Origin of the sequence: Plantactinospora siamensis, assembly GCF_042434095.1 — a bacterium.
Classification (GTDB): domain Bacteria; phylum Actinomycetota; class Actinomycetes; order Mycobacteriales; family Micromonosporaceae; genus KBS50.
The window spans coordinates 745,216-800,166 of the sequence record NZ_JBHLUE010000004.1; the positions used below are offsets into that span (position 1 = coordinate 745,216).

Genomic DNA, 54,951 nt, shown 5'->3' on the forward strand with positions numbered 1-54,951 from the left:
CACTCGGGCGGGTGGCCGGCGGCGATCAGGCCGGTTCCCGCAGCAGCCGGTAGTGCGCCTGGAAAATCCGCCCGCCGCGGCCGCGCAGCACCGGGTCGCGCACGGCCGGCGGCACGTTCCGGGTCCGGTCCCGGTCGTGGGTCCGGTCGCGCACCCACTTCGCCCGCGGTCGCCGGCGCGCCTCGTACGCCCGGAGCGCCTCCTCGACGCTGGCCGCGGCCCGCAGCGTGGCGGCCAGCACGACGGCGTCCTCGACGGCCATGGCGGCGCCCTGGGACAGGGTGGGCGCGGTGGCGTGCGCGGCGTCGCCGACCAGCACCACCCGGCCGTTCGACCAGCGCCCCAGGTCGAGCTCGTCGGTCAGCGCGGCCCGGACGTCCCGGAGCGCGTCGAGCACCGCGGGCACCGGCCCGCCGTACCCGGCGAAGATCTGCCGGAGCCGGGCGGTCGGGTCGGCCGGCACCTCGCTGCCGGCCTCGTCGGCATAGCAGCACAGCCGGCCGCCACCCATCGGCATCACCAGGAAGCCGGCCCGCTGGCCGAGCACCGCGACCCAGTCGCACACGTCCGGCCGGCCGTCGACCACACCGCGGTAGGCCACCTGCCCGGCCGGGCGCGGCGGGCCACCGAGGGCGGCCAGGGTCCGCACCATCGAGCGCGGTCCGTCGGCGCCGACGACCAGGTCGTACGTCTGCTCCGCGCCGTCGGCGAAGATCACTTGAACGCCGTGCCGCCCCGGCCGGAACTCGTACGCCTCGACGCCGTACCGGACCGCGCCCTCGGCGCCGGCGAGCAGCACCTCGTGCAGGTCGGACCGCGGCAGCGCCCGGCACTCGCCCACCCCGGCCCACAGCCCGCGCAGGTCCACCTCGCAGAGCTGCTGGCCGGACGCGTCGAGAAAGCGCTGCCGCTCGATCACCTGGCCGAGCCGGCGGAGCGGCGCATCCAGCTCCAGATCGCGCAGCGCCCGGTCGGCGTTGCCGGGCAGGAAGATGCCCTCGTCGCAGCGGGCGGGACCGGGCAGCCGCTCGGCCACCTCGGGACGAAACCCGGCGAGCCGCAACGCGCGGGCCGCCGCCAGCCCGGCGATGCCCGCTCCCACGACGAGGATGCGGAGGGTGGACTCGATCATTGCGGGGCGACGCCTTCCGCGAGGTGTCGATACTCGTCGAAGGCAGAAGGCTACTGTATGCCACCGCCGGGCCGATAGCGCCGATTCGGATTCACCGCCGGACCGGCCTGGCCGTGGCGGACGGCATTCGGCCAGGTCAGTCGGCGCGGAAGGGCGGCCCGCGGGGCCCGCGGGAGGATCGGGTCCACCCGAACGGATGCTCGGGATGAACCGGCGCAGTTGCGCAGTCGTTTCAACCATGTAAATGTGTGAAGTGTCATGGGAGCGCTCCCGGCCCCCCGAATCCCCACCAGGAGCATCATGAGACGCCCGATCCGCACCCTCCTCGCCGCCTGCCTGATGGCCGCCGGCGGACTCGTCGCGGTCGTCGCCGCCAACCCGGCGTCCGCGGACACCCAGATCTGCGACCAGTACGGCTCGACCACAATCGGCGGCCGGTACGTGGTGCAGAACAACCGCTGGGGCACCTCGGCCCAGCAGTGCATCAACGTGACGAGCACCGGCTTCGCCATCACCACCCAGCAGGGCTCGGCGCCCACCAACGGCGCGCCGGTCTCGTACCCGTCGATCTTCCTCGGCTGCCACTACACCAACTGCTCCCCCGGCTCCCCCCTGCCGATGCAGCTGGGCAGCATCGGCAGCGCCACCAGCAGCATCAGCTACAACTACGTCAGCGGCGCCATCTACGACGCCTCGTACGACATCTGGCTGGACCCGACGCCGAAGAAGGACGGGGTCAACCAGATGGAGGTCATGATCTGGCTCAACCGGCAGGGCTCGATCCAGCCGATCGGCTCGGTGGTGGGCAACGTCAACATCGCCGGTCGCACCTGGGAGGTGTGGCGCGGCAGCAACGGCTCCAACAACGTCATCTCGTACGTCGCGCCGTCGGCCATCAGCAGCCTCAACTTCAGTGTGCTCGACTTCCTGGCCGACGTGCGCAACCGGGGCGCCATCACCAACGCCTGGTATCTGACCAGCATCCAGGCCGGCTTCGAGCCCTGGCAGGGTGGCGCCGGACTGGCCGTCAACAGCTTCTCGGCCACCGTCAACGGCGGCACCCCACCGACCGGCGGACCGACCGGCGGCCCCACCGGCGGACCGACCAACCCGCCCCCGGGCAACAGCTCGTGCCGGGTCACCTACAAGCCGACCTCCACCTGGAACAACGGCTTCACCGCCGACGTGACGGTGACGAACACCGGCTCGAGCACCATCAACGGCTGGACGCTGACCTACAACCTGCCCTCGGGCCAGCAGGTCACCAACGCCTGGAACGCCACGGTCAGCCAGAGCGGCTCGGCCGTGACCGCCCGCAACATCAGCTACAACGGCACCATCGCGCCCGGTGGCACCGCCAACTTCGGCTACCAGGGCACCCTGAACGGCAGCTACTCCTCGCCGACCAGCTTCGCCCTGAACGGCACCGCCTGCGCCACGGGCTGACCAGGAAAACGCCCTCCGACCAGGCATCGCCGGTCGGCCCGCTCCCGGGCCGGCCGGCGATGCCGCGTCAGTCGCGGCCCGGCAAGGTCCACAGTGCAGCCGCCCGGTACGGATACGTCGAGTTTTACTGTGGACAATTATCGATCCAGCCATCCATTGATCGCTGACGAGAAGTGCGGTTACATAGCGAGAGCGACCGGTTACTCACTTCTCGGGGGTGGCGAGATGCCGACGGTCACGGACGCCGGTTCGACCGTTCCGCGCCGCCAGTTGGGGCGCCGGCTGCGCCAGTTGCGCGAGGAGGCCGGCATCACCGTCAAGGCGGCCGCCGACGCCCTGGAGTGGTCGACCCCCAAGCTCTGGCGCATCGAGGGCGGGATGGTCTCGATGCGGTCCCTCGACGTCGAGGCCATGTGCCGGGTCTACGCCGCGCCCGGGGCGGTGACCGAGGAGCTGATGGCGCTGGCCAAGCAGACCCGGGCCCGCGGCTGGTGGCACGCGTACGCCGACGTCATCCCGGGCTGGTTCGAGCTGTACGTCGGGCTGGAGGCCGCGGCCAGCCGGCTGCGGACGTACGCCCCCGAGGTGGTGCCGGGGCTGCTGCGCACCGAGGCGTACGCCGAGGAGGCCCTGCGGGTCACCCAGCCGGCGCTGCCCGACGAGGCCGTCCGGCGGATGGTCGCGGTGACCAGCCACCGGCAGGCCGCGCTGTCCCGGCGCAGCCCGCCACCGCCCCGGCTGGAGGTGGTGCTCAACGAGTCGGTGCTGCGCCGGTCGCTGCAGGACCGTTCCGCCATGGCCGCCCAACTGCGCCACATCATCGAGCTCGCCGAGCGGCGCACGGTGTCGGTGCGGATCATGCCGCTGGACGCCGGGCTGCACCCGGCCGTCGCGGCCGGCGGCACGTTCACGATCCTCACCTTCGCCCCCCGGGAGACCGGCGAGGCGGAGCCGCCCACGGTCTACCACGAGGGGCTGACCGCGGCCACGTACCTGGACAAGGCCGTCGACGTGGAGGCGTACGACGCGGCCTGGACCGCGCTGCGCGGGGCCGTGCTGGACGACGCCGACTCCGCGGCGCTGCTCGCGGAGGCCGCGAAGGCGTACGGCTGAGCCGGTGATCAGCCCGCGAGGCCGTCGATCTCGGCCAGCTCCCCCTCGTCCAGGGAAAAGCCGAAGATGTCCAGGTTGGACCTGATCCGCTCCGGCGTACCCGATTTCGGGATCACCACGAAGCCGTGGTCGACGTGCCAGCGCAGCACGACCTGGGCCGGCGTCACGCCGTGCGCCTCGGCGATCCGGGTCAGCACCGGGTCGCTCAGGTTGGTGTTCTTGAAGGCGCTGTAGCCCTCCAGCACCACGTCGCGGTCCCGGTGCTCGGCGACCAGCCGGCCGTCGTAGAGGGCGGGGCTCCAGCGGATCTGGTTGACCGCCGGGGTCTCGCCGGTCTCCCGGATCAGCTCGTCCAGCTGGGCGGTGCTGTAGTTGCTCACGCCCGCGGCCCGGAGCCGGCCGTCCGCGCGGGCGGCCAGGAACGCCCGCCACGTGGCCACGCCCGCGCCGCGGGACGGCGGCCAGTGGATCAGCCAGAGATCGACGTAGTCGGTGCCCAACGCCGCGAGGCTGGCGTCCAGCGTCTCCCGCTCCCGGCCGGCCCGATCGGGCGGCAGCTTCGTGGTGATGAAGATGTCCTCCCGGGGCACGCCGCTGTCCCGGACGGCGCGGCCCACCTCCGCCTCGTTCCCGTACATGGTGGCCGTGTCCAGGAGCCGGTAGCCGGCCTCCAGGGCGGTCCGGACGGCCTCGTACCCACTCCGGCCGGTGAGCTGCCAGGTGCCGAAGCCGACCAGCGGCATCGACACCTTTCCCGCGAGCTCGACGGACGGCTGTCCAGCGGTTGTCGTCATGCGCCATTCCTACCCGGCCGCCCCACCGGCATGCCTGAGACCCGACGGCGGCAGTCCGCGCCCACCCAGACCCGCCCGGTCCGCCCAGACCCGCCCGGTCCGCCCGGTCCGCCGAGAACCATCCCCGTACGTTGATGGTTGCGAGCGTCCAACTTATTGGCCGGGCCGGCAGGTTTATCCCTCGGGAAACCCGGGGACTCCACCTGGCAAGGCCGGGTCGGTGATCCGCCCCGGCCGAGCCAGGTCCCCGTTGACGTACCGCCGGATGGCTGCGTCGGTGGGAGACGGCCAGAGCGCGGCGACGTTCCCACCGGGAGCGGCGCCGCGCGCTCTGTGTCCGCCCGCCCGCCGGCGGAAACACGGGACCGGACCCGCCGCGACCGACGGTCGACGGCGGGCCCGGCCGGGGTGTGTCAGGAAAGCACGCCGAGATGGAACGCTCGGTCAGTGAGCACTCCGGCGGTGTTGTAGGTGGTCACGAAGACGCCCGTGGCCAGGCCGGCCCGCCCGACGACGGTGACCGCACCGTCCGGCGCCGCGCCGACGCTGCCGGCGAAGCCCTGGGTGGCCAGGAAGGCGGACCGGGTGACGTCGTGGCTGAAGACGACCTGGTAGGCGCCGACGCCGAGCCGGATCGACGACACGACGCCGAAGCCCCGCGCCAGGGTGCCGTTGGCGTTGACGACGGCCCAGAACACCTGAGCGGTCGGCGGCATGCCGGCCACGGTGGCCGGGACGAGGGTACGGGTGGCCTCCTCGACCTCGGCCGGGCTCGGCTCCGGCTGCTGCATGACCTGCTCTTCGCTGGATTCGGACATGATTGCGCTCCTTGCCCGGATCGGTTGATCGATCCGTGTTCCGAAGGGTGGCTTGGCTGCGGCCCGGGTCGACCGGCGGGCGAGCCTCCACTACTGAGAGTAATCAGAGCAGCCCACGGCACCTAGATCGAACAGGTGTCCAATCTCGGACAAGGAGAGCAAGCTAAATATTTCTCACTTTTGCTATCTGACGGTGCAGCCGACGTTCACCGGCGGGTCCGCGGCGCCGTTCACCACCATCCCCCAGCTGGTCCGGCCGCCCGCCGGGATCGCGCCGTTGTAGTTGGCGTTCGTGGCCACCACCCGCTGACCCGACTGGGTGGCGGTGGCGTTCCAGGCGCTGGCCAGCTGCTGGCTGCCGGGGAAGGTCAGCGTGCTGGTCCACGCGCTGCTGGCCGCCGTGCCGTTGTTGGCGACCGTCACCTCGGCCTGGAAGCCACCGGTCCACGAGCTGACCACCCGGTAGCTGGCCGCGCACGTGCCCGCCGGCCCCGTCGGGGTCGGGCTCACGGTCGGGCTGGCCGTCGGGCTCGGCCTCCCGGTGGGGCTGGGGCTCGCCGTCGGGCTCGGGCTGGCCGTGGGGCTCGCGCTCGCCGTCGGGGTCGGGCTGCCCGTCGGTCCGGTGCCGTCCGAGGTGGTGTAGCTGACCCGGGTGTACGCGGCCGAGCAGCGGCCGCCGCAGGAGGCGGGCAGGCTGAACCGGTATTCCCGGCCGTTGTTGATGAGGGCGTCGGTCACGTCCCGGACCCGGATCCGGTAGTCGGCGCCGCCCGCCGTGGTGGGATTGATGAGGTACGCCTGACCCATGTCGCTGTCCATTGTGGCGCTCTGCCACGCCCCGCCGGCGAAGTACTCCAGGCCGTGGATGCCGTTGGCCAGGTGCGACACGGCCACCGCCGTCCAGTAGGGCTGGGATCCCTGCAGGAACCCGATGTTGATGTCCCCGGTGTAGCCGGGCGCCGGCACGAAGTTCCAGGAGATGTGCCGGTTGTTCCAGTGATTGGGGTTCAGGTCCCCCACCGGCGTCCCGTTCTTGACGAACCGGTTGAGCGAGTCGGTGGACAGGTCCAGGTGGTACCGGTCGTCCCGGCACCAGGCGTTGCCGTCGCCGCAGCTGTCGGCCACCACCATGGTGAGGGTGGCCCCGTTGTACGCGTCGGAAACCCACGAGCCGTTGCGGCAGAACGGCTGGCCGGACGCCCCGTCGTTGGTTCCGGTGCAGTAGTCGCCGATGCTGACCTGGACGAACCGGCCGCAGTTGCGGCCGTTGTCCCAGAGGCCGATCTTGTCGGCCTGGGACGGCGGCAGCGGGCGGGTCGGATAGGACGAGTAGTCGCCCGGCAGGTCGTAGACGTTGAGCGCCACGAAGTCCGGCGAATCGAGGGCGGACTGCGGGAGCCCGCAGCCGCCGTACGGGGCGCCGAGCGCGTCGAAGTGGGTGGCGTTGCCGGTCACCGGCGTGGTGGGCGGCGGCACGGTGGCGCCGACCCGGCCGGCCGGGAACAGCGCGGCCACCAGCACCGCCGCGGTCAGCAGGGCCAGCAGGAGCAGCGGGTACGGCCGGCGACGGGCGCCGGCCACGAGGGCGTACGGAGACATGGTGTGCCTTCTGTGAGCAGGATGGACCGACGGGTGGCAGTGGTGCCCTGTGTCACTGCCCGGCCATCCGCGCACGCCTATGTCACCACCCGCGCCAACCGGTGTCAAACGAGCTCCCACCGGCGCCCGCGGAGCACGTCAAACTATCGATGATATTGATTGCAACCCACTCGTCAAGAAGTTTCGCAACAAACAGACGTACCGTAGAAAGTCTTCTTGCGGCCGTTGCCGCCGTCGGCCCGGCGTGGCGGGATGGGACGACCCGCCCGCCCGTACCCGGAGGTCGTCATGTCCGTTCCGATCCCCCGCCGCGCGGTGCTGCGCGGCGCGGCCCTGCTGGCCGGCGCCGCCGCGGCGCCGCTGGTCGCGCGGCCCGCGCTCGCGGCCGTCGACCAGCCCGACATCGCCAACTGCGCGACCTGGGGCGCCCGGCCACCGTCATCGGCGGTGACCGTGCTGCAGAACCGGCCCAACAAGATCATCGTGCATCACACGGCGTTCCCGAACTCCACCGACTACAGCCAGGCGCACGCGTTCGCCAACGCGCGCGACATCCAGAACCTGCACATGGACACCAACGGTTGGCTGGACTCCGGGCAGCACTTCACCAACAGCCGCGGCGGCTGGCTGACCGAGGGCCGGCACGGCAGCCTGTACGCGCTGCTGCACGGGCAGACGATGGTGCAGGGCGCGCACTGCGTCGGCCAGAACAGCCAGGCCATCGGCATCGAGAACGAGGGCACCTATCTGGACGTGCAGCCGCCGCAGGCGCTGTGGGACAGCCTGGTGCTGTTCTGCGCCTTCACCTGCCAGCAGTACGCCATCCCGGCCACCGAGATCTACGGGCACAAGGACTTCAACGCCACGCAGTGCCCGGGCCTGCTGCACGACCGGCTGCCCGAACTGCGCGCCGCGGTGGCCGCCCTGCTCAGTTAGGGCGCGCCCGGCGGAACCTCGGCTCCGGATCCTTCGGGATCCCCCGGAACTCGAACGCGCGCCCCGGCGCATTGACCGACGGTGTTACCAAGGTCGGGACGGTCCGCGCGGCGCGGGCCCAGGCCGGCCGGTCCAAGGGGAGTCGCAGTGGTGAAGGCAGCAGGTTCGGGGCGCAGGAGCGGCGTGGCGCCGTTCATCGCCGGTGGCCTCGTGGCGCTGGTTGTGCTGGTCGGCGTCCTGGTGGGCGTGATCAACGGATTCGACAAGACCAACGCGGGCGAGGTGGCCGTGGTCCGCAACGGTGGCCTGTTCGACAACAAGCGGATCCGCCAGGTCGTCTCGCCCGGTTCCGGGATGACCTGGATCGGGCTGTGGTCGAGCATGCACCGGTACCCGTCGCAGCAGCGGTTCTACACCCTCACGGCCGACCAGGAGCGGGGCGGCCGGCCCGGGATCGACGTGGCGCACAGCCCGTCGAGCGACGGCGTGGACATGGGCATCGAGGCGACGATCTACTTCACCCTCAACACCGACCGGGCGGCCATCTCCAGCTTCGACGACAAGTTCGGCACCCGGGACTTCCTGGGCGCCGACGGCGAGCGCCGGTACCCGTGGGACGGGATCGACGGTTGGAACAGCTTCTTCGACGCGGTGGTCCGGCCGATCATCGACAACGACCTGCGGGTGCAGATCAACAACTTCCGCTGCGCCGAGCTGGTGTCGAGCTGCGCGCTGGTGCAGAACGGCACCATCCGCCCGGACACCGGCAAGCCGGCCGCGAACGGCCAGGCGAACAACACGAACATCGCGAAGGTGCAGCAGGCGATCAACGACAGCCTGCAGGCCGACCTGCGGGACACGCTGGGCGGCGACTTCTTCCAGAACCTCAAGTTCAACCTGGTCCGGGTCAGCCTGCCGGCCAACGTGCAGGAGGCAGTCAACAAGGCGCAGGCGGCGTTCGCCCAGGTCAGCGAGGCACAGGCAAAGGTCGCCCAGGCGCAGGCCGAGGCCGACGCCAACAAGAAGCGGCAGGAGGGCTACAACGCCTGCACCACCTGCGCGCAGATCGACATGATCAAGGCGCTGCCGCCCGGGCTCACCACGTACGCGCCGGGCGCCGGCACGACCGTACCGATCAAGTAGGGGGCCGGCATGCGGCTGATCGGCCTGCTCGTCGCCGTGCTGCTCGCGGCGGCCGTCCTCTACTGCGGGTACGCCGTGCTCACCCGGCTACGCGGCACGCGTACCCGCCGGGCGCACCGGGCGGCCCGCTGGCAGGTCCGGCACTACGGCGGCGGCGGGCAGACCGTGGTGGCGGTCGTGCTGGCCACCACCGGGGGCGACCGGCTCGACGAGCACGTGGTGGCCCGGCTCCCGGACGGCGACCCGGACTGGCAGGCCCGGTTCCTCGCGGCCCGGCAGGAGGCCGAGGAACGGGCCTTCCACCTGAACGCCGACCGCTGAAGCGGCGCGGCGCCGCGTGACCGGCTGTCACGCGGCGCCGCGGTGAGCGGTACGCGGGGCCCGGGGTCGGTGTCGGGCGCCCGCGTCCGGCGTCCGGACCGGCTCAGGACCCGAGCTGGCTCAACGGGCCCGCCAGGTCCGGGAAGTTGCGGGTGCTCATCGCCTGCACCCCCGCGGTGTGGTCGCCGTTGAACGGCGTGGTGGCGCCGGGGCAGCCGGCCGCGGTGGCCTCCGCCGGCGTGTTGAACCAGAAGCCGACGTGGTAGGTGTGGATCGGGGCGAACGCCGGATTGCTGGTGGCGTCGATCGTCGGATGCGTGTCCGGGGCATGGGTGCTGCCGGGCGCCACGGCGAAGGTCTCGATGTTGAACCGCCCGATGACCCGGACAGTCGCCCGGCCGCGAGAGTCCGACCGCAGGTCGCTCTGGTACCAGGAGACCCCGAACGGAGCGTTGGGCACCTGCAGGATGAACAGGTCGAAGTTGGTTCGCGGTGGCAGCCCGTACGCCCGTATGGTCATCACCTCGTTGAAGCGTTGCGGGTACACCCGGACCGTCGCGCGGGCGTCGCGGAGGCAGTTGGCGCCCTCGGCCGCGGCGGAACGGACCATCGTGAAGGTCAGTCCGTTGCCCCCCGCGACCGCGGTGGTGGTCACGATCGAGGCGACCAGCGCGCCGGCCGCAGTGGCGGCGGCGAGGACACCGATGATCTTGATGCGCAGTTTCATGGCGATCTCCAGCTGGTGGGAGGAGGCGGCGGCCCGGGTCGGCGGTTGCCGGATGATCCGGACAGCTCAGGCGGAAACCACGCTAGATAAGTCGACTCCGGCAGCAAAGACATTAGCCTTAGATCCGTCAATATGAGGAGCACCCATGATCGCTCCATCCGGCGCCGAGCCGCCGAGGCCCCCCGCACCGGCCGAGGCGACGTGGCCAGTGCGGTGGAACCCCAGCCGAGCGGTCAGCTCGGTCGAGCCACCATCAGCGCGGGGAGATCGGCGGCCTGGACCGACCGACGGGCCCGGCCCGCGCCCAGCAGATAGAGCTCGCACCCTGCCCGGGTGAACCGCACCGTGATCGCCCGGCCGGCGTGCCGGGCCGCGAGCCGGATCAGCTCCGGCACCGGGTCGCCCGGCACGGCCACCGGGTCGTGGTCCGGCGCCGGGATGGCAACGTGCGGATCGACCGGCACGCGCTCCGCGAACGCGAGGTCCAGCACGTCGATGAGGGCCGCCACGGCGGCCCGCGGGCCGGCCGCGGTGGGGAACTCGTCGACCGGGACCGGCGCGGCCGGCGACAGCAGCCGCAGCTCCCAGCGCGGCCCGTCCGGCCAGCGCAGCACCGCAACCGGCGCGCCGGTGGTGGTGGTGCGCGCCTCCCGCCCGACCGGCAGGCCGGGCAGACCCACCGGAGCTGGTCCGCCGTTGAGGTCGGTCGACTTCGAGGCGCCCGCCGGGCGGGACGGCGCCGGCACCGGTACGCCGTCCCGCAGCGTGACCAGCAGCGCCAGGTCGAGGCCGTGGGCCAACCGGACGAGCGTCGCGAGCGTGAGTGGACCGGGCGCACCCGGCCGCCCGCCGGCTTGGCCGGCGAGCAGACCGAACCGGCCCAGCCGCCGCCCGGCGTGGTTCGGCGCTCCGCTCCGGCCGATGGCCACCCGCCAGGGCTCCCGCCAGCACTCCGCGACGGCCCGCGCTTCGAGGTCGTACCGCCGGTCGGCCGGCAGCTCGGGATCCCAGTCGGCGGGCAGCCGCAGGGTCAGCTCGTCGGGCGTCCCGGCCACGCCCGCCGCCTCGGCCAGCTCCCCGATCCGCGCGGTGAGCGCCACCCGCCAGCCACCGCCCGGGACCGGCCGGACATCAAGGCGGCCCGGTTCGACGACGGCCGAGCGAACAGCGCCGGTGTCGATGTTGGCCACCGTGAGTACGAGCTGCGCCCGCAACCGGCCCCGACCGGCACACGCTGGGCAACCGTCCGGCTCGAACGGGCCCGCGCCGACCGGGCCGGGGTCCGGCCGGCCGGAGCAGACCGGGCAGGTGATCACGGGTGCGGCCGCGCTCACCGGGCCACCTCCGGCGTGCACGGCCCGTCGTGGTCGGCCCGCCGGGCGCACCGGCCGCCACCCGGCAGCCGGCAATCGCAGAACACCCGATGTCGTACGCCCTGCTCGTCCTCGGCCGACACGGTGGTCTCTCCCTGGTCCACCTCGGCCAGGAAGCCGAGCGAGCGGGCCAGCGTGCCGGCGAAGTGCCGGGCCGCGGGCAGGTCGGCCGCCGTGAATGGCAGGTGCGCCACCCAGCGCGGGCTCATCCGGCAACCCCCGCGGCCGTGGTCGCCCGCAGCATGGCGGCCGGCCGCGGCGGCGGGTACGGCGTCCCGGTCCGACCGGACCCGCGGTCGGACGGCGACGGTGGCTTCGAGCGCCCGGCGAACGAAAATGCGCGCACGACAGCATCACCCTTTCTTGGCAGGGAGTTGGCTCGAATTGAGATGACCGGTGGGAATCGACGACGACCGGTCGCGCCGTTCGGAGCAATCTTGAGCGCCCGGCACCGGGATTTCAACGAGTCACCGCGCGTTTGCGGTGGGTATTTGCGACCAACTGGCCGATGTTGCAAAAACACCGCTCAAACGGTCCTTACATGCCGCCGCGGCCCGACCAAAAGCGCGAAAATCGGTATTGTAGAGCGTTCTTTCTAGAGTTATCTTTAGCAAATGCCGGATCCCCGACCGCAGGTCGCGCTCACCGACCCCACCGCGCTGCGCGCGTACGCCCACCCGCTGCGGCTGGCCCTCGTCGGGCTGCTCCGTCGCGAGGGCCCGCTCACCGCCACCCGGGCGGCCCGGGCGCTCGGCGACAACGTGCCGAACTGCTCCTTCCACCTCCGCCAGCTCGCCAAGTACGGCCTGGTGGAGCGGGTCGCCGGCGCCGACGCCCGGGAGCGGCCCTGGCAGGCCACGGCGCTGGCCACCCAGTGGGAGCACCACGCCGACGACCCGGCCATGCAGGCCGCGGTGGACCATCTCGACGCGGTCATCGCAAAGCGCTACTACGAGCGGGCCATGCGCTGGCTCGCCCGGCGCGCCGAGGAGCCCGCCGAGTGGCGCCGAAACACCGGGCCGGGCGACGCGCTGCTCTTCCTCACCGCGGAGGAGCTGGCCGAACTGCTGCGCCGACAGGAGGAGCTCGTGGCAGAGTTCCGGCCCCGGCAGGTCGAGGAGAGCCTGCGGCCGCCGGGCGCGCGGGCCGTCAGCATCGCCCAGTACGTCACGCTCTACCACCCGGACGAGGCGGCGGACCGGCCGTGACCGCCGTCCGCGAACCCCGTGCCCGGGCCTGGGCGCCGCCGCTGCTGCGCGACCCGCCGTTCCGGCGCTACTGGTCCGGCCAGACCGTGTCGCTGCTGGGCGACCAGATCACCGAGATCGCCCTGCCGCTGCTCGCCGTGCTGGTGGCGCACGCCGGGCCGGCGCAGATGGGCTACCTCACCGCCGCGGCGCTGCTGCCGAACCTGCTCTTCTCGCTGGTGGCCGGCGCGTGGGCGGACCGCCGCGCGGACAAGCGGCGGATCATGATCCTGGCCGACCTCGGCCGCGCGGCCGCGCTGCTCGCGGTGCCCACCCTCTACCTCACCGGCCGGCTGGCGCTGCCGGTGCTGTACCTGATCGCCTTCGCCGTCGGCACGTTGAGCGTGGCGTTCGAGGTGTGCCGCAGCACGCTGTTCGCGTCGCTGGTGAACCGCCGGGACTACCTGGCGGCCAACGCGCTGCTGAACGGCTCCCGGGCGTTCTCCTTCGTGGCCGGGACCAGCGCCGGCGGGTTGCTGGTGCAGTTCCTCACCGCCCCGGTGGCGCTGCTGGTGGACGGGCTGTCCTATCTGTACTCGGCGTGGGCCATCGCCCGGGTCCGGGTCACCGAGCCGGCGCCGCCAACCGAGCGCGGCCTGGCGGTAGGCCGCGGGCTGAGCTTCCTCGCCCGCTCGCCGGTGATGCGGGCCCTGGTGTGCGGGAGCACCACGCTCAACCTGTTCAACTACATGTTCCACGCGCTGTTCATCCTGTACGCCACCCGCTATCTGCGGATCGCGCCCGGCGTGCTGGGGGTGGCCCTGGGGGTGGCCTCGATCGGCTCGCTGCTCGGCGCCACGCTCGCGCGCCGGCTGGCCGACCGGTTCGGCGTGGGCCGGACGCTGGTGGCCAGCTACCTCCTTTTCCCGGCGCCGCTGATCCTGATCCCGCTGGCCACCGGGCCGCATGCGCTGGTGCTCGCCACCCTCTGCGCGGCCGAGTTCCTCAGCGGGGCCGGCGTGATGGTGCTGGACATCGTGGGCGGCTCGGTCCAGACCAGCGTGGTCCCGGATGGACTGCGGGCCCGGGTCTCCGGGGCGTACCGGACCCTCAACTACGGCATTCGGCCGATCGGCGCGGTGCTGGGCGGCGCGCTGGGCGCGGCGCTGGGCGTCCGCACCGGTCTCTGGATCGCCACGGTCGGCGCCACGGCCGGCACCGGATGGCTGCTCGCCTCCCCCATCCCCCGCCTCCACCGCCTCTAACTCCCCACCCTCCCGCCCCTCTCCCGCCTCGGGCGATCTTGCACTTTTGGCCCCAGCAAAAGGCGCATAAGACGCAAAAAGAGGGCCCAAAGTGCAAGATCGCGGGGCGGGTCAAGGGGCGGGTGGCGGGGTGGGTCAGCGCATCTGGCGGGCCATCACGAGTTCGTGTCCGCGGCCGTCGGGTAGCGGGTCGCCCAGCTCGCCGGTTGGCTCGAAGCCGTGCCGCCGGTACAGGCCGATCGCGGCCGGGTTGTCCGGCATCACGGCCAGCCGGACCTCCCGGGCGTCCCGCTCGGCCGCCCAACGCAGCAACTCGACCATCAGCCGATCCCCCACGCCCCGGCCGCGGGCCGCCGGGGAGACCCACATGGAAATCAGCTCCACGACGTCCGCCCGGTCGCCCGGCACGCCGGTGGCCATCCCGACCGGCACGCCGTCCAGCACGGCGACCATGTTGTACGCGCCGGGCAGCGCCAGCCGCGACCGCCAGCGCTCCGCCGGGGCGCCCTGCCAGTCGGCCAGCGGCGAAGAGAACGCGTACGGCGCGTCGGCCAGCGCGGCGAGCCGCAGCTCGCGCCAGATCGGCCAGTCATCCTCGGTTAACACCCGCAACTCCAGCATCCCGGCAGCATGCCCGAGCGGCGTCGCGGGGGTCCCGGAGGGGTCAGCGGGATCGGACGGCGAGTTGGGTGAGGCGGGGCAACCCGAGGTCGACCTTGCCGGACCGGCCGGAGTTCGTCTCGGTCGCATGCAGCTCACCGTCGGCGTCCAGCAGGAACAGGAACCGGCCGTCCGGCGACCAGGCGTACTGGCTCTCGTCGAAGCTGGCGGACTCGATCCGCGCGTCGAGCGGCCGGTCGGCGCCGGTGTTCAGGTCGATCAGGTGCACCATCGGCCTTAGCGGCGGCTGCTCCACCAGCAGCGCGGCCCTGTTCCCGTCCGGCGAGACCGACCCGCCGACCTGGAGCGCACTGGGCAGCCGGCCGGGCAGCGGACGCCGCGCGCCGGTGCGGCGGTCCACCACCACGGTGGCGCACCGGTATCTCTCGTCGCACTCCCGGGCCAGCGCGCGGGTGCGGCCGACCGCCAGCACGGCGCCGGAGGTGAGCCGGCGGATCCCGTCCGGGCGCACCGAGTAGCTGCCGCCGGTGCCGGTGAACAGCGGATAGCCGGCGCCGTCCGGTTCGACGAACCCGCCGCCGTCCAGCGTCGGCTGGTCGAGCGCCACATTCCGCGCCTGGCCGTCGAGGCCGACCAGCTCGTACCGGTGCTCCCGGGTCAGCCAGCCGGTGCCGGGCTCCGGACCCGGAATCAGCGGTCCCTCCTCGGCCAGCGCCCCGGTCAACGCCTGCGCCGGCCGGCCGTCCGGAACCGCGTACCCGGGCACCCGGTCGAGCGGCCGGATGACGACCCGACCCGGGCCGGCCAGGAACGAGACGGGTCCGCCGCTGGCCAGCCCCGGCACCGCGGTCACGCTCACCCGCCCCGGGGCGGGCTCGATCCGCACCACCGCGTCGGGGCCGCGGCCGAACAGCTCCCAACCGGCCGTTCCGCCGAACAGCGGGTGCCCCAGCTCGGTCACCGCCGGGCCGGACCCGACCGGACCGACCGCCGACGCCGAGGTGGCCGCGGTGGACGGGGCAGCGGTCGACCGTTCCGCGGCCGGCGGACCCGGATCGCGCCGCTCGGCGCGTACCACAAGGACCAGGGCGACCACGGCGGCGAGCGCGAGGGCCAGCCAGCGCAACCACGGGCGGCCCGGCCGGTCGTCCCGGCCGGCGCCGTGCTCCAGCACGTCCGGACCGGTGGGGTACGGTTCGCGGTCCATCCGGATATCATCCGCCGGCCGCCCGCGGAGCGACAGTCCGGTTCGGACGCCGGCGGTACGCGCCGCGCTTGCGCGGCACCGGCGGATCCTCTCCGGGTCAGCGCCGACCGGCCGCGACGAGGGTGCGGGCCGGGGGCCGGGTCTGGCCCGGCGCGGCGCCGCGGGACGTCCGCGCGGCCGGCGCGGGCCGCGACGCCGGCACCTCGGCCGGTACGTCGGATCCGGGCCGGCGGGCCGCCGGGATGACCGGCCGGCGGGCTCCCACGACGGTACGACGGTTCGCCGGGTCCTCGGTGGGGCGCAACCCGGGGAGGTACACGTACACCTCCCGCTTCTCCCGGGCCATGCCGCGGTCGTCCAGCACGTAGCCGGTGATCCACGCCCAGCCGTGGTACGTCGGCGTGCAGCCGATGCTCACCACCCGGAAGACCAGCGCCCGATCTCCGGCGAACTGGACCGATGCGGCAGCGTCGATCAGTACGCATTCACCCGGTGCCGGTGGGGTCATGTCCGTTACCTCCGCGATCGGCATGAAAAAAGGGGGCGCGGCGGCGGGGCCACCAGACCCCCGACCACCACACCCCGTAAAGACACCGTTGCACGGAGAGATGAAATCCGCAATATGCGGATTACTGCAAGGCAATTCGTCTTCTTACGACACGCACGGATTGCTAGGCAATGGGCCATACAGCGGGGAAGATCTATCCGTGGCCGCCCGCCAGAGTCCCACGGTGAAGCGCCGGAGGCTTGCGCTGACCCTGCGGCAACTGCGTGAACGTGCGGGGATGAGCGCGGCCGAGGCGGCCCGGGCGGTCGAACACGACACCAGTTGGCTGTCCCGCATCGAGACCTCCGAGGTCCGCCCGCACCCCAACGACGTGCGCGCCCTGCTGGCGCTGTACGGCGTGACCGGCAGCCAGGCCGAGGCCGTGGTGGCGGTGGCCCGGCAGGCCAAGCAGCGCGGTTGGTGGCAGCAGTACAACGATGTGCTGCCGGACTGGTTCGTCACCTATCTGGGGATGGAGTCCGAGGCGTCGGTCATCCGGTCGTACGAGTGCCAGATGATCCCGGGGCTGCTGCAGACCGAGGGCTACGCCCGGGCGGCCATCGAGGGGGTGCCGGTGCCGATCCGGGCCACCGAGATCGAGCGGCAGGTGGCGCTGCGGATCGACCGCCAGACCATCCTGGCCGCGGACGACCATCCGACGCTGCGGGTCGTCCTGGACGAGGGAGCGGTCCGCCGGCTCGTCGGCGGCGTCGAGGTGATGCGGGGGCAGATCGACCGGCTGGTGCAGGAGTCCACCCGGGCCAGAATCCAGATCCAGCTGCTGCCCTTCGCCGCCGGCACCGGCTTCGACGGCAGTTTCGTGATGCTCGACTTCCCGCCGCTGCCCGACCCGTACCCCGACCCGGCCGAGGCCCGACTGGTGTACGTCGACACGTTGGCTGGCGCGTTGTATCTGGAGGAACCCGCCCAGGTCTCCGCATACTCCGCGGCGTTCGAACAGCTCGCGGCCGTTGCGCTGGGGCCCCGGGACACCCGGGACCGCCTGCGCCTGATCGCCAGGGAACTGGTCTGATAGAGAGGGATTGCCATGGATCTGTCACTTGCCCGGTGGCGCAAGAGCACCCGCTCCGGCTCCACCGGCAACTGCGTGGAGGTCGCCGACAACCTGCCCGGCCTGGTGGCCGTCCGGGACAGCAAGGACCCGGCCGGCCCGGTGCTGAGCTTCCGGCCGGACACCTGGACGACCTTCGTGCACCGGCTGCCCGAGCGGTAGCCGGTTGATCGCCGGCGGCGCCGGGTGGTCCGGGTACGCCGGGCCCGGCGCCGCCGGCGCCGCACCTGTTCCGGCGCCGCGGGCGCGGTGGCGCGCCGCGGGCGCGGTGGCGCGCTGTTGGCGCGGTGGCGCGCTGCCCGGCGCTGTTGGCGCGGTGACGCGCTGTTAATGCGATGGCGCGCTGGCGTGCTGCCCGGCGCCGCCGGCGCGATGACGCGCTGGCATACTGCCCGAGCGCCGCCGGCGCGGTGTCGCGCTGCCGGCGCTCCCGGCGCTCAACCGATGGCGAAGCCGATGGCCTGGGCGATCACCACCGCCTGATCGGCATTGATCCGGGCACCCGCCACCCGGGTGGTCGCCGGGTCGAGCGCCGTGAGGTCGCTGCCGCGCAGGTCGGCGCCGGCGAGAGTGGCCTTGTCCAGGGTGGCGCCGGACAGGTCGACGTCGACGAGGGTGGCGTCGGCGCAGTTGGCCCCGGTCAGATCCACCTCGCGCATCCGCACCCCCCGCACGGCGACGCCGCGCAGGTCGGCGCCGCCGAGAGTGACGAAGGACCAGTCGCCGCCGCTGATCCGCAGCGGCCGCAGGTCGCAGTCGACGAAGGTGCTGCCGGTCAGCTTGCAGCCGGTGAACTCCGCCTCGAAGAGGTTGCACCGGGTGAACGTGCAGCGCAGGAACGCCGAGTCGGTGTGCCGGGAGGCGTTGAACCGTACGTTGCCGAACGTGCAGTCGGTGAAGGTGCTGCCCCGGCTCTCCGCCTCGCTCAGGTCGACGCCGAGGAAGTGGCAGCGCGCGTAGGCCCGGTCGACGAGCTCCTCCGCGTACCAGTCGTCCTCGCGGAACGTCTCGTCCTCGATCAGCTCGTCCACGCCCGCCACCGTACGGCAGCCGTACGACGGCCCACGGACGCCGACCCGGGCCGCGGACGCTGGCCGCGGACGCCGACGGGCCGGCGGGTGAACCACCCGCCGGCCCGGTCAGCCCTGTTAACAGGGGGCCCTTCCTCTACAAAAAGCGATAAGAAGGGGCCCTTCCTTATCACGCCTCGGCGAAGCCGAACTGGACGGCGCCCTGGGCGTCGACGGCCGCGTCGAGCGCCTTGTCGTCCAGCAGTTGGGCCGCGTCGGCGTCCAGGAAGATCCGGGCGCCGTCGTTGTCCACCACCTGGTCGCCCTGCGTCGGCGCCTCGGCGAGGGCCAGGGTCAGCGCCCCAGCGTCCGCGTCAGTGGCGATGCGCAGTCCGGCGCCGTCCGGCACCTCCTGCTGGGCGGTCAGGTCGCGGATCACCAGGACGGCGTTGTCGGTCAGGGTCAGCATGGAATCTCCTCGTGGATTCTCGTTCGGTAACCCGGCAGGGGCGCGGAGCAGCACCTGCTGCGAGCACACGGGGAAGATGGTCGGGGGCGCGGCAGCACCGGCAGGACCATCGCTGGAGGCGTTCGCTGGAAGCGGCTTGGCTCGCTCGCCAGGGCGAACGCGGGCTTGAGTCGTTCGCCGGCTGGGATCGTTCGCTGGCTGGCGAAGCACGGGCAGGTCAACGGCCGTTCGATCTCCCACCATGCCGGCTGGCGGCGGATGCGTCAAATCGGGCGGCCATGGCGCCCGACACCCGGGCGGTCGTGGCGGCCGACACCCGGACGGCCGTGGCGGCCGACACCCGGACGGCCGTGGCGGCCGACACCCGGACGGTCGTGGCGGCCGGCAGCCGGGCGTGGTTCCCCGGGGTTATCTGATGTTTTGGCCGTTTCACCCGGTCGATCCCCCTAGGCTGGCGGCAAGGAGGTTTCGATGGAGAGTCCCAAGCGCTACGCGGCCGAGTTTCTCGGCACCCTGTTGCTGGTGTTCTTCGGCGTGGGCAGCGCCATCGCCGCGCTGGTCGAGGGTGGGGTCGTGGTCGTCGCGCTGACGTTCGGCTTCATCATGCTGGTCCTCGCGTACGTGCTGGGCCCGCTGTCCGGCAGCCACCTCAACCCCGCGGTGACGCTGGGCATCCTGATCAGCGGCAAGATCACCGTGGCGGGCGCCGTGGCGTACTGGATCGCCCAGTTCCTCGGCTCGGTGCTGGCCTCCTTCATCCTGTGGGCCCTGGTCCACTGGGGTGGGGTGACCGACCAGACCGGCCGGCTGGGCAGCAACGCGTACGGCACCAACATCAACCTCGGCGGCGCCATGGTGCTGGAGACGATCCTCACCTTCCTCTTCGTGCTGACCGTGCTGGTGGTCACCAGCCGCAAGGAGTACGCCGGCTTCGCGGGCCTGGCCATGGGCATCGCGCTGGCTGTGGCCAACCTGGTGGGCATCACCCTGGACGGCGCGTCCGTGAACCCCGCCCGGTCGTTCGGCCCGGCGCTGTTCGACGGCGGCAAGCCGCTCTCCCAGCTCTGGGTGTTCATCCTGTTCCCGCTGCTCGGCGGGCTGCTCGCCGCGCTGGTGGCGCCGCTCATCCTGAGCGGGCCGGAGACCCGGCACGGCCCGCACCATCCGGACAACCGCCCCTCGCCCCAGGTCCCGCCCACCGGCGGCGACTACCGCTGACCGCCCGCCCGCACGGCACGGGATGCCCCCGTCGAGCTAGGACAGCTGGCCGTCAGGTGACCTCCGACCACGACCAGATGCCCTAGCTCAACGCCGGCGGGGTCGGGCCGTTCGTCGTTCGGAAGTCGCCGCCCGTCGCAGGGGAGCGACCGCTGTTCCCGCCCGGACATGACTCAGGTCGCGACCATCGAGCATCACAACTACAGTCGGCTGCACCGCGAGGAGCATCTTCAACGGTGAGGAGCCAGCCGATGACCATGCCCGCCGGCGTCGAGATCACCGGACCGACGATCAACCGGTACGCCGAGGTGCTCACCGCCGAGGCGCTGGACTTCCTCGCCGAGTTGCACCGCGCCTTCGACGGCCGCCGGCGGGAGCTGCTGGCGGCCCGCCGCGACCGGGAGGCCGAGCTGGCCGCCGGCGGGACGCTGGACTTCCTGCCCGAGACCCGGCACGTCCGCGAGGGCGACTGGCGGGTGGCGCCCCCGGCGCCGGGCCTGGTCGACCGCCGGGTGGAGATCACCGGGCCCACCGACGCCAAGATGACGATCAACGCGCTCAACTCCGGCGCGAAGGTGTGGCTGGCCGATCACGAGGACGCGAACACCCCGCTCTGGGAGAACGTGGTCACCGGCCAGCTCAACCTGCGGGACGCCATCGAGCGGAAGCTCGGGTTCCGGTCCCCGGAGGGCAAGGAGTACGCGCTGCACGACGGCGAGCTGGCCACCATCGTGGTCCGACCGCGCGGTTGGCACCTCACCGAGAAGCACATCCTGGTCGACGGCGAGCGCACCTCGGGCGCGCTGGTCGACTTCGGGCTCTACTTCTTCCACTGTGCCCGGTTGCAGCTCGACCGGGGCGCCGGCCCGTACTTCTACCTGCCCAAGATGGAGAGCCATCTCGAGGCGCGGCTGTGGAACGACGTGTTCCTGCTGGCCCAGGAGCGGCTCGGCATCCCGCGCGGCACGATCCGGGCCACGGTCCTGATCGAGACGGTGCCCGCGGCGTTCGAGATGGAGGAGATCCTCTACGAGCTGCGCGAGCACTCGGCCGGGCTGAACGCCGGGCGCTGGGACTACATGTTCAGCATGATCAAGAAGTTCCGCGGCCGGGGCGCCGAGTTCGTGCTGCCGGACCGCAACAGCGTCTCGATGACCGTGCCGTTCATGCGGGCGTACACCGAGCTGCTGGTGCGGACCTGCCACAAGCGCGGGGCGCACGCCATCGGCGGGATGGCCGCGTTCATCCCCAGCCGGCGCGACCCCGAGGTCAACGAGACCGCGTTGGCCAAGGTGCGGGACGACAAGACCCGGGAGGCGCACGACGGCTTCGACGGCTCCTGGGTGGCGCACCCCGACCTCGTGCCGGTGTGCCGGGAGGTCTTCGACGAGGTGCTGGGTGACCGGCCCAACCAGCTGGACCGGACCCGCGACGACGTCCGGGTGAACGCCGCCGACCTGCTCGCGGTGCGGGCCACCCCCGGCGGGAAGACCGAGACCGGGTTGCGCAACGCGGTGAGCGTGGGCGTGCAATACCTGGCGAGCTGGCTGCGCGGCTCCGGCGCGGTGGCGGTGTTCAACCTCATGGAGGACGCGGCCACGGCCGAGATCTCCCGCAGCCAGGTGTGGCAGTGGCTGCACAACGATGTGGCGCTGGACGACACGGGCCAACCGGTGACCCGGGAGCTGATCGAGCGGATCGCCGACGAGGAGATCGGCAAGCTGCCCGGCGACCCGGGCGACTACGCCGACGCCCGCGCGCTGTTCATGGAGGTCGCCGTGGCCGACGACTTCGCCGACTTCCTGACGCTGCCCGCGTACGAACGGATGCCCTGACCACAGCGAGCCTGCGAGGTGCGCGATGAGCACGGCCACGACGGACATCGACGCTCTCGCCGCCAGCCTGCGGGCCGCCATCGGCGCCGAGCGGGTGATCAGCGACCGGCAGGAGCTGCGCACGTACGAGTGCGACGGGCTGGCCCAGTACAAGGTGGTGCCGGCGCTGGTGGCGCTGCCCGAGGACGCCACGCAGTGCGCCGCCGTGGTGCGGGCGTGCGTGGCGGCCGGCGCGCCGTTCGTGGCCCGCGGCTCGGGCACCGGGCTGTCCGGCGGCGCGCTGCCGCACGCCGACGGGGTGCTCATCGTGACCTCGCGGATGCGGGACATCATCGAGGTCTCCCCCGCCGACGAGCGGGCTGTGGTGCAGCCCGGCGTGATCAACCTGGCGGTCAGCCGGGCGGCCACCCCGCACGGTTACTACTACGCGCCCGACCCGTCCAGCCAGCAGATCTGCTCGATCGGCGGCAACGTCGCGGAGAACTCCGGCGGCGCGCACTGTCTGAAGTACGGCTTCACCACCAACCACGTCACCGGGCTGGAGGTGGTCACCCCCGACGGCGACCTGGTCCGGCTGGGCGGGCGGGCGCCGGATCCACCCGGGTACGACCTGCTCGGCGCGTTCGTCGGCTCGGAGGGCACGCTCGGGATCGCCACCGAGGTCACTGTCCGGCTGGTCCGGTTGCCGGAGTCGGTGCGTACGCTGCTCGCGGCCTTTGCCGGCACGGACGCCGCGGGCGCGGCCACCTCGGCGATCATCGCGGCCGGCGTGGTCCCGGCGGCCGTGGAGATGATGGACGCGCTGGCCATCGAGGCCGCCGAGGCGGCCGTGCACTGCGGCTACCCGCCGGGCGCGGGCGCGGTGCTGATCGTCGAGCTGGACGGGCCCGAGCCGGAGGTGGCGGCGCAGTTCGCCGAGGTGGAACGGCTGTGCCGGGACAACGGCGCCACCGAGATCCGGATCGCCGCCGACGACGCGGAGCGGGCGCTGTTCTGGAAGGGCCGCAAATCGGCGTTCGCGGCGGTCGGGCGGATCAGCCCCGACTACATCGTGCAGGACGGGGTGATCCCGCGGACCGCGCTGCCCGAGGTGCTGCGCCGGATCGCCGAGCTGTCGGCCGAGCGCGGGATCCGGGTGGCCAACGTGTTCCACGCGGGCGACGGCAACCTGCACCCGCTGGTGCTCTTCGACGCCGCCGTGGACGGCGAGACGGAACGGGCCGAGGAGGTGTCCGGGGCCATCCTCGAGCTGTGCGTCGCCGCCGGCGGGTCGATCACCGGGGAGCACGGCGTCGGGATGGACAAGGCCAAGCACATGCCGCGGATGTTCACCGACGACGACCTGGACACCATGCAGCTGGTCCGGTGCGCCTTCGACCCGAGGTCGCTGGCCAACCCCGGCAAGGTGTTCCCCACCCCGCGGCTGTGCGGCGAGGCGCCCGGGCGGCGGCGCGGCGCGCATCCCGCCCAGGAGGCTGGCCTGGCGGAGGTGTTCTGATGGCCGGCGCCGGCGAGGTGACCGGCCGCGCCGCGCCGGGCCGGGCGGGCCCGCGCGTCGACGGCGTTCCGGGCGTCCGGCCGGCGGGCGCGGCCGACGTCGTGGCCGGCGTTCCGGCCCGGTACGTGGCCGAGCCGGCCGACACCGGGGAGGCGTCGGCGGTGCTGCGCGCCGCCGGGGCGACCGGGGCGGCCGTGGCGTTCCGCGGCGGCGGCAGCACGCTGGACTGGGGCAACCCGCCCGAACGGCTCGACCTCCTGGTGGACACCCGCCGGCTGGCCGGGGTGGTGGAGCACGCGGCCGGCGACCTCATCACGGTGGTCCGCGCCGGCACCCGGCTGGCCGACCTCGCCGAGCTGCTGTCCGGCGCCGGCCAGCAGCTCGCGCTGGACGTACCGGGGTCGGCCGCCACCGTTGGCGGCACGGTGGCGGCCGGCCGCAGCGGTCCACGCCGGATGCTCTACGGCACGGTCCGCGACCTGCTGATCGGGGTCACGGTGGTCCGCGCCGACGGGGTGGTGGCGCACGCCGGCGGCAAGGTCGTGAAGAACGTGGCCGGCTATGACCTGGGCAAGCTGGTCACCGGCTCGCACGGCACGCTGGGGCTGATCACCGAGTGCGCGTTCCGGCTGCACCCGCTGCCGGCCGCCACCGCGTACGTCAGCCGCGGGCTGGCTGATCCGGTCGAGGCGGCCGAGCTGGCCGCGGCCGTACGCGGGGCGCAGCTCGTGCCCAGCGCGCTGGAGCTGGACGTCCCGGGCGGGGGTGGCGCCCGGCTGTGCGTGCTGCTGGAGGGCACCCCGGCCGGGGTGGCGGCCCGGGCGGCGGCAGCCGTTCGGCTACTCGGCCCGGACGCGGTGGCCGCCCCCGAGCCGCCGGACTGGTGGGCCGCGCCGCCGTGGCGGCCCGGCGAGGTGGGATTGAAGCTCACCGCGGCGCTGTCCGGCGTGCCCGGGCTGCTGGCCGCGGCCCGCGCGGCGACCGACCGGCACGGGCTGCCGGTGGCCGTGCGCGGCTCGGCCGGGGTGGGCGTGCTGTACGCGGGGCTGCCGGCCGACGACCCGGCCGCAGTGGCCGGGGTGGTGATCGAGCTGCGGGCGGCGTGCCTCGCGGCCGGCGGGCACGGCGTGGTGCTCACCGCGCCGGCCGCGGTGCGCGACCTGGTCGACCTGTGGGGACCGGTGGACGGGCTCGACCTCATGCGCCGGGTGAAACAGCGGCTGGACCCGGACCGGCTGCTCGCGCCCGGCCGATTCGTGGGAGGCATCTGATGACCGGCCGACTCGTGGGAGGCATCTGATGACCGGCCGACTCGTGGGAGGCATCTGATGACCGGCCTCGATTCGCCCGGGGGCAGCCAGCCGGCCAGCGCGCCGCGGGACGTGCTCGGCGACCCCGTTCCGACCGGCGGGCCGGCGGCCGGCGGGCCGGCGACGGGCGGGCCGGCGTTCGACGGCCATCATCCGCCGGCGCCCGAGCTGGTGGCCGACTGCGTGCACTGCGGATTCTGCCTGCCCACGTGCCCCACGTACGTGCTGTGGGGCGAGGAGATGGACTCGCCGCGCGGGCGGATCCACCTGATGAAGCAGGGCATCGACGGCGAGCCGCTGTCCGACTCGATGGTCGAGCACTTCGACCGCTGCCTGGGCTGCATGTCCTGCGTCACCGCGTGCCCGTCCGGCGTTCGTTACGACCGCCTCATCGAGAGCACCCGGCAGCAGGTGGAGCGCCGGCACCGGCGCTCGCCCCGGGACCGGGCCCTGCGGGCGGCCATCTTCGCGCTGTTCCCGTACCCGCGCCGGCTCCGGCTGCTCCGCGGGCCGCTGCGGGCGTACCAGGGCACCGGGCTGCGGTCGCTGGTGACCCGCTCCGGCCTGCTGCCCCGGCTGGCGCCCACGCTCGCGGCGCTGGACTCGCTGGCGCCCCGGCTGCGCCGGCCGCCGCGGCCGCCGAGCCGGGTCCCCGCGCGCGGCGCCCGGCGGGCCCGGGTGGGCATGCTCACCGGCTGCGTGCAGCGGGCGTTCTTCCCGGACGTCAACGCGGCCACCGCCCGGATCCTCGCGGCCGAGGGCTGCGAGGTGGTGATCCTGCCCGACCGGCAGGGCTGCTGCGGCGCGCTCAGCGTGCACAACGGGCGGGAGGTGGAGGCGCAGCGGTTCGCCCGGCGGCTGATCGACGCGTTCGCCGACGAGGAGCTGGACTATTTCGTGGTCAACGCGGCCGGCTGCGGCTCGACCCTGAAGGAGTACGGCGACCTGCTCCGCGACGATCCCCGGTACGCCGAGCGGGCGGCCGCGTTCGCGGGCCGGGTGCGGGACCTGTCGGAGGTCCTCGTCGAGCTGGGTCCGGCGGCCCGCCGGCATCCGCTGCCGGTGACGGTGGCCTACCACGACGCCTGCCACCTGGCCCACGCGCAGGGCGTCCGGGCGCAGCCCCGGGATCTGCTGCGCGGCATTCCCGGCCTGGAGCTGCGGGAGATCGCCGATCCGGAGATCTGCTGCGGCTCGGCCGGCATCTACAACGTGCTCAACCCCGGGCCGGCCGCCGAACTGGGCGACCGCAAGGCCCGGACCGTACTGGCCACCGGCGCCGACCTGCTGGTGACGGCGAATCCCGGCTGCCTCATGCAGGTGGCGGCCTCGGTGGCCCGGGCCGGCGGCGACATCGCGCTGGCGCACACCGCGCAGGTCCTCGACGCCTCCCTCCGGGGCGCTCCCGCCGAGTCCCTGCTGCAAGGAAGGGCCCCTTCTTAACGCCTCCGGTATAGGAAGGGCCCCCTCTTAACACCTCGCCACCCCCCTCAACCCCAACGAGGTGATCCGATGTTCGACCAGTTCAAGATCGTCACAGATCCGGTCGGCGATTCCGTCGCGCTGTCCGCGATCTTCGCCGTACTGCCCCTGCTCACCCTCTTCGTCCTGCTCGGCGTGCTGCGCATGAAGGCGTGGCTGGCCGGCGTCATCTCGCTGGTGGTCTCGCTCGTGGTGGCCGTCGCGATCTACTCCATGCCGGCCGGCCAGGCCCTGCTGTCGGCCACCGAGGGCGCGGCGTTCGGCTTCTTCCCGATCCTGTGGATCGTCGTCAACGCCATCTGGGTCTACAACCTGACCGTCGAGAGCGGACACTTCGACGTGCTGCGCCGCTCGTTCGAGCGGGTCAGCCCGGACCGGCGGATCCAGGCCATCATCATCGCGTTCTGCTTCGGCGCGCTGCTGGAGGCGCTGGCCGGGTTCGGCACGCCGGTGGCGATCACCGTGGTGATGCTGATGGCGCTGGGCTTCCGGCCCATCCAGGCCGCGTCGGTGTCGCTGATCGCCAACACCGCGCCGGTGGCGTTCGGCGCGCTGGCCACCCCGATCGTCACGCTGGGCAGCGTGGCCGGGGGCGCCAGCGGGGATCCGCGGCTCAACGTGGACACCCTCGGGGCGATGGTGGGCCGGCAGACGCCGATCCTGGCCGTGGTCGTACCGCTGATCCTGGTGGCCGTGGTGGACGGCCGGCGGGGCGTCCGGCAGACCTGGCCGGCGGCCCTGGTGGCCGGCCTCACCTTCGCGCTGGCCCAGTTCGTCGCGTCCAACTACGTGTCGGTGCCGCTGACCGACATCATCGCCTCGCTGGTCTCGGCCGCGGCCGTCGTACTGCTGGTCCGGGTGTGGCATCCGGTGGCCGCGCCGGCCGACGCGGACACCGGCGACGAGCGGACGCCCGCGCCGGCCGTGCCGGCCGCCCGGACCGGGGATCGCGACGAGGTGGCCGGCGCGGCGCCGCGGCGCGACGTCCCGGCCGCGGGCGCCGACTCCGGCCACGGTACGACCACCCTCGCCACCGGCGGTACGTCCGGCGACGCGACCGCGCCGGCGCTGGACGGGCCGGACGACGGCGGCCGGACGGACCCGGCCGGACCTGCGGACCGCGTGCGGACCGGCGGCACACCGGCGAACCGGGACCGCGCCGGCCGACCGGCGGCCCCGGACGCCGGCGGCCGGGCCGGCGCGGTCGTCGATCCACCGGCCGAGGTGGCCCGGGCGTACGCGCCCTACGTGATCATCATCGCGATCTTCGCCCTCGCGAACATCGGCCCGATCAAGGACGCCCTCGCCAAGAAGCCGTGGACCGTGAAGTTCGCCTGGCCCGGGCTGGACGTCGTGGGCGGCAACGGCAAGCCGCTCTCCTCGGTGACCTTCACCCTGAACTGGCTGCCCGCCGCCGGCACCCTCATGATCATCGCGGGCGTCATCACCGCGATCGTGCTGCGGGTGTCCGCCGGCCGGGCGGTGCGGGCGTACGGGCGCACCTATGTGGAGCTGCGCAACGCCATCGTCACCGTGATGGCGGTGCTGGCCCTCGCGTACGTGCTCAACCAGTCCGGCCAGACCAACACGCTGGGCGCGTTCCTGGCCGCGGCCGGCGGCGTGTTCGCGTTCCTGTCCGCCATCCTCGGCTGGATCGGGGTAGCGGTCACCGGCTCGGACACCTCGGCCAACGCCCTCTTCGGCGCGCTGCAGGTGCAGACGGCGGCCAAGGCCGGCCTCGACCCGGTGCTGCTGGCCGCGGCCAACTCCTCCGGCGGGGTGCTCGGCAAGATGATCAGCCCGCAGAACCTGGCCATCGCGGCCGGCGCGGTCGGGATGGCCGGCCGGGAGGGCGAGCTGTTCCGCAAGGTCTTCGGCTGGAGCCTGGTGATGCTGCTCGGCATGTGCGTGCTGGTGGCGCTCCAGGCCAGCCCGGTGCTGAGCTGGATGGTCCCCTGACCGCCGCCGCATGGACGGCCACGGCGGCCGGCGCCGCATGGACGGCCACGGCGGCCGGCGCCGCATGAACGGCCGCGGAGTTCGGCGTCTCCGCAAGAGGCGCGGAATTCCGCGGCCGTCGGCGAAGTTGGCATCTTTCTTCATGTGACGCATAGCACTGGCAGTTATCTTCATGGCACCATCGCCGGATGGACCGTCATCTGTTCCGCCGCGGGCTCGCGCTCGCCGCCCTGGTCGGCCTCGCCGCCACCACCGGCGCCTCCACCGCCACCGCCGACGCGCCGCCACCCGCGCAGACCCGGCTCGCCGCCACCATCGACGGGGTCCTCGCCGACGGCCGGCTGGCCGGCGCGCAGGCGGGCGTGGTCGTCGTCGACACCGTCACCGGGCAGACCCTCTACAACCGCAACGGAGACCGCCGTCTCGTGCCGGCGTCGAACACCAAGCTGCTCACCTCCACGGCCGCCATGGAGATCCTCGGCGCCGACCACCGGTTCGGCACGGACGTACGCGCCGCCGGTCAGCGCCGCGGCCCGGTGTTGCGCGGTGACCTGTACCTGCGCGGCACCGGCGACCCCACCATGCTGGCCAAGGACTACGACGAGCTGGCCGCCAAGGTGGCGGCCAGCGGCGTCAGGCTGGTGACCGGCGGCCTGGTGGCCGACGACACCTGGTTCGACGACCGGCGGCTGGGCGCCGACTGGGCCTGGGACGACGAGTCGGCGTACTACGCCGCACAGGTGTCGGCGCTGACCGTGGCGCCGGACACCGACTACGACGCCGGCAACGTCATCGTCACCGCCACCCCCGGCGCCACCGCCGGCGCGCGGCCGGCCATCAGCATGACGCCGGACAACGGCTACGTGCGGATCGAGAACCACGCCACCACGGTGGCCAGCGGCGACGACACGATCTCGTTCGAGCGGCGGCACGGCACCAACACGATCGTGGTGACCGGTCAGCTGCCGGTCGGCGGCGACGCAAGCAGCGACTGGATCCCGGTGTGGGAGCCGACCGGGCTGGCCGCCGACGTCTTCCGGCGGGCCCTGGCCGCGCACGGCGTACGGGTGCTGGGCCGGACCGACCTGAGCCGCGCCACGCCGGCGGACGCCACGCCGCTGGCCAGCCACCGGTCGATGACGCTGGCCGAGCTGCTGGTGCCGTTCCTCAAGCTGTCCAACAACGGTCACGCCGAGGTGCTGACCAAGTCGATCGGCCGGGCGGTCTCCAACGAGGGCAGCTGGCCCGCGGGCATCGCCGGCATCGCCGGGTACGCGAAGAGCGTCGGCGTGGACACGGCCACCATCCGTCAGGTCGACGGCTCGGGGCTGTCCCGCCAGGACCTCGTGCCGCCGGCCGAGTTCACCGACCTGCTGGCGGCCGCCGCCCGGGAGCCCTGGTTCCAGCCCTGGTACGCGGCCCTGCCGATCGCCGGCAACCCCGACCGCTTCGTCGGCGGCACGCTGCGCAACCGGATGCGCAACACCCCGGCGGCGAACAACGTGCACGGCAAGACGGGCAGCCTGACCGGCGTCTCGTCGCTGTCCGGGTACGCCACCGACGCCGACGGGCACCTGCTGGTCTTCTCGATCCTGATGAACAACTACGTCAACACGTCGGTGACCGGGCTGCAGGACGCCATCGCGGTGGCCCTCGCGTCGTACTCCGGATCGGCCCCGGCCGGCGGCACGGCCCGGCTCGCCCCGCGGACGGCGACGCCGACGGCCCCGGCCGCTCCGGACGGCCTGGAGTGCTCCTGGGTCAAGCCCATCGCCTGCTGAGCACGTAAGGAAGGGCCCCTTCTTATCGCTTTCTGCATAGGAAGGGGCCCCTCTTAACGCCCGCGGCGCGGGCGCGCTGGCGGGCGGGCCGGCGCCACTCGCGCGTCGGCCCGCCCGCCGGTCTCCCGGCTCCGTCGGAGCGGCCCGTCAGCCCGGCCCCTTCGGTGAATCTTGGACCGAAACCGTTAGCCACTAACGGTTTCGGTCCAAGATCTGCCTGGCTCGCGGTGGCCCGGAGCGCCGTGCCGCTCACCTCTCGGCGGCGCAGCTCAGGCGGCGGGGACCTGGCGTAGGGCCGCGGCAAGCGACTCGGCGTTCTTCTTGTCCACCCGCGGGAAGGTGAGCGACACCCCGTCACCAGCGTCGCCGAAGGCGATGCGCAGCTGGCTCACCACCCCGAACTTGGCCTCAGCCAGCGACGCCTGCTCCCGCGGCACCTCGCCGACGACCTTCTTGCCTGGGCCGCCCATGAAGGTCTGCGTCAGGAAGATCAGCCGACGGTTGGTGACCACGACGAACTGCTTCTTGTGCGCGGTCAACGCCGCGCCCGCCGCGCCCTGGGCCGCTGTCTGGGCGACGACAGTTCCGAGCCGGCTGGCGGCGAACCGTCCGACCACGGCCCGCGCGGCCGCCACCGGCTGCTCACCGGCCAGCATCATGCTCGCCACCTGCTCGAACGCCCGAGCCTCAAGCTTTTGTTGCATCGCGTCTCCCCGTGTCCTGTCGGATGTCGCCCGCGACGCTAACAAGGCAACGGCGATCCTCAATCCGTCGATCGGTCCGGGTGATCATCGCCGAAAGGTGTGTAGACGGGACGCCGGCCGCGTGTCGGGTAGCGGATTGCGACGTACGCCCGACCGGCGGACGTTGGAGGGATACCGACGTCCCGTGGTGGTGGCCATGCCGCTCCAGCGATTCGACACCGCACCGGTCCCCCGGCCGTCCGGGCTGGTGCCCCCGGTGGCGCCCCTCGACGGGGTGACCGAACTGCGGCTGCACGGGGTGGGCGGCACCACCCCGCAGGGCCTGCTCGGCGACGACGCGCCGCAGCAGGTGTCCGGCGACCGCATCGCCGGCTTCTACCGCACCGCCGACGTGCCGGGCGCCGCCGGCGTCCCCGGCCGGCACGTCGAGGCGTACTCCTGGGGCGGGCTGACCTCGCGCAGCGGCAGCCGGGTGCTGTGGTTGCTGCTCTTCCCGTTCGCGCTGGCTAACATGGCCGGCTGGATGTGCACCCCGGCCGTGCACCGCGACCCGGTCCGGTTCCGGCTGCACCGCACGGCCGTCCGCTGGGTCGCGCTGGCGATCACGCTGAACCTGCTGCTGCTGGTGGCGATCATCGGCATGGACCTGATCGGCTACCAGTGCGGCGGGCTGCGGGACTGCGCCGGCGCCCACTGGTACCTGAGGCCGCTGACCGATCCGTTGGCCGTCGGCCACCCGGCCCGGCGGGCGCTGATCGGCGCGCTCCTGCCGGCCCTCCTGGTGGTGTTGCTGGCGGTGCTGACGCTGCGCTCCATCCGTCGGTACGAGCTGGTCCGGCCGCCGGGCCGGACCGGGACGCCACCGCGGGACGCCGGTCCGGCGCACAGCTCCGCCCAACCCGGTCGGGGACTGCCGGACCCGGCCTTCTGGGACGGCCGGCGCAGCGCCCTGGACCTGGGATGTCTGCACGTCGGCGCCGGCTTCGCGTTCGTCGCGCTGCTGCTCGGGTACGTCGTGCGCCGCGCCGCGGTGGCCGCGGGCGCGCCGCTGCACGCCACCGGACTGGCCACGGCCGGGTACGTTCTCGGCGGCCTGGCGGTGCTCGCCGCGGTGCTGCTGCTGGTGGCCGACGCCTGCCCGCCGGCGGCGCCCGCGGCCGTGCTCGGCGCGGGGGCGCTGGCGCTGGTGGCGGCCGGTTGGTTCGCGGCCGTGCAGCCCGGCTACTCGCAGGCGTTCGGCTACCTGCCGGGGATGCGCGAGGGCGCCAACCTCACCCTCGGCCTGGTGTTCGGCGCCCTGGCGCTGGCGCTGCTGGCCACCGTGCTCGGCGGCTGGCGCCGCGGCATGTTCGCGCTGTACGGGCCGTTCGTCACCCTCACCCTCAGCGTGCTGGCGCTGAACGTGGTGCTGCTGGCGGTGCTGACCCGGGTGGCCGACCTGCTCGGTCGGGTCTCGGCCAGCCCGTACGTGCCGGCCACCGCCCCGGACCGGGCCGCGTTGTACGTCTACCCGATGGCCGCCCGGGCGGTGCAGTACCTCACCGTGCTGCCGCTGGCCATGCTGCTGCTGTTTGTCGGGTACGAACTGGTCACCTACTGGCGGGCCGGCGCGAACGCCCGGGAGCGGTCCCGAATCCGCGAGTGGTACCGGGCCAACGTGACCCGGCCGGCCGGCGAGGACGACTGGCACGTGAGCACCATGGCCGACGAACGGGTACGCCGGCAGCGGCTGGCCCAGCTCTGGGGCCTGATGGCGGGCTCCGGCTGGGAGGCGGGGATCGCTCGGGCCCGTCGGGTGGCCCGGATGCCGCACGACGCCGACGTGCTGCTGACCGCCATGGCCGTGCTCGGCGCCGGGCTGCTGGTGGCGATCCAGATCCGCTACTGGATCTTCCACCGGCTTCCCTGGGGTACCCAGTGGACGTACACGGTGGGCAGCTATCTCGCCACCGGCATCCCGCTGCTGCTGATCCTGGTGCTGCGCCGGGGTTGGCGGAACCTCGCCAGCCGGCGCCGGATCGGGGTGCTGTGGGACATCACCACGTTCTGGCCCCGGGCCTACCATCCGCTGGCGCCGCCCGCGTACCCCGAGCGGGCCGTGCCGGAGCTGCAGCGCCGGCTGTGGCGGCTGCACGACAGCGGCGGCCGGGTGGTGCTGACCGCGCACAGCCAGGGCACCGTGCTGGCCGCGGCCGCCCTGCTCCAGCCGGAGAACCGCCCCACGGACGGTCGGGTCGCGCTGGTCACCTTCGGCTCGCCGCTGCGTACGCTGTACGGCTGGGCGTTCCCGGCGTATTTCTCCGCCGAGGTGCTGCGCGGGCTGGAGTCCCGGGGCGTGTACGCCTGGCGCAACTTCTATTACCGCACCGACTACATCGGCGGCCCGGCGCTCTCCGACGGCGCCGACCAGGCCGGCCAAGCCGACGCCGACGCCATCGCCGGCCGGACGACCGACGCCGACCGGTCCGGCAGCGCCGAACGCGCGGCCGACGCCGCCGGCACCGGCCGGATCGGCGGCGCCGACCAAGGCGCCGGGGTGGACGTCGAGCTGCCCGATCCGGTGTCCAACTGGTACATCTTCGGCCAGCCGCGGCCGACGGCGACCCGGCACTCCGGCTATTGGACCGACGCGGCGGTCTGGCAGGCCGTGGACGAGCTGGCCAGCGACCTGGCCGGCGACCCGGCCCGCGGCCCCGTCCGCCCGGCTACCGTCCCGGAGCCGCGCTGAGCCGCGCGGGCGCCGATCACGTTTGCCGGGGCGGCATGCGCCCAGCCGCCCGGACCGAGCCGGTCGGCGGTCAGCCGGCCCGCTGCCAGGGCAGCGGCACGCACGCCCCGGTGTGCTCGGCGCGCAGCACACAGCGGTGCCGACCCGGCAGCTGCTGGTCGCAGAAGACCGGGTGCCGGACCATCACCCGGTCCTTCTCGGTGAGCGTGGCCGCCGCGAAGTCGAGGGCCGGTACGTGCACCAGCGAGTCGCGCAACTGCTCCACCAGGCGGGCCGCCGACTCGAACGAGGTCAACCGGGTCGGCAGGTGCAGCACCCAGTTTGGCGCGTTCACCGGCGGTCGCCCGAGAGGAAGGTGATCGGGAACTGGAGGTCGGGAATGCCGCAGTGGCGGTGCCAGGTCTGCCAGTGGTGCAGCGCCACCCGGAGCCGCTCGACCTCCGCCTGGCAGGCCGCGACCTCCCGGTGCAGCAGGTCGATCTCGTCGGCCGTCCGGTGCAGCGCGGTCCGCACCTCACCCGGGTCGAGGCCGCCCCGCCGCCAGCGTCGGGAACGGAACCTCCACCGCCGTACCTGGTATCCGTCCAGCCGGTCCTCGACGCTGCCGTGGCTCAGCCCACGGCGGGTCCGCTCGGTCACCGCTGGTTCACCGACCCCTTCCGGTCGCGCCGTCGTCGCACCGCCCGCCGGCGATGGCCGGCGGTGAACAGCAAGCTACGGTGCGCGACGAGCCCCGCGACGGACAAACTGTCCCAGCGACCCGCGCGGGTCTGCCGCCTTGATCAAGAGCCTTGCGTCGGGGACGGCGTCGATCCCGACGCACATCTCTTGATCAACCCTGGCGGCCCGGGCCGCGTCCGCGGGGGCCGGTCGACAAGCGCGGGAGGTCGGGGTTCCGGTTCGCAGTGCGGGCAGGGGGGCCGGGTGGACCGGGCGTACGCGAGGGCGGCCGCCCCGAGGCCGAGACCCCAGATCCAGTACGCCGGCATGGCCACCCAGTAGAACGCGTACGGCAGCCCGAGGCCGGGCTCCTCCCCCCGTACGGCCGCCACGGTGAGCTGCCCGAGACCCACCCCGAAGTAGACGACCAGGCCGGTGGCCAGGACGTACGCCGGACCGAGCACCAGCCAGCGCGGCACCCGGCGGCCGGCCAGCGGCCCCGCCCAGCGCGGCCAGATCCGGCCCCAGGAGTGCACGAGAGCGAGCGGCAGCAGCAGCCCGGCGAGCAGGAACCCGCCCTCGAAGACCAGCACGGCCGGGCCCGCGGTCAGCGGGATCATGTCGAAGCCCACCGCGAGCTGCGCGGCCAGCCGAACGAGGCAGCCGGCGACCGCCGCGTACGCGCCAGCCCAGGCCCACCACGGCGGACCCGCGGCCGGCCGGTCCCCGGCGGTCCGGCCGCAGCGGGGACAGCCGGGACCCCGCCGGCGCCGGTGGTCCAGGGTGGCCCGGCCGAGCAGCACGGCGCCGCCGGCCACACCGAGCCGGGTGAGGAACGAGCCGGGATCGAACGGCAGGCCCAGCCCCGGGATCACCAGCCCGACCAGGTCGAGCAGCAGCATCGGCGCGGTGGCCAGCAGGCCGCCCGCGACCGCCCAGCCGGCCAGGCCGAACGGCCAGGACCAGCGGGCCCGGCGCTGCGCCGCCGCCACCAGGGCGGCCGCGCCGGCCAGCCCGGCCACCAGCGCGTGGGTGGCGGCGATGTCGCGGCTGCTGCCCGGGAAGGCCGGCGCCGCGCCGACGGCCCAGACCAGCCGCAGCCCGCCGTAACCAAGCGCCCAGGCGAGCACGGCGGACGAGGACCGGGCCGGCGCCACCCCCCGATCTCTGGGCGGTCGTACCGCCGCCGCGGCGCCGGCCCTGGTCGTCGTCATGCCCCCGACGATGCCCCCGGGCGAGCGGCGCCGGATCCCCGGCCGGAGCGACCGCGCTCCCCCGTCCGGGGGAGCCGGACGGGAGCGCTCAGACCAGGTCGGCGTCGTGCACGAGCAGGGCCACCTGCACCCGGTTGTTCAGCTCGAGCTTCGTCAGCAGCCGGGAGACGTACGCCTTGACCGTGGCCACGCTCATGAACAGCTCGGCGGAGATCTCGGCGTTGGTCCGGCCCTGGCCCAACGCGACCGCGACCTCGCGCTCCCGTTCGCTGAGCCCGGCGAGCCGGCGCCGGGCCCGGTCCTGGCGGGCGTCGCCGGACCGGTCGGTGGTGGCCGGCCCGGTGACCCGGGCGATCAGTCGGCGGGTGACCGTCGGGGACAGTGTCGCCTCTCCGGCCGCCACCCGGTGCACGGCCCGGACGATCTCGGCCGGTGGGGTGTCCTTGAGCAGGAACCCGCCGGCGCCGGCGCGCAGCGCCCGCAGCACCTGGTCGTCGGCGTCGAACGTGGTCAGCACCAGCACCTCGGGCGGATGCGGGCGGGCGCGCAGCGTCTCGGTGGCGGTCAGCCCGTCCACCCGGGGCATCCGGATGTCCATGAGCACCACGTCCGGCCGGTGCGCCGCCACGGCCGACAGCACCTCGTCGCCGTCGGCCACCTCGGCCACCACGGTGAGATCGGGAACGCCACCGAGGATCATCGCCAGCCCCGCCCGGACCAGAGCGTCATCGTCGACGATCAGCACCCGCACCGGGTCGCGGCCGCCAGTCCCGAAGCCGGCGGGTCCGGAGCCGGCGGGTCCGGAGCCGGCGGGTCCGGAGCCGGCGGGTCCGGAGCCGGCGGGTCCGGAGCCGGCGGGCGCCGGGCCGGCGGCCCCGGGGTCGGCCGGTCCGCTCACTCGGGCCACGGCAGCCAGGCCGCCAGCCGGAAGTCGCCGCCGGCGTCCCGCCCGTGCTCGAGGCGGCCGCCGGCCAGGCTGACTCGTTCGGCGATGCCCACCAGCCCGGTGCCGGCGCCGGGCAGCCCGGGGTCGGCGGCTGCGGCCTCGGCCGGTTCCGGGGACCGGACCGGCCAGCGGTTGCGCACCTCCACGTCCAAGCCGGTCGCGGGGCCACCGGCCAGCCGCAACTCGACCGCCGCGCCGGGGGCGTGCTTGCGGGCGTTGGTGAGCGCCTCCTGCACGATCCGGTACGCGCTGCGGCCCACTCCGGCCGGCACCGCGGCCGGCTCGCGTACCGACTCGGACACCGTGACCCGCATCCCGGCCGCGCGCGACTCCTCGACCAGCGCCGGCACGTCGGCCAGGGTTGGCTGCGGCCGCTCCGGGGCGGCATCGTCCGGGGATCCTCCGTCGGCCCGCAGCACGCCGATGATCTCGCGCAGGTCCTCCAGGGCGGCGTGCGCGCTGGTCCGGATCACCCCGGCGGCCCGGGCGACCTCCGTGCTCGGCGCGTCCGGACGGAACTCGAGCGCGCCAGCGTGCAGGCTGAGCAGCGAGATCCGGTGCGCCAGCACGTCGTGCATCTCCCGGGCGATCCGGCCGCGTTCCAGGTGCCGGGCCTGGGCGATCCGCAGCCGCTGCTCGGCCTCGGCGCGATGCGCCCGTTCGCGCAGCGACACGATCAACTGCCGGCGCGCGCGAACGAACATCCCCCAGGCCATGGCGGCGCCGGTGAACAGCGCGCCCCAGACCATGGCCGCCCAGTACGGCAGTTGCGGGTCCGGTCGCAGCCAGGCGTAGCCGAAGCTGGTGACCAGCGAGGCGGCCACCAGCGGACCGGACACCGCGAATGGCCGGTGCACGACCACCGAGAACATGATGATCAGCAGCGCGACGGACCCGGCGGCGGTGAACAACCCGAGCGGCAGCGTCGCCAGGGCCAGCCCGACCGGCCAGCGGCGGCGTGCCCACAGGGCGGCGCTCAGCAGCAGGCCCAGGCCGACGTCCAGCACGGTCATCCAGTGCTCCGGCAGCGGACGGACCAGCTGCGGCGTCGGGTTGCTCGCGTCAGCGAGGGTCCACAGCGCCCAGCCGGCGGCGAGCAGGAAGCAGAGGACGTCGATGATCCAGTCCCGGGTGGTCCGCCGCGTACGCGGGCCCGATTCGCTGGCCGACCCGCGCAGCGCGCCGGGCAGCAGCCAGCGGTACTCGGGGACGGCGGCGCTGGTCATGGCCGCAATGGTACGAGCCGGCCGATGGATGCGGCAGTAGACCAAAGTCGACGCCTCGGCCGCGACCAAGGTCGATGGCGTTCTCGACCGCCGGCCGCAGCGGCCGGCCGGGTGGCGCCGGCAGGCTGGGCCCGTGATCGAAGTCAACCAGCTCACCAAGCGGTACGGCCGCCACCCGGTCGTCGACGACGTTTCCTTCGCCTGCGAGCCGGGCACCGTCACCGGCTTCCTCGGCCCGAACGGCGCGGGCAAGTCCACCACCATGCGGATGATCTGCGGGCTGACCCCGCCCACCACCGGCTCGGCCACGGTGCTCGGCCGGCCGTACCGGAACCTGCCGAACCCGGGCCGAGAGATCGGCGTCCTGCTCGACGCCTCGGCCCAGCACGGCGGGCGTACCGGGCGGGAGGTGCTGACGCTCTCGGCCCGCACCCTCGGGGTGGGCCGGAACGCGGTGGACCGCAGCCTGGACCTGGTCGGGCTGAACCCGACCGCGGCCCGGCGGCGGGTCCGGGCGTACTCGCTGGGGATGCGCCAGCGGCTCGGCCTGGCGCACGCGCTGCTGGGCGACCCCCGGGTGCTCATCCTCGACGAGCCGGCCAACGGCCTCGACCCGGAGGGCATCTTCTGGATGCGCGGCCTGCTGCGCGACTTCGCCGACCGGGGCGGCGCGGTGCTGCTCTCCTCGCACCTGCTGCGCGAGGTGGAGGCGGTGGCCGACCGGCTGGTCATGATCGGCGGCGGCCGGATCGTGGCCCAGGGCGACAAGGCCGAGCTGCTGGCCGGCGCCGGCACCCTGGTCCGGGCCCGGGACCGTGCCGCGCTGGCCACGGCCCTGGTCGCGGCCGGTCTCCTCCCCGCCGACGAGGCCGGCGCGGCCAGCGACACCGACGGGGGGTTGCTGGTGCCGGCCGAGGCGGAGGCGGTCGGCCAGGTGGCGGCCACCGCGGGGATCGTCCTGCGCGAACTGCGACCGGCCGGAGGCGGCGGCCTGGAGCAGCTGTTCCTCACCCTCACCGCCGGCCAGTCGACCAAGGAGGCCGTCCGATGACCACCGTCACCAAGCCACCCGCCCGAACCGCCCCGACGGCCTCCCGGGCCGCGGTCCGCCGCCCCTCGCTGGCCCGGCTGACCGGCGTGGAGCTGCGCAAGCTGGCCGACACCCGGGCCGGCGTCTGGCTGCTGATCACCATCGGCCTGATCGCCGCGGCGATCGTGGTGGTGCAGCTGTTCGTGGTGCCCGAGGCCGAGCAGACGTTCGCGTCCTTCTTCGAGCCGTCGCTGCTGCCCGTGGGGATCCTGCTGCCGGTGCTGGGCATCCTCTCCATCACCAGCGAGTGGTCGCAGCGCTCCGGGCTGGCCACCTTCACCCTCACCCCGCGCCGCGGGCGGGTGGTGCTGGCCAAGCTCGCCGCCGTGGTCCTCGCGGCGCTGGCCTCGGTGCTGGCCAGCCTGGCCGTGGCCGCGGCGGGCACGCTGATCGCCGGCGCCACCGGCGACGGTGGCCGGTGGACCATCGAGGCGGCGGTCATCTGGCATGCCGTGCTGCTCCAGGGGATCAACGTGCTGATGGGGGCGGCCTTCGGTCTGCTGCTGCTCAACACGCCGCTGGCGATCGTGACGTACCTGCTGTTGCCGACCGTCTGGTCGGTGCTCGGCGGCCTGATCAAATCGCTGCGCGGCCCGGCCGGCTGGCTGGACACCACCGTCACGATGGATCCGCTCTTCGGGCCGACCGTGACCGCCGCCCAGTGGGGCCGGCTGGCGGTCTCGGTCGCGGTGTGGGTCGCGCTGCCGCTCACCGCGGGGCTGTACCGCACGCTGCGGCGCGAGGTGGCCTAGCCATGCGCGGCGCGGCCGGGTACGGGTCGCCCGCGGTGGTCGCCGAGGGCCCGCTGGGGTTGGCCGTGCTCTGGGCCGGCTTCCCGCTGGCCGGCGCCGCCCTCGGCGGGCTGCTCAGCCTGCTCGCCGGCTGGCTGGCCGAGCTGCCGTGGGCGCCGCTGCAGAGCTGGTTCGAGCTGGTGGCCTCGGTGCCGGAGCCGTACGGGCTGCTCGGCGCGGGGCTGCTGGGCGCCGTCGCGGGGCTCGCCGTGGCGGTGGCCGGCGCCCGCGAGCTGCTCACCGTCGAGGTCTCCCGGGAGGGGGTGCGGCTGCTCCGGGACGGCATCTGGAGCACCTTCCCCCGGGCCGGCGTGGCGGCCGCGTTCCTGGACGGCAGGGACCTGGTGCTGCTGGCACCGGACGGCGCCGAGCCGGCCCGGGAGCGCACCGACCTGCCGGCCGACCGGCTCGCCGAGGCGTTCACCGGGCACGGCTACCGCTGGCTGGCCGCGGACCCGTGCGGCGGCGCGTACCGGCGCTGGGTGCCGGGCGGGGCCGGTACGCCGGTCGGGGCCGACGCGCTGCTGCGGGCCCGGCAACGGGCCCTGGACGCCGGCCAGGCGCTCGACGCGGCCGAGCTGCGGTCCGAGCTGGCCCGGCTGGGAGTGGTGGTACGGGAGGTGCGCAAGCGGCAGTACTGGCGCGAGTCGCATCCCGTTTCGCCGGGCCGATCGGGGGAAAACGACTCCCATAGCCAGAACGGAGGATGATGACGATGAGTGACTTCATGGACAAGGCCAAGGACTTCGCCGACAAGCACGACAAGCAGGTCGACGAGGGCATCGACAAGGCCGGCGACCAGATCGACCAGCGCACGGGCGGCAAGTACGACGAGCAGATCGACAAGGGCGTCGACCAGGCGCAGCAGCGCACCGGCGCGGGCGACACCCAGCCCTGAGTCGAAGGAAGGGCCCCTTCTTATCGCTTTTTGTATAGCAGGGGCCCCCGCTTAACGGCCCGGCCGCCGAGGCGCTCACCCGCCCCGGCGCCGGGCCGTTTCGGCTGCCGCGCGCCGGGCCGTCTCGGCGCTCACGCCCCCGGGCCGTTCCGGCGCCGGGCCGTTTCGGCGGCCGTGCCTCGGGAACGCGGGGGCGAGGAAACACCGGGAGGGGGACCCGATGGGCGACTTCATGAAGAAGGCGAAGGACTTCGTCGACCGGAACGAGCAGAAGGTCGACCAGGGCATGCGCAAGGCCGGGGACGAGGTGAACCGGCGCACCGGCGGCAAGTATGAGGACAAGGTCAACAAGGCCACCCAGCAGGCGCAGCGCGCCACCGGCAGGCAGTCGCAGCAGGGGCAGCAGGCACCGCCCGCCACCGGCAACCGGGGGCAGCAGCAGGCCGGGTGACGCCGCGCCGCAGCGTCGGGCCCGCGTCGTCGGCGCGGGCCCGTCCGGCTCAGCCCCTCGGGCGCAGCCCGTCCGGCTCAGCCCGCCCGGCTCAGCCCGCCCGGCTCAGCCCGCCCGGCTCAGCCCGTCCGACCCGCGCCGGCCCGCCCGCCCGCGGGCGGTGCGCCCGGAGCCGGACCGTTCGAAGCCGGACCGCTGCCGGCCCGGCCGGCGGCGGCCGGAGCGGTGAGCCAGGTGAGGAGCGCGCCGAACACCAGCCCGATGAGCAGGCCGACGGCCGTGCGGAGCAGATCCACCTCGGCGCTGCCGACCGCCGTGTTCCCGGCCGCGCGGGTGAGCGCCGCGGCCACCGGCAGGATCGACAGGACCGCCCCGAACCCGTACAGCAGCAGCGGATAGCCGACCAGCGCGGCGAGGGCGGCCAGGCCCACCCGGCGCCACCGCACGGGCTCCGGACTGCCGGTCTCCGCGTCCCGACGCGTCCGGTCGGCCAGGGCCGCCACCCCGGCCAGCAGCAGCACGCCGAGCAGCACGGTGGGGCCCAGCCGGTCGCCGGGCGGCAGCGCCCGGGAGAGCACGATGCCGCCGGCGGCGAGCGCGGCCAGCAGGCCCGCGGTGGTCCGGCGCCGCCGGTCGGCCGCCGGCGCCGCCGCGAGCGCGCTCCCGATCGCCAGTACGGCGAGCAGCGCCGCCGTCCCGACCGCGGCGGCCACGAGTCCCGACTCCGCATCGGTCGGCGACTCGGTGGTGGCCGCCAGCGGAGCCACCGCGGCCGCGATGGCCGCCGTGAGGATCAGGGCGCGGCGGCCCCGGGAGGCCGAACGGTCGGCCGCGGCGCCCGCGGATGGCGACTCGCTCGGAACCGGCGAGACGTCGGCCGGCGTCCCGGCGGAGGGTGGCCGGCCCGCGAGCGACGGCCGGCGCAGCACGGCGGTCAGCAGACCGAGGGCCGCCAGCACGCCGGCCGCCGCGAGCAGCAGGGTCATCGCCCGACCCTCGACATCGGCCCGGTCGAGCAGCACGTCGGCGATCACCCAGGCGGCGGCCAGCGGCGCCGCGGCGAGCACCATCGGCCGGGCGCCGCGGGCCGCCAGCAGCAGGCCGAGCAGCACGGCCAGGATCGCCGCGAACCGCAGGTCCCGGGCCCAGTACGTAGTGTCCCCGGCCAGCCGCTCGGACCATGGCCCGTACGGTTCGGTCAGCGGTTGCAGCGTGGTGAGCCCGACCGCCCACAGCGTCGCCGCGAGGGCCGCCCCGGCGCCACCGACCAGCACTGCCCAGTTCCGCATCCCGCCACCGTAGCCGGGCGCGGCTACCCGTGGCTGTCGGCGTTGGCGTGGATGGCCGTCCGGAGGTACCCGGCCATGCCCGGCCGGATGGTCTCGTACGTCTGTGTGAAGCGCGGATCGGCCATGTACATGTCGGCCAGGCCGCGGTGCATGTCGTAGCCGCACTCGTAGAACGACCGGCTGATCAGCTGCCGGTGCTCCTCGGCAAGCTCCCGGGCCGCCGGGCCGTCCGGGGCGGCGCCGGAGTCCATCACCGCGACGAACCGCCGGTTCCAGTCCTCCTGCTCGGCCTTGATCCGCAGCCAGTCGTCCTTGGTGTACCGGGCGGCGCGCCGGGCCGATTCCCGGTACGCGTCGGTGTCGCCCCAGCGCCGCTCGGCCTCCGCGGCGTGCCGGTCCGGGTCGGCCTCCCCGAACACCTCGAACCGCTCCTCCGGGGTGAGCCGGATGTTCATGCTCCTCGCCTCCATCGCGAACTCGATCGCCTGGACCATCTGCTGGAGCCGCTTGACCCGCCCGGTCAGCAACTCGTGCTGCCGGCGCAGGTGGCTGACCGGATCGGCGTCCGGGTCGTCCAGGATGGCGGCGATCTCCTCCAGCGGGAACCCCAGCTCGCGGTAGAACAGGATCTGCTGCAGCCGGTCCAGGTCCGCGTCGTCGTACCGCCGGTAGCCGCCGCTCGTGCGGGATCCGGGCCTGAGCAGCCCGATCTCGTCGTAGTGGTGCAGCGTTCGCACGCTCACCCCGGCGGCCTCGGCCACCCGCCCCACCGTCCAGGCCATGGTTCCCTCCCTTGCGGTCCCCACGGTCCACCCCCACGTCGGGTGAGGGTCAAGCTGACCGGGAGCGGCCGCCCGATCAGGCCAGCCGGGCCGGGAAGCCGCCGGTGGCGATGGGTCCCCAGGACTCGATGGTGAGCCGGATGAGCGACTTGCCCTGTTCCCGCATGGCGGTGCGGTATTCGTCCCAGTCCGGGTGCTCGCCGGAGATGCACCGGAAGTACTCCACCAGCGGCTCCAGCGCGTCCGGCAGGTCGAGCACCTCGGCGGTGCCGTCGAGCTGCACCCAGGGGCCGTTCCAGTCGTCGGAGAGCACGCAGGCCGAGGCCCGGGGGTCGCGGCGCACGTTGGTGGCCTTGGCCCGATCCGGGTACGTCGAGACGACCAGCCGGCCCGCCTCGTCGATCCCGCAGGTGACCGGCGAGGACTGCGGCCGGCCGTCGACGCGGGTGGTCAGCAGCACCGCCCGGTGGCGGGGGCGGAGAAACTCCAGCAGGGCGTCGCGGTCGACGCGGGTGTTGGTGGCGACAGTTCGAGGCATTTCCCGAGTATGCCCGGCGGCTATTCCGAAACCGATTGCCCGGGGCTAAGTTCGGCGCATGATCGCGCCGAGCACCGACCCCGCCCGCCTCGGCTTCGACCCGGGCCGGCTGGCCCGGATCGACCGACACTTCGCCCGGTACGTCGACGACGGGCGGCTCGCCGGTTGGCAGATCGTGGTCACCCGGCGGGGCGAGGTCGCGCACGCGTCCACGTACGGGCGGCGGGACATCGAGGCCGACACCCCCGTCGAGCCGGACACCCTCTGGCGGATCTACTCGATGACCAAGCCGATCACCTCGGTGGCCGTGATGATGCTCTGGGAGGAGGGCCGCCTCGAGCTGACCGACGAGATCGCGCGGTGGCTGCCCGAGTTCGCCGACGTGCGGGTGTACGACAAGGGCTCGGTGCTCAAGCCGTACACCGTGCCGGCGGCCGAGCCGATCCGGATCTGGCACCTGCTCACCCACACCTCCGGGCTGACGTACGGGTTCCTGCAGACCGCGGTGGCGGACGGCCTGTACCGGGCGGCCGGCTACGACCTGTCGGTGCCGCCCGGCCAGGACCTCGCGACGGCCTGCGCGGGCTGGGCCCGGCTGCCGCTGCGGGCGCAGCCGGGCACGTCGTGGGGCTACTCGGTCGCCACGGACGTGCTGGGCCGGCTCGTGGAGGTGATCTCCGGCCGGCGGCTGGACGAGTTCTTCGCCGAGCGGATCCTCGGGCCGCTGCGGATGACCGACACCCGGTGGTGGGTCGAGGAGGCCGACGCCAAGCGGCTGGCCGCGCTGTACCGGCCGGACCCGCTGACCGGGCGGGCGGTCCGTACCCCCGAGGCCCTGGACCGGGCGGCGCTGCGCCGCCCGGAGTTCCTCTCCGGCGGCGGCGGGCTGGTCTCCACGGCCGCCGACTACCACCGGTTCACCCAGTTCCTGCTGCGCAAGGGCGAGCTCGACGGCGTACGGCTGCTCGGGCCCCGGACCGTCCGCTTCATGACCCGTAACCACCTGCCGGGCGGCCGGGACCTGGCCGCGTTCGAGCCGGCCGGCTTCGCCGAAACGGCGTTCGGCGGGATCGGCTTCGGGCTGGGCTTCTCCGTGGTGCTCGACCCGGTGCCGGCGCGGGTGCCGAGCAGCGTCGGCGAGTACGGCTGGGGCGGCGCGGCCAGCACGGCCTTCTGGGTGGACCCGGTCGAGGAGGTCACGGCCATGCTCTTCACCCAGCTGATGCCGTCGAGCACCCACCCGCTGCGGCCGCAGCTGCGCCAGCTGGTGTACTCGGCACTGGTCGATTAGGACGCCAGCGGTTATTCCGCCGATATCGTCCGATAAGCCCTATAAGCTGCCAATCTTGCTGTTATGGGAGCATGGCGCGACGATGGGGCGCGCCGGCCGGGTCGCGGCCGGCGGCCGAGGCCCCGCATCGTGCCGCGCGCCCCCGACGGTCCGCCGCGGACCACCCTGCTCGAGCTCTTCTTCGACCTGGTGTTCGTGGTCAGCCTCGCGCTGATCTCCGAGGGGCTCGGTCGGGACACCTCCTGGGGCGGCGCGCTGCACGCCCTCGTGCTGCTGATGGCCACCTGGTGGGTGTGGCTGGTGACCACGCTGGTCACGGACTACTACGACCCGCGGCGACCGCCCATGCAGGGCCTCACCATCGCCGTGACGCTCGGCAGCCTGCTGATGGCCGCCGCCATCCCCGGCGCCTTCGGGCTGCACGGCGCGGTGTTCGCCGGGGCGTACGTGGCCATCCACCTGGGGCGCGGCTGCTACCTGATCCCCCTGCTGCGCGGCCAGCGGCACTCGCGGGAACGGGCCATCCGGGTCTTCATCTGGTTCGCCGTGAGCGCCGTACCGTGGCTGGCCGGCGGTTTCGCGGCCGGCGACTGGCGGCCGGCGCTCTGGCTGGTCGCGCTGGCCGTCGACTACGCCGGCGCCAAGCTGGGCTACCCGGTGCCGCGGATGGGCCGACCGCCGATCCAGCGGTACGCGGTGATCGCCGAACACCTGGCCGAGCGCTACCAGCAGTTCTTCATCATCGCCCTGGGCGACGCGGTCCTGATCACCGGCATCGCGCTCAGCCGCACCGACTTCGACCTCGGCGAGGTGGCCGCCTTCGTGCTGGCCTTCCTGATCACCACGTTGCTGTGGCGGATCTACGTGCACCGGGCCGGCGAGACGCTGTCCCCGGCCATCGAGCGGTCCCCGCAGCCGGAGCGGTTCGTCGCCACCGCCCCGGTCACCCAGCTCGTGATGGTGGCCGGCGTGGTGGCCACGGCCGCCAGCTTCGACTTCTTCATCACGCATCCCACCCAGGGCACCCGGACGGCCACCGTCTCGATCGCGCTCGGCGGCCCGGTGCTGTTCCTGCTCGGCCGGGCCCGATTCGAGTACGAGGTGTTCCGCCGGGTCTCCCCGAACCGGATCTTCGGCCTGGTGGCCCTGCCCGTGGCGGCGCCGATCCTGCTGTGGTTCCCGCCGCTGGCCACCGAGGCGACCGTCGCGGTCGTGCTGGCCGTCATCGCGGTGCGGGACACCGTACGCAGCAAGGGCCGCCCGCCGGAGGAGCCGCGCCCGCCGGGTTGATCCCGGCCCGATGACCTGCGGGTACGGCCCGGCGGTTCGCCGTATGTCTCGATATGCCGGAAAAGCACCTTAAGGAATGTGAGGGTGACTCGTGAGGCGCCGCTCCCGGTAACCCCTCGCCTCGCCACCTCCGTCTCGAAAGGACAGCGATGCGCGTTTCCCGATGGCGACGAGCCGCCCTGACCCTGGCCCTCACGATCGCCACCACCGGCGCCGGCGTCGCGGCCACCGCCGGCGCCGCCCAGGCCGACGGCTGCTACACCTGGACCCGAACCCTCCAGACCGGACGCAGCGGCGAGGACGTGCGGCAGCTGCAGATCCGGGTGGCCGGCTGGGCCGGATACGCCGGAACGCTGACCATCGACGGCCGCTACGGCTCGCGCACCGCCGCGGCCGTCCGCCGGTTCCAGGCCGCCTACGGGCTGCGGGCCGACGGGATCGCCGGCCCGAAGACCTTCGCCAAGCTGTACGCGTTGCAGGACAACGACTGCACGCCGGCGCACTTCAGCTACGCCGAGCTCGACGACGGCTGCGGCGGCGCCGGCTGGGACGGTGGCCCGCTGTCGGCGGCCGCCACCCGGGCCAACGCGCTGCGGATGATGTGGAAGCTGGAGGCCCTGCGGCACGCCCTCGGCGACCGCCCGCTCACGGTCATCAGCGGGTTCCGCAGCCGCTCCTGCAACGCCAAGGTGGACGGTGCCGCCCGCAGCCAGCACCTGTACGGGAACGCCGCCGACATCGTGTCGCCGGGCGTACCGCTCTGCACGATCGCCCGGGAGGCGCGCAGCCACGGCGCCAGTGGGCTGCTCGGGCCGGGCTACCCGGGGCACAGCGACCACGTGCACCTGGACGCGCGAACCGAGAACAGCGCCGACCGCCTGCCGGCCTACTGGTCCGCGCCCTCGTGCGGGATCAGCGGTCCCGGCGCGGCCGGCGCCTGAACCGCACGGCCCGGCCGGTTCGGGCGCCGAACCGGCCGGGATGCGGGGCCGGTGTCCCTATCCCCGCAGCCGAGGCGAGGCCCGACGCTTCGACACCGGCCCTCGAGTTCCGGTGCTCAACTCGCCGCGCGGCCCTGCTCGGCATGGCCGGCCGGCGGTACGCCGGGGGCCGGCCGGCTGGCCGGCGGCTGGTGTCCGGACCGGGCGCCGGTGGGCCGGCCGGACGCGCCAGGGGTGCGGCCGGGCACCCCCGGCGTGCGCGGGGGCGCTCCCGGCACGCGGCCGGACGGTCCCGCCGGGCGACCGGTCGACCCGGCCGGACCCGGCCAGGCGCCCGGCGTGTGGCCGGGCGGCCCGGGAACGACGCCCGGCGACCCGGGCCGGGCGCCCGGGCCAGGACGCCCGCCGACGCCGCCGGGCGCACCGGGCCGGACGGCCGACGCACCGGGCCGGCCGGCCGGCGTACCGGGCCGGCCGGCCGCGGAAACGGACCAGCCGGAACCCGGGGCGGACCACGGGGTCCCCGGCTGGCCAGCGGCCGGCGATGGGCGGGTCGGCAGCGCCGCGGTTCCGGGCTGGTGCGGCCGGGCCGGCGCACCGGACGCCGAGCGCGGCAGCGCGCCGCCGCCGGTCCGGGTCGGCAGCGCACCCGGCCGGCCGGTCGGCACGCCGGGTCGCGGCGGCAGGACACCGGGCCGGCCGGTCTGCGCGCCGGGCCGGCCGGTCGGCGCGCCCGCGCGGTTCGGCAGCGCGCCGGGGCGCGCGGTGGCCGCACCGGGCCGGGGCGGCAGGGCACCCGCTCGGGCCGGCACGACGCCCTGCCGCGGCGGCAGGGCACCCGGCCGGGCCGGCACGACGCCCGGCCGGGCCGGGCCCGCGCCCGGCCGCGGGTACGGCGGGCCGGACCGGGCCGGCGGAGCGGGGGCGCCGATCCGCTCGGACGGTGTCGACGACATCCCCCGGGCCGGAATCTCGAGGAAGGGGTTCCCGTGCCGTTCCACGGCGTCGATCTGCCGATCGTTCAGGCCGTGCTCGGTCAGCACCCGGCGGCCCCACCGGTGCAGCCGGCAGGGGTACGGAGCACCGTCGTTGCGGCACTTGGGGCCCGCCGGCCACTCCTCGGCCGCGTGCACCACCACCGCTCGCACGGCGAGTCGGACGTCCTCGGCCGTCACGTACGACGGTAGGGGCACCTCTCCGAGCGCGCGGTCGACCGGATCCGGCGTCTGGTCCACGATGTGCACGCCTGCCTCCTCGCGGTTCCATCGCGGCGCGGTCCGCCGCGTGTTAGCTAGTGGTACGTCCGGATCCGTCCCACAGTTCATCCGTCCCGCATCGACGCCGTGGATGACGCCCGCCCCGACCGCCCCCCGACGGTCCCGAGCCCACGGTGCCGACGGCGGCCGGCGGAGAAGCCGGCGACTGCGCCGGGCCAACGACCCCGGCCCGGCGGCCGGACCGGAAGCACGGCGGCCGGACCGGAAGCACGGCGGCCGGACCGGAAGCACGGCTGCCGGACCGGCGGCACGACTGCCGGACCGGCGGCACGGCTGCCGGACCGGCGGCACGGCTGCCGGACCGGCGGCACGGCTGCCGGACCGGCGGAGGCACGGCGGCCGGACGGAGGCATGGCGGCGGGCCGGCAGGGGCGCGCGGCGGGCCGGCCGGAGGCACGACCTGCCGCCAAGGGCGCACGCCAGCCCGGCAAGGGCGCGCGGCGGCGGCCGGCGCGCTGTCGGTGTCGCTCACCGCGCGAATGCAGTTACGGTGAGTAGCCACTGAACTGCGGAACGAGAGACCGGGCCGGACCCGGTGATGACAGGGGGTTGACGCCCCAGCGACCGTTGCCGGCGGCGGTCGTTACCCTCAGTGGACCACTTCACGCCAGTCGGGCCGACCTCCGAGCCAGGCGTCCGCGAGGATGAGTGCCGTGGCACGACTGGGGCACTCCTGGACCTTGGAGCGGCCGTCCGCGCCGCCCATCTGAGCTTCCACCAGCCACGACTGCCCGTCGGTTCGTACGTAGACGTCCCGCCGGGAACGCCGGGCCGAATCACCGTTCCACCAATGCCGCTCGATCCTCACCCCGATCACGCTAGCGGAATCGGGAAGCAGTGCGAACTTTTGGATCAACCCATGACGAAGCGCTGCACGATCGACACAGAGAGTAGCTGCCTGTCATCACGTAACATGGTCCTGTCGGTCACCGCCTTCTGAGTCGAGGGACGGGAGTCGACGGAACCATGGAGTGCTCTTTTGATTACGAACAGTAGTGACAATCGCCAGCGCCCGACAACGCCGGCGGTCGTACGGTCCGTTTCGCGCGCGGGGTCGACCGCCCGGATCCACCTCACCGGTGAGGTGGACATGTCCACCGCGGAGCAGGTCGGCAAGGCCGTCGCCGAGGCGCTGAACCGAGCGGACACGACCGCTCCGATCAGCCGGATCGAGCTGGACCTGAGCGCCGTGACGTTCCTCGACTCGTCCGGGATCCGCGAGCTGCTCGAGGTTCAGGCGAACGCCGCCGAGCGGGGCTGCCGGCTGGTCGTGCGGGGGACGCACGGCACGGTGGCCCGGGTGCTGGAGATCAGCGGGGTGACCGCCCTCCTCGCCGGCACGATCGCCGAGGCGGACTGAGGCCGGCCGCCGCCGTCCGCACCGGCTCAGGGCGCCGGCCGCCGCAATCAGGCCGGAATCAGGCCGCGCCGGTCCGCGGCGCCGGCGGCCGCCCGCCGTCGAGCTCCCCGGTCTTCACCAGGTGGTGCGCCACGTCGGCGAGTTTGACGTTCAGGTCCTGGCTGACCCGCACCAGCATGGCGAACGCCCGGTCGCTGGTCACCCGGTGACGCTCCATCAGGATCCCCTTTGCCTGCCCGATGATGTCCCGGCTGTCCAGCGCCTGACCGAGCTGCGCCATCCGGGTCGCCGTGGCCAACGCCACCGAGGCGTGCGCCGCGAACAGCAGGGCGATCTGCTCGGACTCGTCCGTGAAAGACTTCGGCTGCTCGGCGTACAGGTTCAGCGCGCCCAGGTCGTCGCGGTGCACGTACAGCTGGCAGGAGAGCATGCTGCCGATCCCGTGCTCGTCGAGCCCGGCCACGAAAGCCGGCCAGCGCCGCTCCAGGCGGCCGTCCGGCAGCCGGACCGTCCGGTGCTGGTAGAGCGCCTCGAGGCAGGGACCCTGACCGGTGCGGTACTGCACCCGGTCCACCGCGACGACGAGCTCGCCGGTCGCCGCCGAGGTGGTCAGCTCGCGGCGCCGGCGTACCTGCATGATGCCGGCGTGGTCGGCGCCCGGCACCATCTCGACGGCGGCCCGGACGATGCCGTCCAGGGTCGTCTGCAGGTCGGCGGCGTCCTCCAGGGTCCGGGCCAGGTCACCCAGCCGGACCGCCATCTCGTCGAGCTTGCCGGCGTCGCCGTGGAAGAGGGTCGATGGTTCACCGCGATGATCGGGAGCTGCTGTGGGCATGGCGACGACTCCTTCCGGCGGCCTCAACAATTTCTGCGGATGCGTACTGCCCCGGGCGGCGACCAGCCAATCTCCGATTCCTCCAGTTCCCGTTGGCACGCCGCAGGGCGGGTAGCCCACGGCGTGCTGGGTACTGCACAGGGACGCCGGCGGCGCGGGCGCGCGGACCGGTGCCGCGGCGGTCCGAGCCGGCCGGCGAAGCCACGAACGGACGAAGGAGCGATCAAGGTGGGCGCGGTTCCCGATATCACCCTGAACGATGGCAACAAGATTCCCCAGCTCGGCTTCGGGGTTTTCCAGATCGAGCCGAAGGACACCGTGGCCGCGGTGCGCGCGGCGCTCGAGGTCGGTTACCGGCACATCGACACCGCCGAGATGTACGGCAACGAGAAGGAGGTCGGGGAGGCGATTCGCACCTCGGAGGTCTCCCGCGACGAGGTGTTCATCACCAGCAAGCTGAACAACGGCTTCCACCGTCCCGACGACGCCCGGAAGGCCTTCGACAGCACCCTCGACGCGCTCGGTTTCGACCATGTCGACCTGTTCCTGATCCACTGGCCGCTGCCCACCCTCTACGACGGCGACTTCGTCTCGACCTGGCAGACGTTGATCGAGTTCAAGCGGGAGGGCCGGGCCCGGTCGGTCGGCGTCTCGAACTTCCAGGTCCCGCACCTGGAGCGGCTGGCCGCCGAGACCGACCTGGTGCCCGCGGTCAACCAGATCGAGGTGCACCCGTACCTGACCAACGAGGAGGTACGGCGGTACGACGCCGAGCACGGCATCGCCACCGAGGCGTGGTCGCCGCTCGCCCAGGGCGCCGTGCTGGACGACCCGGTCGTCACGGAGATCGCCGAGCGGGTCGGCCGGACCCCGGCCCAGGTGGTGCTGCGCTGGCACGTGCAGCGCGGGGACATCGTGTTCCCGAAGTCGGTCACGCCGAAGCGGATCGAGGAGAACTTCCAGATCTTCGACTTCGAGCTGGACGACGAGCAGGTGCGCCGGATCAGCGGGCTGGACCGGGGCGAGGCCGGGCGTACCGGACCGCAGCCGGACACGTTCGACTACGTGCCGTCCTGACGCCGTTCGTCCCGCCGCCTTCCACGGTTGATCAAGAGGTCCGCGTCACCGGAGCGTTCTCCGGTGACGCGGACCTCTTGGTCGACAGGGCGCCGGTTCGGTCAGGGCGCCGGTTCGGTCAGCCGGCGGTGTTCCGGAAGACCGGGTAGTAGCCGCCGGACTGGCCGGCCGCGGTCGGGTGGTAGGAGACGTTGAGGTTGGTGATGTTGAGCGCGTGCAGCCACTTGGTGCCGTAGCTGCAGAGCTGGTGGCCGACGAAGATGGATCGGACGTCACCGAACCGGAAGCCGTGCCGGGCGGCCGCCGCGGAGAGCACCCCGTCGAGCACGTTGATGCCCTCGTCGATCTTGGCCCGCGACGTGTCGCTGAGCCCGATGCAGAGCGTGTTGAGCTGGTAGAACACCGGGTAGCTGAGCACCACGACCCGGGCGTTCGGCGCGTGCGAGCGGATGCCGTTGTAGACGTTGTCCAGCTTGCCCGGCAGCGTGTTCTGGGCCGCGCTCTCCGCCGCGCTCACCGCGTTGACGCAGTCGGTGGTCCCCTGCAGCACGCAGGTGGTCATGATGTTGGAGAAGCCCACGTCGTTGCCGCCCACCGTGATGCTGGCCAGGGTCGTGCTGGCGGACAGCGCGGAGAGCTGACTGCTGACCACCGTGTCGGTCGTCGCGCCTGAGCAGGCCACCGACCGGTATGACGCCGGGGAGTTGTTCGCCGCCCACAGCGCGGGATATGCGTTGGTGCTGCGGTAGCAGCCGCCGCTCTCCGAGGTGTAGCTGTCCGCGCCGAGGCCGGACGAGTACGAGTCGCCGAGCGCGACGTAGTTGTCACCGGCGGCCGCCCGGGCGGGAGCGGCCAGGCCGAGGGTGGCGATCGCGGTCGCCGCGAGGGTGGCGACGAGGCTGGTGAGGCGGGTTCTCCGCACGACGTCCTCCGGGGGTGGTGAGGATGGTGGTGCGGAATTGATACCATTAAATCTTTATGACAAGAACTGTCAAGATCAGAGTTTCCCCGCCATCCGGTGAAAGACATCGAATGCGCAGCGAGCGGCGGGGGCACCGGCAAACTCCGGAACCCCCGCCGGGTGAACGGATTGCTACGTCCTCGGCTACCTCTCGAAGGCGCCTGCGTCGATGGCCGAGCCCTTGACCGCGCGGCCCGTATGGCTCAGCGGATGGACGTACTGTGCGGAGGGGCGGACACCGGCGGCCGGCGTCGTTCCCCGGTCGACGCAGGGTGAGCCGGCGCCGAGGTGGTAGTCGTACCGGGAGCGGCCGGCGAACCGGGGGTCGGCGGTCGTGCAGTTGCCCGCGACGCTGGCCCCGGACTGGGTGACGAGCGTGCCCCCGCCCACCAGGATGTTGTTCTGCACCAGCGCCCCGGCCCCGACGGAGCCGCCGACCGCGATGGCCGTCCCCTTGCCCAGGTCGTTCACGATCGTGTTGTTCACCACCGACAGGCGGGAGTCCGGATTGGACGCGCCCTCCTCGCCGAAGGCGATGATGGTCGGATTCTGCGTCGCGGCGCCCTGCTGGATGACGTTGCCGATGATCCGGCTGCGGCCGCCGTTGGGCAGGTCGATCTCGTAGCTGTCCGAGCCGCCCTGGCCGGTGATCCGGTTGTACAGGATGTCGTTGACCAGCGCCCGCGACTTGACCAGATGTCCCACCTTGGCGTCGTGGGACCAGCTGTACCGCAGGGTGAAGCTGCGGACGTGGTTGATGTACATGTTGTGCGTGTAGCCGTCCCCGGCGCCGTTGCGGGCGAACTCCGTCGACTCCACCACGATGTCGCTGCTGGCGTTGTCGCCGGCCAGGATGCCGTTCTGGTTGTCGTGCAGGTAGCTGTGCCGGACGGTGAGCCCGGCACCCTCCTGCCGGATCGCGGCGCCATTGCCGTCCGGGACTGTCGAACCGCTCAGCTCCACATTGTCCACCACGGTGTCGCTGCCGGCGATCACCCAGGTGGCCTTGCCCTGGCTGTTCCGGCCGGCCGCGTCGATCCGGGCCCGGCCGTTGAAGCCGACGATCATCAGGCCCCGGGTGCTCCAGCCGCAGACGTCACCGTCGTACCCGCCATTGCCCCGGGCGTCGATCTGGACGGTGTCGCCGGCCCTGGCCGCGCCGATGGCCTGGCAGGGGGTCCGGTACGGATGGCCCGGGCCGACGACCCGCACCGTGCCGCCGGGGTTCCGCGGCACCGCCGTGGCGGTGGCGGCCGGCCCGGACGGGCTGGCCGCGGCGCCGCTCGGGTTGGCGGCCGCGCCCATCCCGGTGTCCGCGCCCGGCCCGGCGGTCGTGCTCGGCCCGGCGGCGCCGGCCGTCTCGGCCACGGGCACGGCGGAGGCGTCGTTCCCGCCGCCGGCCCCGCAGCCCGGCAGCAGCAGCAAAAACGGGGCGGCGGACGCGGCGGCGAGGACGCGGCGGGCTTGCTTGGTCACCGCACGACTCTACGGAGGGCCGAGCCCGCAGGCACGCCCGCTAAGGAATCCCTCAGGAACCCTTAGGGTCATCGTTACCTCCGCTCCCCGCGCTTGGTCCCGCTCACCGTCGACCAGTAGAGCACCGTGGGACGACGGTCGACGGCGGTTATCCACAGGGGAGCCTGGCGAACCCGAGTTATCCACAGGCGGCGAACCGAGGGCTACCGCCGGTCGAGCGGACCGGCTGCAATGGGCGCCGGGAGTTCCGTTCATCCGGTGGGGAGGCTCGGCATGGGTACGACGGACGTGCTCCGGTTTCCGGTGGCTGACGTGACCCGGCACGCCGGCACCGTGACCCAGGTGGCCGAGGCCGTGGCGCGAGCCCGAGCCGCGGTGCGGGCGGTGTCGATGGACGCCGGCGCGTACGGATCGCTCTGCCGGATGCTTCCGGCGCTGCTCGATCCGGCGTTCGGCGCGGGCGCGGCCGCGTTGCTGCGCGCCGAGGACTCGGTGCGGGAGACCGGGGCCGCGCTGCGGACCGTCGTGGCCGGCACCGTGGCGGCCGACGGCGGCAGCGCGGCCCGGCTCCTCGCCGTGGGCGCCGGCCGGGCCGTCCCGGCCGGACCGGTCCGCGAGCTGCCGCTGTGACCGCGCCGCCGATGCTGGCCGGCCACGACGCGCCGCTGGTGGCCGCCCGGCACGACTCCACCGCCTGGTCCACCGGCGCGGGCCTGGTCGAGGACGCGGCCGGGGTGGCCGGGGCCGTCGCGGACCGGAGCTGGGTGGACGGCGCCCTCGGTGGCGTCGGCGCCAGCCTCGACGCCCTGGGGCTGATCACCGATCCGCTCGGCTCGCTCGCCGCCTGGGGCGTTGCCTGGCTGATGGAGCACGTCCGTCCGCTCTCGGAGGCGCTCGACCGGTTGGCCGGTGACCCGGACGAGGTGGCAGCGCACGCCACCACCTGGGCCAACGTCGGTCGGTTCGTTACCGAGGCCGGCGCCGGCTACCGCGCCGCGGCGCGGGCCGACACGGCCGGTTGGGCCGGGTTGGCGGCCGAGGCGTACCGGTCGCACGCCGAGGAGGAGGCGGTGGCGCTCGCCGGCATCGGCACGGCGGCCGGCGGCCTGTCCTCGGCCGTGCAGGGCGCCGGGCTGCTGGTGGCGCTGGTCCGCGGCATCGTGCGGGACCTCATCGCCCAGTTCGTGGCCACGCTCGCGGCCCGGCTGCCGGAGTGGCTCGCCGAGGCGGGTCTCACGCTGGGCCTGGCCACCCCCGTGGTGG

55 protein-coding genes (1 of these 55 only partly in view) are annotated in these 54,951 nt (G+C 73.7%); 30 read left to right on the top strand and 25 right to left on the bottom strand.

The window, feature by feature from the left end:
- Positions 1-25: 25 nt before the first annotated feature.
- Positions 26-1,132, bottom strand: coding sequence for an FAD-dependent monooxygenase (locus ACFFHU_RS08285; RefSeq protein ID WP_377337101.1), 1,107 nt, complete (start codon positions 1,130-1,132; stop codon positions 26-28).
- 300 nt (positions 1,133-1,432) lie between these two features.
- Between ACFFHU_RS08285 and ACFFHU_RS08290 the strand changes: the two genes are divergently transcribed.
- A complete protein-coding gene (locus tag ACFFHU_RS08290) occupies positions 1,433-2,578 on the top strand; it encodes a glycoside hydrolase family 12 protein (RefSeq protein WP_377337102.1) in 1,146 nt (381 codons plus the stop codon).
- A gap of 225 nt (positions 2,579-2,803) precedes the next feature.
- Positions 2,804-3,691, top strand: a complete 888-nt coding sequence (locus ACFFHU_RS08295; protein WP_377337103.1) for a helix-turn-helix domain-containing protein — start codon at positions 2,804-2,806, stop codon at positions 3,689-3,691.
- A gap of 8 nt (positions 3,692-3,699) precedes the next feature.
- Here the strand turns inward: ACFFHU_RS08295 and ACFFHU_RS08300 are convergent, their stop codons facing one another.
- The 3 genes from ACFFHU_RS08300 to ACFFHU_RS08310 form a co-directional block, all read right to left on the bottom strand.
- Positions 3,700-4,485 carry an aldo/keto reductase gene (locus tag ACFFHU_RS08300; RefSeq protein WP_377337104.1) on the bottom strand — a complete coding sequence of 262 codons (786 nt, stop codon included), beginning with the start codon at positions 4,483-4,485 and terminating at the stop codon, positions 3,700-3,702.
- Positions 4,486-4,898: 413 nt separating this feature from the next.
- A complete protein-coding gene (locus ACFFHU_RS08305) occupies positions 4,899-5,303 on the bottom strand; it encodes a hypothetical protein (protein ID WP_377337105.1) in 405 nt (134 codons plus the stop codon).
- 183 nt (positions 5,304-5,486) lie between these two features.
- Entirely contained in the window at positions 5,487-6,902 is a 1,416-nt protein-coding gene (locus tag ACFFHU_RS08310; RefSeq protein WP_377337106.1) for a cellulose binding domain-containing protein, read from the bottom strand.
- A gap of 288 nt (positions 6,903-7,190) precedes the next feature.
- Between ACFFHU_RS08310 and ACFFHU_RS08315 the strand changes: the two genes are divergently transcribed.
- The 3 genes from ACFFHU_RS08315 to ACFFHU_RS08325 all read left to right on the top strand — a co-directional run bounded on the left by ACFFHU_RS08315 (position 7,191) and on the right by ACFFHU_RS08325 (position 9,302).
- A complete protein-coding gene (locus ACFFHU_RS08315; RefSeq protein WP_377337107.1) occupies positions 7,191-7,838 on the top strand; it encodes a peptidoglycan recognition protein family protein in 648 nt (215 codons plus the stop codon).
- 183 nt (positions 7,839-8,021) lie between these two features.
- A complete protein-coding gene (locus ACFFHU_RS08320; protein WP_377337108.1) occupies positions 8,022-8,981 on the top strand; it encodes an SPFH domain-containing protein in 960 nt (319 codons plus the stop codon).
- A 9-nt stretch (positions 8,982-8,990) separates the two neighbouring features.
- Positions 8,991-9,302 carry a hypothetical protein gene (locus ACFFHU_RS08325; protein ID WP_377337109.1) on the top strand — a complete coding sequence of 104 codons (312 nt, stop codon included), beginning with the start codon at positions 8,991-8,993 and terminating at the stop codon, positions 9,300-9,302.
- Between the two features lie 103 nt (positions 9,303-9,405).
- On the opposite strand, the gene ACFFHU_RS08330 is transcribed toward ACFFHU_RS08325, so the two are convergent.
- From ACFFHU_RS08330 to ACFFHU_RS08340, 3 genes are all read right to left on the bottom strand, one after another.
- On the bottom strand, positions 9,406-10,029 hold the full coding sequence (locus tag ACFFHU_RS08330; protein ID WP_377337110.1) for a hypothetical protein: 624 nt from the start codon (positions 10,027-10,029) through the stop codon (positions 9,406-9,408).
- A gap of 233 nt (positions 10,030-10,262) precedes the next feature.
- The gene (locus ACFFHU_RS08335; protein WP_377337112.1) at positions 10,263-11,363 is read right to left on the bottom strand and encodes a hypothetical protein; all 1,101 of its coding nucleotides are present in this window, start codon (positions 11,361-11,363) and stop codon (positions 10,263-10,265) included.
- Complete coding sequence (locus tag ACFFHU_RS08340; protein WP_377337114.1) at positions 11,360-11,611, bottom strand: hypothetical protein; 252 nt, start codon at positions 11,609-11,611, stop codon at positions 11,360-11,362. The genes ACFFHU_RS08335 and ACFFHU_RS08340 overlap by 4 nt, the downstream gene beginning before the upstream one ends.
- A 405-nt stretch (positions 11,612-12,016) precedes the next feature.
- Here ACFFHU_RS08340 and ACFFHU_RS08345 point away from each other — a divergent pair, with 405 nt between their 5' ends.
- Positions 12,017-12,610 (top strand): helix-turn-helix domain-containing protein, encoded by a 594-nt coding sequence (locus tag ACFFHU_RS08345; RefSeq protein WP_377337115.1) that lies wholly within the window; start codon positions 12,017-12,019, stop codon positions 12,608-12,610.
- Positions 12,607-13,854, top strand: coding sequence for an MFS transporter (locus ACFFHU_RS08350; RefSeq protein ID WP_377337117.1), 1,248 nt, complete (start codon positions 12,607-12,609; stop codon positions 13,852-13,854). Before ACFFHU_RS08345 ends, ACFFHU_RS08350 begins: the two co-directional genes overlap by 4 nt.
- Before the next feature lie 135 nt (positions 13,855-13,989).
- On the opposite strand, the gene ACFFHU_RS08355 is transcribed toward ACFFHU_RS08350, so the two are convergent.
- The 3 genes from ACFFHU_RS08355 to ACFFHU_RS08365 all read right to left on the bottom strand — a co-directional run bounded on the left by ACFFHU_RS08355 (position 13,990) and on the right by ACFFHU_RS08365 (position 16,190).
- Complete coding sequence (locus ACFFHU_RS08355; RefSeq protein WP_377337119.1) at positions 13,990-14,460, bottom strand: GNAT family N-acetyltransferase; 471 nt, start codon at positions 14,458-14,460, stop codon at positions 13,990-13,992.
- Between the two features lie 58 nt (positions 14,461-14,518).
- Complete coding sequence (locus tag ACFFHU_RS08360) at positions 14,519-15,682, bottom strand: TolB-like translocation protein (protein ID WP_377337120.1); 1,164 nt, start codon at positions 15,680-15,682, stop codon at positions 14,519-14,521.
- A 97-nt stretch (positions 15,683-15,779) separates the two neighbouring features.
- Complete coding sequence (locus ACFFHU_RS08365; protein ID WP_377337121.1) at positions 15,780-16,190, bottom strand: hypothetical protein; 411 nt, start codon at positions 16,188-16,190, stop codon at positions 15,780-15,782.
- A gap of 223 nt (positions 16,191-16,413) precedes the next feature.
- On the opposite strand from ACFFHU_RS08365, the gene ACFFHU_RS08370 reads away from it, so the two are divergent.
- Both ACFFHU_RS08370 and ACFFHU_RS08375 read left to right on the top strand, forming a co-directional pair.
- Entirely contained in the window at positions 16,414-17,262 is an 849-nt protein-coding gene (locus ACFFHU_RS08370; RefSeq protein ID WP_377337122.1) for a helix-turn-helix domain-containing protein, read from the top strand.
- A 15-nt stretch (positions 17,263-17,277) separates the two neighbouring features.
- Positions 17,278-17,463, top strand: a complete 186-nt coding sequence (locus ACFFHU_RS08375) for a DUF397 domain-containing protein (protein ID WP_377337123.1) — start codon at positions 17,278-17,280, stop codon at positions 17,461-17,463.
- A gap of 275 nt (positions 17,464-17,738) precedes the next feature.
- On the opposite strand, the gene ACFFHU_RS08380 is transcribed toward ACFFHU_RS08375, so the two are convergent.
- Positions 17,739-18,332: a pentapeptide repeat-containing protein gene (locus ACFFHU_RS08380; protein WP_377337124.1), complete on the bottom strand. Its 594-nt coding sequence runs from the start codon at positions 18,330-18,332 to the stop codon at positions 17,739-17,741.
- 169 nt (positions 18,333-18,501) lie between these two features.
- On the bottom strand, positions 18,502-18,780 hold the full coding sequence (locus ACFFHU_RS08385; protein ID WP_377337126.1) for a HesB/IscA family protein: 279 nt from the start codon (positions 18,778-18,780) through the stop codon (positions 18,502-18,504).
- A gap of 278 nt (positions 18,781-19,058) precedes the next feature.
- Here ACFFHU_RS08385 and ACFFHU_RS08390 point away from each other — a divergent pair, with 278 nt between their 5' ends.
- The 8 genes from ACFFHU_RS08390 to dacB all read left to right on the top strand — a co-directional run bounded on the left by ACFFHU_RS08390 (position 19,059) and on the right by dacB (position 29,863).
- On the top strand, positions 19,059-19,196 hold the full coding sequence (locus tag ACFFHU_RS08390; RefSeq protein WP_377337127.1) for a hypothetical protein: 138 nt from the start codon (positions 19,059-19,061) through the stop codon (positions 19,194-19,196).
- Between the two features lie 55 nt (positions 19,197-19,251).
- Positions 19,252-19,998, top strand: a complete 747-nt coding sequence (locus ACFFHU_RS08395; RefSeq protein WP_377337128.1) for an MIP/aquaporin family protein — start codon at positions 19,252-19,254, stop codon at positions 19,996-19,998.
- A gap of 251 nt (positions 19,999-20,249) precedes the next feature.
- Positions 20,250-21,833 (top strand): malate synthase A, encoded by a 1,584-nt coding sequence (gene aceB, locus ACFFHU_RS08400; protein WP_377337129.1) that lies wholly within the window; start codon positions 20,250-20,252, stop codon positions 21,831-21,833.
- A gap of 25 nt (positions 21,834-21,858) precedes the next feature.
- Positions 21,859-23,331, top strand: coding sequence for an FAD-linked oxidase C-terminal domain-containing protein (locus ACFFHU_RS08405; protein WP_377337130.1), 1,473 nt, complete (start codon positions 21,859-21,861; stop codon positions 23,329-23,331).
- Positions 23,331-24,602 (top strand): FAD-binding oxidoreductase, encoded by a 1,272-nt coding sequence (locus tag ACFFHU_RS08410; protein ID WP_377337131.1) that lies wholly within the window; start codon positions 23,331-23,333, stop codon positions 24,600-24,602. Before ACFFHU_RS08405 ends, ACFFHU_RS08410 begins: the two co-directional genes overlap by 1 nt.
- 57 nt (positions 24,603-24,659) lie before the next feature.
- Positions 24,660-26,084 carry a (Fe-S)-binding protein gene (locus tag ACFFHU_RS08415; RefSeq protein ID WP_377337132.1) on the top strand — a complete coding sequence of 475 codons (1,425 nt, stop codon included), beginning with the start codon at positions 24,660-24,662 and terminating at the stop codon, positions 26,082-26,084.
- Positions 26,085-26,153: 69 nt separating this feature from the next.
- Positions 26,154-28,082, top strand: coding sequence for an L-lactate permease (locus ACFFHU_RS08420; RefSeq protein ID WP_377337133.1), 1,929 nt, complete (start codon positions 26,154-26,156; stop codon positions 28,080-28,082).
- Positions 28,083-28,270: 188 nt separating this feature from the next.
- Positions 28,271-29,863 carry a D-alanyl-D-alanine carboxypeptidase/D-alanyl-D-alanine endopeptidase gene (gene dacB / locus ACFFHU_RS08425; RefSeq protein ID WP_377337134.1) on the top strand — a complete coding sequence of 531 codons (1,593 nt, stop codon included), beginning with the start codon at positions 28,271-28,273 and terminating at the stop codon, positions 29,861-29,863.
- 269 nt (positions 29,864-30,132) lie between these two features.
- On the opposite strand, the gene ACFFHU_RS08430 is transcribed toward dacB, so the two are convergent.
- Positions 30,133-30,567 (bottom strand): hypothetical protein, encoded by a 435-nt coding sequence (locus tag ACFFHU_RS08430; RefSeq protein WP_377337135.1) that lies wholly within the window; start codon positions 30,565-30,567, stop codon positions 30,133-30,135.
- A gap of 196 nt (positions 30,568-30,763) precedes the next feature.
- On the opposite strand from ACFFHU_RS08430, the gene ACFFHU_RS08435 reads away from it, so the two are divergent.
- Positions 30,764-33,295, top strand: coding sequence for a hypothetical protein (locus ACFFHU_RS08435; protein ID WP_377337136.1), 2,532 nt, complete (start codon positions 30,764-30,766; stop codon positions 33,293-33,295).
- 70 nt (positions 33,296-33,365) lie between these two features.
- Here the strand turns inward: ACFFHU_RS08435 and ACFFHU_RS08440 are convergent, their stop codons facing one another.
- The 5 genes from ACFFHU_RS08440 to ACFFHU_RS08460 all read right to left on the bottom strand — a co-directional run bounded on the left by ACFFHU_RS08440 (position 33,366) and on the right by ACFFHU_RS08460 (position 37,341).
- Entirely contained in the window at positions 33,366-33,629 is a 264-nt protein-coding gene (locus tag ACFFHU_RS08440; RefSeq protein WP_377337137.1) for a hypothetical protein, read from the bottom strand.
- Positions 33,626-33,934, bottom strand: coding sequence for a hypothetical protein (locus ACFFHU_RS08445; protein WP_377337138.1), 309 nt, complete (start codon positions 33,932-33,934; stop codon positions 33,626-33,628). Before ACFFHU_RS08445 ends, ACFFHU_RS08440 begins: the two co-directional genes overlap by 4 nt.
- A 143-nt stretch (positions 33,935-34,077) precedes the next feature.
- Positions 34,078-35,169: a hypothetical protein gene (locus tag ACFFHU_RS08450; RefSeq protein WP_377337139.1), complete on the bottom strand. Its 1,092-nt coding sequence runs from the start codon at positions 35,167-35,169 to the stop codon at positions 34,078-34,080.
- Between the two features lie 88 nt (positions 35,170-35,257).
- On the bottom strand, positions 35,258-36,085 hold the full coding sequence (locus tag ACFFHU_RS08455; protein ID WP_377337285.1) for a response regulator: 828 nt from the start codon (positions 36,083-36,085) through the stop codon (positions 35,258-35,260).
- Complete coding sequence (locus ACFFHU_RS08460; protein WP_377337140.1) at positions 36,064-37,341, bottom strand: sensor histidine kinase; 1,278 nt, start codon at positions 37,339-37,341, stop codon at positions 36,064-36,066. The genes ACFFHU_RS08455 and ACFFHU_RS08460 overlap by 22 nt, the downstream gene beginning before the upstream one ends.
- A gap of 133 nt (positions 37,342-37,474) precedes the next feature.
- On the opposite strand from ACFFHU_RS08460, the gene ACFFHU_RS08465 reads away from it, so the two are divergent.
- The 5 genes from ACFFHU_RS08465 (at position 37,475) to ACFFHU_RS08485 (ending at position 40,571) form a co-directional block, all read left to right on the top strand.
- Complete coding sequence (locus ACFFHU_RS08465; protein WP_377337141.1) at positions 37,475-38,392, top strand: ABC transporter ATP-binding protein; 918 nt, start codon at positions 37,475-37,477, stop codon at positions 38,390-38,392.
- A complete protein-coding gene (locus tag ACFFHU_RS08470) occupies positions 38,389-39,183 on the top strand; it encodes an ABC transporter permease (protein ID WP_377337142.1) in 795 nt (264 codons plus the stop codon). Before ACFFHU_RS08465 ends, ACFFHU_RS08470 begins: the two co-directional genes overlap by 4 nt.
- 2 nt (positions 39,184-39,185) lie before the next feature.
- Positions 39,186-39,932: a YqeB family protein gene (locus ACFFHU_RS08475; protein ID WP_377337143.1), complete on the top strand. Its 747-nt coding sequence runs from the start codon at positions 39,186-39,188 to the stop codon at positions 39,930-39,932.
- Positions 39,933-39,937: 5 nt separating this feature from the next.
- On the top strand, positions 39,938-40,120 hold the full coding sequence (locus ACFFHU_RS08480) for an antitoxin (protein WP_377337144.1): 183 nt from the start codon (positions 39,938-39,940) through the stop codon (positions 40,118-40,120).
- 220 nt (positions 40,121-40,340) lie between these two features.
- Positions 40,341-40,571: an antitoxin gene (locus tag ACFFHU_RS08485; protein WP_377337145.1), complete on the top strand. Its 231-nt coding sequence runs from the start codon at positions 40,341-40,343 to the stop codon at positions 40,569-40,571.
- A 119-nt stretch (positions 40,572-40,690) separates the two neighbouring features.
- On the opposite strand, the gene ACFFHU_RS08490 is transcribed toward ACFFHU_RS08485, so the two are convergent.
- The 3 genes from ACFFHU_RS08490 to ACFFHU_RS08500 all read right to left on the bottom strand — a co-directional run bounded on the left by ACFFHU_RS08490 (position 40,691) and on the right by ACFFHU_RS08500 (position 43,180).
- The gene (locus ACFFHU_RS08490; protein WP_377337146.1) at positions 40,691-41,860 is read right to left on the bottom strand and encodes a hypothetical protein; all 1,170 of its coding nucleotides are present in this window, start codon (positions 41,858-41,860) and stop codon (positions 40,691-40,693) included.
- Positions 41,861-41,883: 23 nt separating this feature from the next.
- Positions 41,884-42,642, bottom strand: coding sequence for a MerR family transcriptional regulator (locus ACFFHU_RS08495; protein WP_377337147.1), 759 nt, complete (start codon positions 42,640-42,642; stop codon positions 41,884-41,886).
- Positions 42,643-42,718: 76 nt separating this feature from the next.
- Positions 42,719-43,180, bottom strand: coding sequence for a PPOX class F420-dependent oxidoreductase (locus ACFFHU_RS08500; protein ID WP_377337148.1), 462 nt, complete (start codon positions 43,178-43,180; stop codon positions 42,719-42,721).
- A 58-nt stretch (positions 43,181-43,238) separates the two neighbouring features.
- Here ACFFHU_RS08500 and ACFFHU_RS08505 point away from each other — a divergent pair, with 58 nt between their 5' ends.
- The 3 genes from ACFFHU_RS08505 (at position 43,239) to ACFFHU_RS08515 (ending at position 46,702) form a co-directional block, all read left to right on the top strand.
- The gene (locus ACFFHU_RS08505; RefSeq protein ID WP_377337149.1) at positions 43,239-44,471 is read left to right on the top strand and encodes a serine hydrolase domain-containing protein; all 1,233 of its coding nucleotides are present in this window, start codon (positions 43,239-43,241) and stop codon (positions 44,469-44,471) included.
- 129 nt (positions 44,472-44,600) lie between these two features.
- Positions 44,601-45,761 carry a low temperature requirement protein A gene (locus ACFFHU_RS08510; RefSeq protein WP_377337150.1) on the top strand — a complete coding sequence of 387 codons (1,161 nt, stop codon included), beginning with the start codon at positions 44,601-44,603 and terminating at the stop codon, positions 45,759-45,761.
- A gap of 149 nt (positions 45,762-45,910) precedes the next feature.
- The gene (locus ACFFHU_RS08515) at positions 45,911-46,702 is read left to right on the top strand and encodes a D-Ala-D-Ala carboxypeptidase family metallohydrolase (RefSeq protein WP_377337151.1); all 792 of its coding nucleotides are present in this window, start codon (positions 45,911-45,913) and stop codon (positions 46,700-46,702) included.
- Between the two features lie 116 nt (positions 46,703-46,818).
- Here ACFFHU_RS08515 and ACFFHU_RS08520 read toward each other — a convergent pair whose 3' ends face one another.
- Positions 46,819-47,946 carry a hypothetical protein gene (locus ACFFHU_RS08520; RefSeq protein ID WP_377337152.1) on the bottom strand — a complete coding sequence of 376 codons (1,128 nt, stop codon included), beginning with the start codon at positions 47,944-47,946 and terminating at the stop codon, positions 46,819-46,821.
- A gap of 1,012 nt (positions 47,947-48,958) precedes the next feature.
- Between ACFFHU_RS08520 and ACFFHU_RS08525 the strand changes: the two genes are divergently transcribed.
- Positions 48,959-49,339: an STAS domain-containing protein gene (locus tag ACFFHU_RS08525; protein ID WP_377337153.1), complete on the top strand. Its 381-nt coding sequence runs from the start codon at positions 48,959-48,961 to the stop codon at positions 49,337-49,339.
- A 58-nt stretch (positions 49,340-49,397) separates the two neighbouring features.
- Here the strand turns inward: ACFFHU_RS08525 and ACFFHU_RS08530 are convergent, their stop codons facing one another.
- Positions 49,398-50,174: a GAF and ANTAR domain-containing protein gene (locus ACFFHU_RS08530; RefSeq protein WP_377337154.1), complete on the bottom strand. Its 777-nt coding sequence runs from the start codon at positions 50,172-50,174 to the stop codon at positions 49,398-49,400.
- Positions 50,175-50,402: 228 nt separating this feature from the next.
- Here ACFFHU_RS08530 and ACFFHU_RS08535 point away from each other — a divergent pair, with 228 nt between their 5' ends.
- Positions 50,403-51,251: an aldo/keto reductase gene (locus ACFFHU_RS08535; RefSeq protein WP_377337155.1), complete on the top strand. Its 849-nt coding sequence runs from the start codon at positions 50,403-50,405 to the stop codon at positions 51,249-51,251.
- Positions 51,252-51,369: 118 nt separating this feature from the next.
- On the opposite strand, the gene ACFFHU_RS08540 is transcribed toward ACFFHU_RS08535, so the two are convergent.
- The gene (locus tag ACFFHU_RS08540) at positions 51,370-52,173 is read right to left on the bottom strand and encodes an SGNH/GDSL hydrolase family protein (protein WP_377337156.1); all 804 of its coding nucleotides are present in this window, start codon (positions 52,171-52,173) and stop codon (positions 51,370-51,372) included.
- A 183-nt stretch (positions 52,174-52,356) separates the two neighbouring features.
- A complete protein-coding gene (locus ACFFHU_RS08545; RefSeq protein ID WP_377337157.1) occupies positions 52,357-53,688 on the bottom strand; it encodes a right-handed parallel beta-helix repeat-containing protein in 1,332 nt (443 codons plus the stop codon).
- Positions 53,689-53,961: 273 nt separating this feature from the next.
- Here ACFFHU_RS08545 and ACFFHU_RS08550 point away from each other — a divergent pair, with 273 nt between their 5' ends.
- Together ACFFHU_RS08550 and ACFFHU_RS08555 are read left to right on the top strand one after the other, a co-directional pair.
- Positions 53,962-54,318, top strand: a complete 357-nt coding sequence (locus tag ACFFHU_RS08550; protein WP_377337158.1) for a hypothetical protein — start codon at positions 53,962-53,964, stop codon at positions 54,316-54,318.
- Positions 54,315-54,951, top strand: the start of a protein-coding gene (locus tag ACFFHU_RS08555; RefSeq protein ID WP_377337159.1) for an IQM protein middle domain-containing protein. Its footprint extends 944 nt past the window's final position; only the first 637 of its 1,581 coding nucleotides appear in the window; it begins with the start codon at positions 54,315-54,317; the stop codon falls past the right edge of the window. Before ACFFHU_RS08550 ends, ACFFHU_RS08555 begins: the two co-directional genes overlap by 4 nt.

What these genes read in the sequence shown, in the direction of transcription:
- ACFFHU_RS08405 (WP_377337130.1), top strand. Translation starts at nt 21,859, where the DNA reads ATGAGCACGGCCACGACGGACATCGACGCTCTCGCCGCCAGCCTGCGG.
- ACFFHU_RS08485 (WP_377337145.1), top strand. Translation starts at nt 40,341, where the DNA reads ATGGGCGACTTCATGAAGAAGGCGAAGGACTTCGTCGACCGGAACGAG.
- ACFFHU_RS08395 (WP_377337128.1), top strand. Translation starts at nt 19,252, where the DNA reads ATGGAGAGTCCCAAGCGCTACGCGGCCGAGTTTCTCGGCACCCTGTTG.
- ACFFHU_RS08375 (WP_377337123.1), top strand. Translation starts at nt 17,278, where the DNA reads ATGGATCTGTCACTTGCCCGGTGGCGCAAGAGCACCCGCTCCGGCTCC.
- ACFFHU_RS08345 (WP_377337115.1), top strand. Translation starts at nt 12,017, where the DNA reads ATGCCGGATCCCCGACCGCAGGTCGCGCTCACCGACCCCACCGCGCTG.
- ACFFHU_RS08475 (WP_377337143.1), top strand. Translation starts at nt 39,186, where the DNA reads ATGCGCGGCGCGGCCGGGTACGGGTCGCCCGCGGTGGTCGCCGAGGGC.
- ACFFHU_RS08360 (WP_377337120.1), bottom strand. Translation starts at nt 15,682, where the DNA reads ATGGACCGCGAACCGTACCCCACCGGTCCGGACGTGCTGGAGCACGGC.
- ACFFHU_RS08450 (WP_377337139.1), bottom strand. Translation starts at nt 35,169, where the DNA reads ATGACGACGACCAGGGCCGGCGCCGCGGCGGCGGTACGACCGCCCAGA.
- ACFFHU_RS08300 (WP_377337104.1), bottom strand. Translation starts at nt 4,485, where the DNA reads ATGACGACAACCGCTGGACAGCCGTCCGTCGAGCTCGCGGGAAAGGTG.
- ACFFHU_RS08500 (WP_377337148.1), bottom strand. Translation starts at nt 43,180, where the DNA reads ATGCCTCGAACTGTCGCCACCAACACCCGCGTCGACCGCGACGCCCTG.
- aceB (WP_377337129.1), top strand. Translation starts at nt 20,250, where the DNA reads ATGACCATGCCCGCCGGCGTCGAGATCACCGGACCGACGATCAACCGG.
- ACFFHU_RS08420 (WP_377337133.1), top strand. Translation starts at nt 26,154, where the DNA reads ATGTTCGACCAGTTCAAGATCGTCACAGATCCGGTCGGCGATTCCGTC.
- ACFFHU_RS08325 (WP_377337109.1), top strand. Translation starts at nt 8,991, where the DNA reads ATGCGGCTGATCGGCCTGCTCGTCGCCGTGCTGCTCGCGGCGGCCGTC.
- ACFFHU_RS08430 (WP_377337135.1), bottom strand. Translation starts at nt 30,567, where the DNA reads ATGCAACAAAAGCTTGAGGCTCGGGCGTTCGAGCAGGTGGCGAGCATG.
- ACFFHU_RS08385 (WP_377337126.1), bottom strand. Translation starts at nt 18,780, where the DNA reads ATGCTGACCCTGACCGACAACGCCGTCCTGGTGATCCGCGACCTGACC.
- ACFFHU_RS08340 (WP_377337114.1), bottom strand. Translation starts at nt 11,611, where the DNA reads ATGAGCCCGCGCTGGGTGGCGCACCTGCCATTCACGGCGGCCGACCTG.
- ACFFHU_RS08480 (WP_377337144.1), top strand. Translation starts at nt 39,938, where the DNA reads ATGAGTGACTTCATGGACAAGGCCAAGGACTTCGCCGACAAGCACGAC.
- ACFFHU_RS08315 (WP_377337107.1), top strand. Translation starts at nt 7,191, where the DNA reads ATGTCCGTTCCGATCCCCCGCCGCGCGGTGCTGCGCGGCGCGGCCCTG.
- ACFFHU_RS08390 (WP_377337127.1), top strand. Translation starts at nt 19,059, where the DNA reads ATGGCGCCCGACACCCGGGCGGTCGTGGCGGCCGACACCCGGACGGCC.
- ACFFHU_RS08290 (WP_377337102.1), top strand. Translation starts at nt 1,433, where the DNA reads ATGAGACGCCCGATCCGCACCCTCCTCGCCGCCTGCCTGATGGCCGCC.
- ACFFHU_RS08460 (WP_377337140.1), bottom strand. Translation starts at nt 37,341, where the DNA reads ATGACCAGCGCCGCCGTCCCCGAGTACCGCTGGCTGCTGCCCGGCGCG.
- ACFFHU_RS08530 (WP_377337154.1), bottom strand. Translation starts at nt 50,174, where the DNA reads ATGCCCACAGCAGCTCCCGATCATCGCGGTGAACCATCGACCCTCTTC.
- ACFFHU_RS08505 (WP_377337149.1), top strand. Translation starts at nt 43,239, where the DNA reads ATGATCGCGCCGAGCACCGACCCCGCCCGCCTCGGCTTCGACCCGGGC.
- ACFFHU_RS08515 (WP_377337151.1), top strand. Translation starts at nt 45,911, where the DNA reads ATGCGCGTTTCCCGATGGCGACGAGCCGCCCTGACCCTGGCCCTCACG.
- ACFFHU_RS08285 (WP_377337101.1), bottom strand. Translation starts at nt 1,132, where the DNA reads ATGATCGAGTCCACCCTCCGCATCCTCGTCGTGGGAGCGGGCATCGCC.
- ACFFHU_RS08365 (WP_377337121.1), bottom strand. Translation starts at nt 16,190, where the DNA reads ATGACCCCACCGGCACCGGGTGAATGCGTACTGATCGACGCTGCCGCA.
- ACFFHU_RS08295 (WP_377337103.1), top strand. Translation starts at nt 2,804, where the DNA reads ATGCCGACGGTCACGGACGCCGGTTCGACCGTTCCGCGCCGCCAGTTG.
- ACFFHU_RS08415 (WP_377337132.1), top strand. Translation starts at nt 24,660, where the DNA reads ATGACCGGCCTCGATTCGCCCGGGGGCAGCCAGCCGGCCAGCGCGCCG.
- dacB (WP_377337134.1), top strand. Translation starts at nt 28,271, where the DNA reads ATGGACCGTCATCTGTTCCGCCGCGGGCTCGCGCTCGCCGCCCTGGTC.
- ACFFHU_RS08470 (WP_377337142.1), top strand. Translation starts at nt 38,389, where the DNA reads ATGACCACCGTCACCAAGCCACCCGCCCGAACCGCCCCGACGGCCTCC.
- ACFFHU_RS08330 (WP_377337110.1), bottom strand. Translation starts at nt 10,029, where the DNA reads ATGAAACTGCGCATCAAGATCATCGGTGTCCTCGCCGCCGCCACTGCG.
- ACFFHU_RS08490 (WP_377337146.1), bottom strand. Translation starts at nt 41,860, where the DNA reads ATGCGGAACTGGGCAGTGCTGGTCGGTGGCGCCGGGGCGGCCCTCGCG.
- ACFFHU_RS08410 (WP_377337131.1), top strand. Translation starts at nt 23,331, where the DNA reads ATGGCCGGCGCCGGCGAGGTGACCGGCCGCGCCGCGCCGGGCCGGGCG.
- ACFFHU_RS08305 (WP_377337105.1), bottom strand. Translation starts at nt 5,303, where the DNA reads ATGTCCGAATCCAGCGAAGAGCAGGTCATGCAGCAGCCGGAGCCGAGC.
- ACFFHU_RS08550 (WP_377337158.1), top strand. Translation starts at nt 53,962, where the DNA reads ATGGGTACGACGGACGTGCTCCGGTTTCCGGTGGCTGACGTGACCCGG.
- ACFFHU_RS08310 (WP_377337106.1), bottom strand. Translation starts at nt 6,902, where the DNA reads ATGTCTCCGTACGCCCTCGTGGCCGGCGCCCGTCGCCGGCCGTACCCG.
- ACFFHU_RS08495 (WP_377337147.1), bottom strand. Translation starts at nt 42,642, where the DNA reads ATGGCCTGGACGGTGGGGCGGGTGGCCGAGGCCGCCGGGGTGAGCGTG.
- ACFFHU_RS08435 (WP_377337136.1), top strand. Translation starts at nt 30,764, where the DNA reads ATGCCGCTCCAGCGATTCGACACCGCACCGGTCCCCCGGCCGTCCGGG.